Genomic DNA, 57,671 nt, shown 5'->3' with positions numbered 1-57,671 from the left:
GTGTAGCCATCGTTCTGCTCGGTATATTGGCCTATTTACGCCTACCAGTTGCCGCATTACCGCAAGCGGATATTCCGACCATTGTCGTCAGGGCGAATTTGCCTGGTGCCAGTCCAGAAAGTATGTCTGCAACTGTAGCAACACCTTTAGAACGCGCCATGATGGGGGTATCGGGTGTTAAAGCGATTAACTCGTCCAGTAATCAAAGTTCGACACAGGTGGTTTTACACTTTGATTTGAATACTGATATCAATGAAGCTGCGCGTGAGGTTCAGGCTGCCATCAATGCTGCGATGTCACAGTTACCTGCAGGTATGCCGAGTCCACCCGAATATTTCAAAATCAACCCAAGTCAAAGTCCGATTTTCTATTTGGCACTGAGTTCTAATCAGCTTTCTGCTGCAAAGCTATATGAAATTGCATCTCAACAATTACAACCCAATTTGGCCCAGATCAGCGGGGTGGGTGAAGTTGCGATTGATGGTGCTTCCATGCCGGCTGTACGTATCACCATCAATCCAAGTGCTTTAGTTTCAACGGGGATGTCTCTAGAGCAAGTGCGGCAGGCGGTCGCGAAAAGTAATGTGGTACAGGCCTTGGGTGTGGTTGAGCAACAGCAATTACGTTGGCAAGTGACCTTATCAACAGAACTAAAAACTGCCCAAGATTTTGCGGATCTGATTATCCGACACACTGATCAAGGGGTGATCCGCTTAAAAGATATTGCCACGGTCAGTGATTCGGTTGAAAACCGTTATGTCAGTGGTTTTCATAATGGGCAACCTGCGGTGATATTAAAGATTAGCCGACAGCCCAATGCCAATACCGTAGCGACCATTGATCTGATCAAAGCAAAATTGCCTGCTTTGCGTGAGCTAATGCCACGTGATGCACAGTTAACTGTGGTGATGGATGGTTCAAATATTGTCCGTAACAGTTTAGAGGAAGCACGGGATACCTTGTTTTTATCCATGTTACTGGTGGTGATTGTGGTGGTGCTGATGTTGGGGCGCTTGCAGAGTGCTGTGATTCCCGCAATGGCACTGTTGGTCACTTTAATTGGTGTATGTGGTCTGATTTATTTGGCTGGCTTTTCGCTGAATAACCTGTCGATTATGGCGATCATTGTTGCGATTGGTTTAGTGGTTGATGATGCCATCGTCGTACTGGAAAATATTGAGCGTTATATTGAACAAGGCGATTCACCTGCGCAAGCGGCTGTGAAAGGAATTCAGGAAGTTGGTTTTACCTTAATAGCCATGAATCTGGCTTTAATCGTGATTTTTCTCTCGGTTCTGTTTATGGGCGGAGTAATTGAACGCTTGTTTCGAGAGTTTTCGCTCACGCTGGTTTTTGTGGTGCTGTTATCGGTTTTTGTTTCATTAATCTTAACGCCAAGTTTATCGGCACGTTGTTTAAAACCTTTATCCTTGACCCAACCTCCGCGGTTGTATCGTTATAGTCATCGTTTGATTCAGGGGCTGACCCAGTCTTATATTCGGTCTCTCTATTGGGTATTAAAACATGCTTATTTGATTGTGGTAGTTTGGTTGGCTGCAATAATGGCTTCTGTCTATATCTACAATTTATTGCCCAAACGCGTTTTACCTGAACAAGATACTGGACGAGTCGGTGCTTTTATCCGTGGTGATGATGGTTTTTCTTTTCAAATCATGCAACCAAAGATTGCCGCGTTTAATCAAGCCCTACTCAAGGATCCTGCGGTACAAGATGTGGTCGGTACTTCTGGTGGTGGTGGAGGCATGACCAACTCATTTTTGATGGTGAGTTTAAAGCCAAAGGCTGAACGTGACGGTTTAACTTCCAAAGAGGTGGTCGAGCGTTTAAAGAAAAATGCACCTTGGCAGGCGGGGGCCGTGTTCTCAGCAGATGTCGAACAAGATTTGGAATTGGACGATCCTTTTTCCAGTGGCAATGCCCAAGAATATTTATTGTTATTGCAATCTGACAATGTGAGTCTGTTACGTGAATGGGCACCCAAAGTTGCCGAGGCCATGCGCAAACTGCCTGAGTTTGAAGAGGTAGAAACGCAAGGCGATGAAGGTGCTCAACACGTCACTTTAGATATTGACCGCGAAGCAGCAAAACGTTTAGGTGTTGATATTGAAAATATTTCCAGTGTTTTAAATAACTCATTTTCACAACGCCAGATTTCAACAATTCATGATCGAAATGACCAGTTCTATGTGGTGATGGAGGTTGATCAACGCTTTACCGAGCATCCTGAAGCTTTGGCAGATGTCAAAATACCGAATCAACAAGGGGCATATGTGCCTTTAAGCAATTTCGCCACATGGACCTATGGAATCAGCAATGATCGGGTGCATCGCCGTAATCAATATGCAGCGATGGGTGTGGGCTACGTGGTCAAGAAAGGTTATAGCTATGAACAAGCGGATGCTGCAATTCGTCAGGTTTTGCCAGAGATCATGCTGCCAAAAGAAATTTTTGTCATGACAGATCGCGATGTTGAAAGTGAAAGTTTACAGGCGGGAATCAGTACACCCGCTTTGATTGCGGCAGTGATTGTGCTGATTTTTATTGTATTGGGAATTACATATGAAAGTATTGTGCATCCGTTTACCATTTTATCCACTATTCCGACAGCCGCTTTGGGGGCTTTACTCAGTTTGCGGCTATTTCAGATTCCCTTTAGTTTGATTGCCTTGTTGGGCATATTTTTGCTGATTGGGATTGTGGTGAAAAATGCCATCTTGCTGATTGATTTTACTTTGCAGCAACGGCGTCAAGGTCACACCGCTTTCGAGTCGGTTATTACCGCAGCGACATTGCGTTTTAGACCGATTTTAATGACCAATACTGCCGCTTTATTGGGTGCGATTCCACTGGCACTGAGTTGGGGGGAAGGCTCGGAAATGCGTCAACCTTTGGGGATTGCCATTGTAGGTGGATTGGCTTTAGGTCAATTATTAACCTTATATACTACGCCTGTGATGTATCTCATGTTTGAAAAAATCGCTCAAGGCTTAAATAAATTTAGGTTGCAGTTGAATGTGCTCCGTTGGAATAAATAGGAAGTCTCTATGAAAAAAACAGTCTTCACACTTTCTATCAGTGTTGCTGCTGCAATGTCTTTGATGGCTTGCCAATCTAATACGTTCAAGCCTGCAAGCTATCAGCAACCTGAGATTCAGAGCCCTGCACAGTATAAGTATGCAGGTATAGCATGGATTGAAACTTCTCAAATCAGTACCAAACCACAGCAATGGTGGGAGATTTATCATGATCCGATTTTGTCCACACTGATTCAACAACTGGATCAGGACAATTTGAGTATTCAACAAGTACAAGCCAAGTATCGGCAGGCGATTGCTTTATTGGCTCAACAACGTGCTAATTATGCACCAAGCTTGAATATGGGAGGAAGTGCTCATCATAACGAGGCAAAAAATCTGGCAACAAGCCGTCAATTTAGTGCCAATTTAACTGCTAGCTGGATTCCAGATTTATGGGGGAGAGTTGCAAAAGCGGTTGAGGGCCAACAGGCCAATGTACAAGCTTCTGTGGCAGATCTTGCTGCAATTAAACTCAGTCAACAATTGATGGCGGCAGAGGCATATTGGAGCATTCGTTTATTTGATGCCAAACTGGACGTTCTTCAGCAAACGCAACACAGTTATCAACGTTCGGTAGGTATTTTACAACAGCAATATCAAGCGGGAATGATTGCCCGTGCAGATGTGATTCAGGCCGAAACCCAACTGAAACAAGTCGCTGTGCAATTGTTAGAACTGCAACGCAGCCGAGATTTACAGGAAAATATTTTAGCGCTCTTAGTCGGGCAGAATGTTGCTGACTTTAATTTAAACAAAAGTCCTTATCAATTTAGTACTCCCCAGATTCCGACCCAAATTCCAAGCCGCCTTTTAGCACAACGCCCTGATGTGATTCGTCGTGAGCGAGAACTTGCAACCACGCATGCACAACTGGGTTTAGCGCAAACCGCATGGCTGCCGGATCTTACCATTAGCGTGGAGAGCAGTGTGAATAGCCCAGTGTTCCATACGCTATTGCAATCCCCGAATACAGCATGGTCAGTTGGGGCAAAAGTCCTAGGCACAGTGTTTGATGGTGGAAAGCGGCGTGCTGATATTCAACAGGCGCAAGCCAATTATGATGAAAAACTTGCTGCCTATAAGCATTCAGTTTTGACAGGTTGGAAAGAAGTTGAGGATGGTTTATTGCAAGCGTCACTGTTCCAAAAACAGATGATAGAGCAACAACAGCTTCTCAAGCTATCTACTGAAAATGAACGGGTTGCTTCACAGCGTTATCAAGCGGGTTTGGTGAGCTATCTTGAGGTTGCCACAGCGCAAAATCTGCGTTTGGCTGCGGAAGAACGGTTGTTGGAATTACAACAATTACATCTCAAGAATTCAGCACAATTGGTGGCTGCCTTAGGTGGTGGGATGAATTCTTCATCTTAAAGTGAGAGGCGTTATCCGTCATTACAGCGATCCATCTTCAATTTAAATAGAATTGGGATCGCTGTACTTTCTGCATGCATGATAAACATAATGTTTGGGTGATTATTTTTGCCTGATGGCGTTAAACAAGAATAAGAATTGATGATTTTATTTTTGGAGTTTTGAGGGCAAAGATTCCAATTTTTTAGAGCAGTATTTTATTCAACCCATGATTTTCATTTTTCAGTGTCATCTGAATGCCTTTGTGTAAATTTTAGTAGTTAATCAAGCAAATAGCGCTTCAATATGTAGAATAAAAAATAGCCATTTGTTTATTAAAGAATGACTTTAAATCAAAAATTAATTTAGATCTTTCTCATTTCATCTTCATCCCAATCTGAGATAACGGAGCAAATATGATTGTATTATTGATATTGCTTGGCCTATTGATTCAGTTAGTTGTGGTATGGGCTGTTTTTTATTTTGAAGCTACGCGAACTGTTGGTTGTGTAGTGGCGATTGTCGCAGCTATTCTGTGTAGTGTGTTGATCACGCCGTGGAGTCTGTTACTCGGTGTACCGATTATTCTCGCCAGTGTGATTGTTTTGATTGCACCTTTACGTGATGCTTTGGTGAGTCGGCCTGCTTTTAATATTCTCTCAAAAGCAATGCCGAGTATGAGTATCACGGAAAGAGAAGCGCTAGAGGCGGGCACCAGTTGGTGGGAAAAAGAACTGTTTATGGGGGCACCTGATTGGGAAAAATTTGATCAATATCCTTATCCGACTTTATCAACAGAAGAACAGGCATTTTTAGATAATGAAGTACAACAACTCTGTTCAATGTTGGATGAATGGCAGATTCATCATCAAGAAAAAGACCTACCGCCTGAGGTTTGGCAATTTATTAAGGACAATGGCTTTCTCGGTTTGATTATTCCAAAATCATTTGGTGGTAAGCAATTTACGCCTTTTGCGCAAAGTCGAATTATGAGCAAGATTGCTTCCCGTTCACTAACTGCTGCGGTGAGCTGTATGGTCCCGAATTCGCTTGGGCCAGGTGAGTTGCTGCTGCACTATGGTACAGAAGAACAGAAACAACGTTATTTACCCGGTCTTGCAAACGGTACAGAAGTCCCTTGTTTTGGTTTGACCAGTCCTGAGGCAGGTTCAGATGCAGGTGCGATTCCTGATACAGGTGTAGTGTGTTATGGACAGTACCAAGGCCAAGAAGTACTGGGTTTAAAAATGAATTTCTCTAAGCGTTGGATTACGCTGGCACCGATTGCAACCGTGATTGGTTTGGCCTTTAAACTTTATGATCCAGATGGTTTATTGGGTGATAAAAGCAAAGTGGAATATGGCATTACCTGTGCCTTGATTCCTGCTGAGCATGACGGTATTCAGATTGGTCCGAGACATAATCCAGGTGCACCATTTATGAATGGTACAGTCGAGGGGAGTGATGTGTTTATTCCTTTGGACTGGATCATCGGTGGGCAGCAAAATGCAGGTAAAGGCTGGCGTATGCTGATGGAATGTCTCGGTGTGGGGCGTGGTATTTCGTTACCTGCTCTGGCAACCGCGGCTGGGGAAATGAGTTACCTACTGGTGGGCGCATTTGCCAGTGTGCGCCAACAATTCAAAATCTCGGTTGGACATTTTGAAGGGGTGCAAGAGGCGACCAGTGATATTGCCAGTGATGCCTATATGTTGGAGTCATTCCGTTATCTAGTGACTTGTGGTTTGAACCAAGGTGGAACGCCTGCGGTGATGACCGCGATGGCAAAATACTATGCGACTGAAACCATGCGCAAAGTGGTCAATCACGGTATGGATGTCGTTGGTGGACGTGCAATTCAGCTAGGCCCACGTAATTTCCTTGCATTGACTTATCAATCGATTCCAGTGGCAATTACGGTAGAAGGGGCAAATATTCTGACCCGTTCTTTGATGATTTTTGGTCAAGGTTCAATGCGTTGCCATCCTTATTTATTTGAAGAATTACAGCTGTTGCAATCGGAAGATAAAGCCGCTGCTTTTAAGGAATTTTCGCCATTATTGTTTAAACATTTAGCCTATACCTTCAATCGTGCAGCCAAAGCAGCAGCATTTTCGATTACGGGTGGTTCAGATGATGGCTCTAAACAAGCTGATGATTTTTCCAAAGGCTATTACAGCAAGATTAATCGTTTCAGTGCTGATTTTGCATTAACGGCGGATATGGCACTTGGGATTTTGGCGGGTGATTTAAAACGCAAAGAAATGCTGTCTGGTCGTTTAGCCGATATCCATGCGCATTTATTTATCGCTACTGCGATCTTGAAATACTATGAACAGGGTCAGAGAACTGAGGAAGAACAGAAGCATGCGGAATTAGCGCTGAATAAAGCCTTATATCAGGTGCAAGAAGCGTTCTTTAGCTTCTATGATAATTTCCCAATGAAACTTGCTGCCTGTATGGTGAAATTACTTTGCTTCCCATTTGGCCGTCCAATCGCAGCGCCATCGGATCAATTGAAGCAAGAAGTGGCACAACTCATCATGCAAGAGCATGCGTTCCGTGATCAGCTGAAACAGCACGTTTATTATACGACAGATGCTAATGATGTTATGGGGCGGATGGAATCTACCTTCCAGAGCCTATTAAAGCTACAACCGTTATGGAATAAATTTAAAAAAGCAGAGTCAAAAGATCAGTTCACAGGGCTAAGCTTTGAGGAGCACATTGCCAATGCGATTGAGACAGGTTTTATTAGTACTGCTGAGGCAGAGGCACTTTTACAATACAACGCCAAACGCTATGACAGTATGTTGACTGATATTTTTGATGAGCATTTAGCCCATGATTTACCGCTTGAAAATCCTCATCTTAAAACCTGATTGTTGAACATCTTAAAGCTGTATAGAGCAGTCCTGAATGTGTCAGAGATGAGGTGATGTTTCCTCATACTTTCATCATATTCAGGGCTATTTTCATAACAGTTCTAATTTTTTATACCTATCTGTTATATTTTTTTTGAAAAATTCTGTGTCTTTTTTTCTTCTGTATCTTCCTGCACTATAACAACATGAATTGAGCAAAGCCAAAGGTGCCGATATGAGTTTTTTGAAAAAAAAGAATAATGCCAGTTTTGTATTCTTCATTATTACACTGTATGCATTTTTAGGGTTTGGTTTGGGCTACATTATCTGGGAATACGTGCTCTAAGCAGCGATTCCAATCAGGTTCAAAGTGTTCGCCAAATCTACCGCAAGATTAAAAATGGCCTATGGGGAATAGAGTAATTCCCCACATGCCGAAACCCATGATTTATTTTGCAAGAAATGCCACAGCTTCAGTAATCAAGGCTGAGATTTCTTTCGGATGAGAAGCCAGCGAGGCGTGGCTTGCATTTAAAGAAATCACTTTTTTTGCATTTAAACGATCTGACATAACGGCTTGATTTTCTGGGCTGATCATTCGATCTTGAGTTGAAATTTGATACCAAGACGGTTTGGTTTTCCATGCTGGCGTAGAAATGGTATCGCCAAAGGTGCTGGCTAATGGCGCCTTTTGGGTAACGCCCATTGCAAAACCGTCATCTTTACTCAGGTCCTGACAAAAGCTCTCATGGAATTTATCTAATTTTAGCCAGAGATAACCATCACTGTCAGGTTCTAGATTGGGGGCAGCAACAGGTAAATGTTGTTGGGTAATTGCGCCAGGACTCTCGTTGCTATCTGGTGCAAATGCAGCAATATAAACCAGACCGACCACATTCGGTTGATTGCCAACTTCTGTTATGACCGCACCGCCGTAAGAATGACCGACTAACAAAACATCGCCATTCACTTGGGCAATCATTTTTCGAGTGCGTTCAACGTCATCAGCAAGAGAGGTCAATGGAAGCTCGACAGCACGTAGTGCGCTATAGCCTTGATGAGAGAGTTCAGTAATGACTTTATTCCAATGGGCAGCGCCGCCCCAAAAACCGTGTACAAATATAATGGTAGGTTGAGTACTCATGTTTGTCTCCTAGCTGAACGCTATTGTATTGAATTTTATAAGCTTAAGAAGGGAAGGTTGACTGTATAAGAATGAGAAAGAAGTTGGGCGATTTTTATACTAGCGAAATCTTCTGAAAAAGATTATTGATGATTTGTTCGGCTTGTACAATAACTGAAACGCCAATGTTTTTGCAGAAACACTTTTAAGGACAGACGAGCAAAATGAGTGATGAGCATGTTTTAACAGATATCTTTTTTGATATTTATCGATTTGCTGAAATATCGGGTGAGATCTTCTGTCTGGAAAATTTTTCACAGCAGAAAAAGCTGAGCTTTCATGCTCAACATGCCTATATCCATATTATTCAACATGCGCCCTGCAGACTTAAAGTTCAACGACTTCATCTTGATCTGATCTTACAGGCTGGCGATATTGTTGTATTGCCAACTAAGCTTGAGCATTCGATTGAAATCGTGGACGAGTCAATACTGGAAGCATCGGTGATTAGTTGTGTTTTTCAGTTGAAAGGGATTTATGGCGAAGCGATTGCGGAAGGGTTACCCACATATATTCATGTGCCATCCCATCATGATGCAGAAAAAATTGCAGAATGGGTACCGATGACCGTTGCTGCAATCAAGCTTGAACTTGAACATCCAACACTCGGTAGCAAGGTCATGTTGTCCCGAATTATTGATTTGCTATTGGTTTGGTCAATACGTTTTTGGCTGGCAACAGAGACGATAGAGCATAAAAGCTGGATTTCTGCATTACGTGATCCCATGATGAGTAAAGCATTATCGTTAATGCATGCTCAACCTGCCTATGAATGGGATGTTGAATCATTGGCTCGACTTACCAAGCAGTCTCGCTCTAGTTTTTCTAAAAAATTTGTTGAATTGGTTGGGACTTCACCGATACTTTATTTAAAAAACTGGCGTATGAAATTAGCCTGTCAATTGCTTACAGAAACAGATAAAAATATTGCGCAAGTTTCGGAACTGGTTGGTTATTCCTCACAAGCAGCATTCACACGTATTTTACACAGAATTTTGGCTGTTCACCCAAAGTATTTAGAAGTCGATTGATCTCATCTTCATTGGACTAAACAAGGGGGATTAAGTTGCTTGAGTTAAATGAATAAGATTCATATTTGAATATTTAAATAAATCATTTTATTCATAATGATTTGTTGAGTAGGCTAAAACAACACTGGTATTTACAACAATTAGAGATCGCCATGGATGAGCAGTATTTAAAACTTGATGTCTTTATCCTATTTTGAGTATAACAATGACACGATTAGATTTTGCAATTATTGATCCGCATATCCATCAATGGGATCCGTACCATACACCTCACTCTGCTGCATTGTTGGTCAAAGCTTTGGGCAAATATCCTGTTGTCATGGATCGAGTGGTCAGGTTGGTCAAGCCTAAGCCTTTATTGGATACTTTAGGCTTAACAGAATATGCATTGCGTCCTTATTTACCTGAGCATTATCAGGTAGACATTTCGCCATTCTCAGTCGAGAGTGTGGTTCATGTGGAAGCGAATTGGCATCACCACAAAGGTTTTGGGGTGGTTGAAGAAACCACTTGGCTTCAGCAATTAGATTTTAACTCACAAGATTTAAAGTTAGGCGCAATCGTCGCAACAGCAGATCCTCGAGACCGAAAATTTAAAGATATTCTCAAAGCACACCAGGATGCGAGTCCGAAATTTTGTGGTATTCGCAAAATGGCTGCTTGGCATCAAGATCGTGGCATTTATCGTTGGTGTGATCGACCACATTTATATCAAGATGCTCAGTTTCTCAAAGGCTTTGAACAATTGGCAAAAATGGGTTTGTCTTTTGATGCTTGGGGCTATTCTACTCAATTAAATGAAATTACTGCGTTGGCTCAGCATTTTCCTGATATTCCAATCGTGGTTGATCATCTGGCTACCCCAGTCGGGTTATTTGGGGCAGTTGGCAAAAAAACAGGCAAAACACTGGCGCAAAGAAATGCCATCTTTAAACAATGGCAAGAAGATATTGCACAGTTAGCCGAGCAGAAAAATGTCCATGCCAAAATTTCAGGTTTAATGATGCCTGTGCTCGGACATACATATTACAAACAGCATCGAACGGCGACCATTGCGGAGATGGTGAATATATTAACACCCTTAATACAACATGCCATTCAGGTGTTTGGTCTGGATCGAGTGATGTTTGCTTCAAATTTTCCTATGGATAAACCAAATACGACCTTAAATGATTTAATCCATGCCTATATTCAAATGATTGCACCCTATGGTGAGCAGGCTTTGTATTCAGTATTTAAACAAAATGCTGCCAATTTTTATCAACTTCCTTTAGAGCCATAATATGAAAAGTTTTAATCAAAAAGTCGCTGCAATTACAGGCGCAGGGTCGGGCATTGGTCAACAGCTCGCAATTTTATTGGCCCAACAAGGTGCGCATTTAGCTTTAAGCGATATTAATGAACAGGGTTTGGCGGAAACACAGGTTTTGCTTCAGCAATATCCTGTCAAGATTACACTGACAAAACTAGATGTATCAGATCAGACTGCAGTACGTGAATGGGCTGCAGATAGTTTTAAAGCGCACGGCAAGATTAACTTGATTTTTAATAATGCAGGTGTGGCTTTGGCGAGTACCGTAGAGGGGATGAATTATGATGAATTGGAATGGATTTTAAATATTAACTTTTGGGGTGTTGTATATGGAACTAAAGAGTTTTTGCCGTATTTAAAGCAAAGTGATGAAGGGCATATTATTAATATTTCCAGTCTTTTTGGTTTAACCGCTCAGCCGACGCAAAGTGCCTATAATGCTACAAAATTTGCAGTCCGTGGTTTTACAGAGGCTTTACGCCAAGAGTTAAAAATACAAAATAATGGTTTAAGTGCAACCTGTGTGCATCCAGGTGGAATCCGCACCAATATTGCCAACAGCGCAAGAATGAGTGAGAGCATTCGTAGCTTGGGGATGAACCCAGCCAAAGCCAGTCAGGCATTTAACAAGGTGTTAAAAACCCCACCTGAGCAAGCTGCTAAAATTATTCTGAATGCAGTCAAAGCCGATAAAGCACGTATCCTGATTGGGAACGATGCCAAAATGCTAGATTTGATTCAACGCATCACACCAACGCATTATGGACATGCACTTAGCTTTTTCACGAAGAAAAGTAAGAAAAAGAAAGCGTAATGATCTTTAACAAAAGGATGTTAATGGTGCTTGTTGCTTTAAAACAGGCATCATTTTTTAGATTTTATGGGTGCATGAAAAGCATGTGCAACGATATCACTACAATAATAGATCAGCGCTGGTGCAAAAATAATTCAAAATATTGCAGTGCAGCATGAAAAATGATCTAAAAAAGGGACTACTATTTATTTCCTAAATAATGATTCACTTTACATGTAACTAGATTATTCGGTTTCTCACTTGGTTTGGTGTAAATTATTGTCCATGCCAAAGTTCTTTTTTGAAAGAATTTCAGCGAATAAATTTTTTTGTACATTTGAGAGAGAGTCTAAAGAGTAAAGTATGTCTGTGAACCCTAGTAAAATCAAAAAACCTTTATATATTCACTATGCTGGAAACGCTCTTTTAGAACTACCTCTGTTAAATAAAGGCTCTGCTTTTTCTGAAGAAGAACGAGAGAATTTTAACTTGCATGGCCTAGTTCCTTACAATATTGAGAATATTGAAGAGCAGACCCAACGTTCATATCAACAGTATCTTTCATTTGATAACGACTTGAATAAGCATATTTATTTGCGAAATATTCAAGATACCAATGAAACACTGTTCTATAATTTATTGAGTCAGCATTTAGATGAAATGCTGCCGATTATTTATACCCCGACGGTTGGAGAAGCATGTCAGCGTTTCTCAGACATCTATCGTCGTCATCGCGGTATCTTTATTTCTTATCCTGAACGTCAGTACATCGACCAAATTATTCATAACGTAAACAAGAAAAACGTTAAAGTGATTGTGATTACAGATGGCGAGCGTATTTTAGGCCTGGGTGATCAGGGTATTGGTGGCATGGGCATTCCAATTGGTAAATTGTCGCTTTATACCGCATGTGGTGGTATCAGCCCTGCCTATACCTTACCGATTACCATTGATGTTGGAACCAACAACCAAGAATTGCTTGATGATCCAATTTATATGGGCTGGAAACAGCCACGTATTCGTGGTGAGCAATATTATGAGTTTGTTGAGCAAATTATTACGGCAGTGCGCCAGCGTTGGCCAGATGTACTGATTCAATTTGAAGATTTTGCGCAAACCAATGCCATGCCATTATTGACGCAGTATCGCGATAAGATTTGTTGTTTTAATGATGATATTCAAGGGACAGCTGCGGTCACTGTTGCGACCTTAATTGCTGCGTCAAGAGCGCAAGGTAAACAACTGAAAGATCAGACCGTTACCTTTGTCGGTGCAGGCTCGGCGGGGTGTGGTATCGCAGAACAGATCGTCAGACAAATGATGGATGAAGGTTTGAGCGATCATGAAGCGCGCTCACGTATCTTCATGGTAGATCGTTTTGGTTTGATGACTGATCAACAACCGAATTTGCTTGATTTCCAACAAAAACTTGCAACTCCCGTGGACGCGATTCGCACTTGGGAATATACAGGCGACAATGTTGCTTTATTAGATGTCGTGAAAAATGCCAAACCAAGCATCTTGATTGGTGTGTCAGGGCAGGCAGGTTTATTTAGTGAAGACGTGATTAAAACGCTGGCTAAATATTATAAGCATCCGATTGTATTACCATTGTCGAACCCGACGTCACAAGTGGAAGCTCAGCCGAAAGATATTATTGAGTGGACGCAAGGCGCTGCAATTGTGGCAACAGGTAGCCCTTTTGCACCAGTTTATTTCCAAGGCAAGGTGTATAGCATTGCACAATGCAATAACTCCTATATCTTCCCTGGAATTGGGCTGGGTGTAATTGCTTGTGGCGCAACTCATATCAGTGATTCGATGTTGATGGCTGCGAGTACCGCTTTGGCAGACTGTTCACCACGTCTGAAAAATGCTGCGGCAGATTTATTGCCGAATATCAATGACATTCAACAAGTGTCTAAGTTCATTGCATTTAAAGTAGCAAAAGCAGCGATGGCAGATGGATTGGCAGTGCCATTAAGCAATGATGTACTTAAACAGGCAATTGAAGATAATTTCTGGACGCCAGAATATCGTAATTATCGCCGTGTTGGCTACTGAGCCATTTCATTAAAAAAGACTCTACGGAGTCCTTTTTTAGGTTTTATAAGTAGAGAGCAGAATACTGGTCTCACTATTGTAGATCCCTGAAATATTTCGAATTCGTTCCAAGGCTTTATCGAAGTTTTCCAAACTGTCAGATTGCAATTCCACCAGAATATCCCATTTGCCATTGGTGGTATGCAGACGTTCAACGGCAGACTCTAAGCGCAGCTCCCGAATCACTGCCTGTGCACGCGTACCTTCCACCATAATATTCATCCATGCGCGAATAATATTTTTTTCAGCATTGGGGCGAAAACGCACGGTGTATCCCGTGATCACGCCAGTAGATTCCATATATTCGATTCGTTTCTGCACTGTGGCACGAGAAACACGTGTTTTTGCTGCCAAATCTGTAATGGACATCCGTGCATTGTCTTTGAGCAAGCCTAATATAATATGATCGATATTGTTCATTTTGGTATTTACTATGCGCAAATTGATAAAAATTAATTCATTTTAATCATTAAAACGAATTTTGTGAATCAATTTGATTCTTAATAATAGTGAATATACAAAGCCCCAAGCATTTCTACTTCGGCACTAAAGAAGCGAAATGCAGTTCAGGGAGGATGGGGTAGGACGCCCTTAAAAAAGGGAATCTGTGAATAACAGGGACAATTGATTAATTAAGGAATAGATGATGTCTTTATCATATGCGGCTCAAAATGGCAGTGCTTGGCAAACCTTTCTCACTCAAGTAGATCGCGTAGCACCTTATTTGGATGCCGACCTCAGCAACTTTGTGAATACGCTGAAAACACCAAAACGTACTCTGATTGTTGATGTGCCAATCGTGATGGACGATGGTTCAATTCGTCATTTTGAAGGTTACCGCGTACAACACAATTTATCACGTGGTCCAGGTAAAGGTGGTATCCGTTATCACCAAGATGTTGAATTAAATGAAGTCATGGCATTGTCTGCATGGATGACCATTAAAACGGCAGTATTGAATTTGCCATTTGGTGGTGCTAAAGGCGGTATTCGTGTTAATCCAAAAGAATTGTCACCACGTGAATTAGAGCGTTTAACGCGCCGTTTTACCAGTGAAATCAGCCCAATTATTGGTCCACAAATTGATATTCCTGCGCCAGATGTCGGTACCAATGCCAACATTATGGGCTGGATGATGGACACATACTCAAGTATCAAAGGTCATACTGTGACTGGTGTAGTAACGGGTAAGCCAGTTCATTTAGGTGGTTCACTCGGCCGTGTTCGTGCCACAGGTCGCGGTGTATTTGTAACTGGTATGCAGGTAGCAGAACGTATCAAATTACCAGTCGAAGGTAGCAAAGTTGCTGTGCAAGGCTTTGGTAATGTGGGTAATGAAGCGGCTTATTTATTTAGCCATGCAGGCGCAAAAATTGTTGCGGTACAAGACCACACGGGCACGATTTTCAATGCAGAAGGGTTGGATGTCAAAGCACTGCAAAAGCATGTGGTGGAAACAGGCGGTGTGATGGGCTTTTCTGATTCAACTGTGATTTCAGATGAAGAATTCTGGACAGTTGATATGGATATTCTGATCCCAGCGGCATTGGAAGGTCAGATTACCGTTGAACGCGCGCAAAAATTAAAAGCCAAAATTGTACTCGAAGGTGCGAATGGTCCAACTTATCCAGAAGCAGATGATGTATTTGTCAGCCGTGATATTACCGTTGTCCCTGATGTAATCTGTAACGCAGGTGGTGTAACAGTCAGTTATTTTGAATGGGTTCAAGATATGGCGAGTTACTTCTGGACCGAGGACGAAATCAACGAGCGTCTAGACAAATTGATGATCCAAGCGATTGCCGATGTTTGGAATACTGCGGCACAAAAAGAATGTAGCTTGCGTACAGCCGCTTATATTTTGGCGTGTGAACGTATTCTGAAAGCGCGTAAAGAGCGCGGTATTTTCCCAGGCTAATCAACTAGTCAAAAATAGTGTAAAGGGTCTGCTGATCATTCAACAGACCTGAAGATCAAAAACAGGAAGTGAGTAAATAAAATGAGCGAAGTCGCAATTACACGTAGCAATTTTAATGATTGGATGGTTCCAGTTTTTGCCCCAGCAAATTTCATTTTAGTACGTGGTGAAGGTTCTCGTCTGTGGGATCAAAACGATAAAGAGTATATTGATTTTGCAGGTGGGATCGCGGTAAACGCTTTGGGTCATGCACATCCTGTGGCAGTAAAAGCCTTAACTGAACAAGCACAAAAGCTGTGGCACATTGGCAATGGTTATACCAACGAGCCTGTATTACGCCTTGCCAAGCAATTGGTGGATAGCACTTTTGCAGACAAAGTCTTTTTCTGTAACTCTGGTGCAGAAGCCAATGAAGCGGCGTTGAAACTGGCACGTAAAGTCGGTTTGCTCAGTGGCAATGCAAACAAGAACCAGATTGTTGCGTTTAAAAATGCCTTCCATGGTCGTACTTTGTTTACCGTAACAGCAGGTGGCCAGCCAAAATATTCTCAAGACTTTGCACCTTTACCGGGTGGGATTGAACATACTGCATTTAATGATCTTGAAGCAGCAAAAGCAGCTATTACCGAAAATACTTGTGCGGTGATTGTTGAACCGATCCAAGGTGAAGGTGGTGTTCTGCCAGCAGATATCGAATTCTTAAAAGGCTTACGCGCACTCTGCGATGAAAAAGGTGCAGTTCTAATTTTTGATGAAGTGCAAACTGGGGTAGGTCGTACAGGATCATTGTATGCTTATATGAATACAGGGGTAACGCCTGACATTTTAACCACCGCAAAAGCATTGGGTGGTGGCTTCCCGATTGGTGCAATGATCACTACAGATCATTATGCCAACATGTATGCAGTAGGCGATCACGGTACCACTTATGGTGGTAACCCATTGGCCTGTGCGGTTGCTGGCGCAGTATTTGAATTCATCAACACACCAGAAGTATTAGACGGTGTAAAACAACGTCATCAATATTTTATTGATGCCTTAAACAAGATCAACGCTGAATATGGTCTGTTCAAAGAAATTCGTGGTCAAGGTTTATTAATCGGCTGTGTATTGAAAGATGAGCATGCAGGGAAAGCCAAAAATATCGTGACCTTAGCGGGTGAAGAGGGGTTATTGGCTTTAGTCGCAGGTACCGATGTCGTTCGTTTTACCCCTTCATTGATCATTCCTCAACACGATATTGATGAAGGTCTAAGCCGTTTTGTTCGTGCATTAGCACGCCTCTAAGTTTGTTGTGAGCATCTAACCATGATGATTGTTAGACATGCAGCGCATCGGGACTTAGATGATATTTATCGTTTAGCGCAACGAGCAGGGGAGTCTGGCATTGGCTTGACTTCCTTGCCACAAAATAAAGACATCTTGGCTGAACGTATTACACGCACCACTCGCACTTTGGATGGCTCTGTCGAGAAGTGTGAGGCAAGTTATCTGTTTGTACTGGAAGACACCACTATTCACAAAATTGTGGGTGTAAGTGCAATCGAAGTTGCAGTCGGACTGAATGAACCGTTTTACAACTTCCGTGTGGCAAAACAGGTGCACGCCTCTAAAGCTTTAAATGTGTATAAGACTTTAGACACTTTGTTTTTAAGTAATGACCATACCGGTTGTAGTGAACTCTGCACTTTATTTCTTGATCCTGAATATCGCAAAAACCAAAACGGCAAATTTTTATCCAAAGTTCGTTTTCTGTTTATTGCCGCGTTCCGCTCTTTTTTCGAAGAAAGATTGATTGCAGAAATGCGAGGTTTTTCAGATCACAATGGACGGTCACCTTTTTGGGATTCGCTCGGTTATCTGTTTTTCAATATGGATTTTGCTGCAGCGGATTATCTGAGTGGTGTGGGGCAAAAAGCCTTTATTGCGGAGTTGATGCCTAGATTTCCAGTCTACGTCGACTTACTGACTTCAGAGGCACGTGAGGTGATTGCAGAAGTGCATCCGCATACGCTACCAGCGGCAAAGGTATTGATGTCAGAAGGCCTTAAATATCAGGGATATGTCGATATTTTTGATGCGGGGCCAACACTGGAAGCCAATACTGCTGAGTTACGGGCAGTGAAAGAGAGCCGCTTGCTTAAAGTCAAACTCATTGAGCAAGTTGAAAGTTCAGAGACGCATTTTTTGGTTGCCAATGACCAATACCAAGATTACGCCGTGTTGCTGATCAATAACAAAGTCGATGAAAGCGAGACTTTGCATTTAACGGCAGCACAAGCACAGGCACTGAATATTGCTGAACACGATGAAGTACGTGTTTTAGCATTAGAAAAAATGGAGAAGAACTAATGTCACAAGGTGCATTATTAATTGATGGTGCTTGGATTCAAGGACAAGGGACTGCGTTCACTAAAACAAATCCGGTGAGCAATGCGCAAATTTGGGCAGGGCATGAAGCAAGTCAGGCTGATGTTGAACAGGCATGCCATGCAGCGCGTCAGGCATTTCCAGCTTGGGCACGTTTAGCGTTAGAAGAGCGTATTGCAATTATTGAGCGGTTTGCGGGCTTGCTGGAACAGAATAAAACCCAATTGGCTGAAGTGATTAGTCAGGAAACCAGTAAACCGCTTTGGGAAACTTTAACCGAAGTACAATCGATGATCGGTAAAGTAGCGATTTCGATTCGTGCTTATCATCAACGTACAGGGTTTAGCGAAACTGAAATGCCAGATGGTGTGGCTTCGTTACGTCATCGTCCACATGGCGTTCTCGCTGTATTCGGTCCGTATAACTTCCCTGGTCATTTGCCAAATGGTCATATTGTTCCTGCACTTATTGCAGGTAATACCGTGGTATTTAAGCCAAGTGAACTCACGCCTTGGACTGCGGAAGAAACTGCAAAATTATGGCAACAGGCAGGTCTACCAAAGGGTGTATTGAATATCGTACAAGGTGGACGCAGCACAGGTGAAGCACTTGCTGCGACTGAGCAGATTGACGGTTTGCTGTTCACGGGCAGTGCCAATACGGGTTATCACTTGCATAAACAAATGGCAGGTGCACCTGAAAAAATCCTTGCGTTAGAAATGGGCGGCAATAATGCCTTGATCATTGATGAAGCCAGCGATATCGATGCTGTAGTGAATCTCGCCATTCAATCTGCTTTCGTTTCTGCGGGGCAACGTTGTACCTGTGCACGCCGAATTATTGTCAAGCAGGGTGCCAGTGGAGATGCCTTCATTCAACGTTTTGTTGAAGTGGCGAAGAACTTGGTGGTTGGTGCGTGGAATGCTGAACCGCAACCGTTTATGGGCGGTGTCATCTCTACACACGCAGCGGAACAGATGTTGGCAGCGCAAAGTAAACTGATTGCTTTAGGCGCAAAACCATTGTTAGAAATGACGCATCCACAAGCTGAGAGTTCATTGCTCACAGCGGGTATTTTAGATGTCACTCAGGTTGCCGATATCCCTGATGATGAATACTTTGGTCCATTGACCACGATTTATCGTTATAACACTTTCGATGAAGCCTTAAACATTGCCAATAACACCCGCTTTGGTTTGGCGGTGGGTCTGGTGTCACCTGACCGTGATTTATTTGATCGTGTGTTGATTGAAGCGCGAGCAGGCATTGTGAACTGGAACAAGCCATTAACAGGTGCATCAAGTGCAGCGCCATTTGGTGGTGTTGGGGCATCAGGTAACCACCGTGCCAGTGCCTTCTATGCAGCGGATTATAGTGCATGGCCAATGGCTTCACTGGAAAGTGACAGCGTTACTTTACCTTCAAAATTATCACCGGGCATTGTGCTGTAAGTCGGCTCGTATAGGGACACAGGGAGAAAAAAATGTCAGGTTATGAAATTAATTTTGATGGTTTAGTGGGGCCGACCCATCATTATGCAGGTTTATCCTTTGGTAATGTTGCATCAACCAAGAACCGCAATAATGCGTCCAATCCTAAGTTGGCGGCAAAACAAGGCTTGAAGAAAATGAAGGCCCTTGCGGATTTGGGACTCAAACAAGGTGTCTTTGCGCCACAAGAGCGTCCGCATGTACCAACGCTACGCCGTTTAGGTTTTACCGGCAGTGATATTGATGTCATTACTCAAGCCATGCGTACTGCACCAGCACTGTTGTCATCGCTCAGTTCAGCATCATCTATGTGGACTGCAAACTCGTGTACGGTGTCGCCATCGGCGGATAGCGCGGACGGTCGCATGCATTTTACTGCAGCAAACCTGAATAATAAGTTCCATCGATCAATTGAGCATCATACGACCACACGTATCCTTCAAGCGATGTTCAAGAATGATGTATATTTCGCGCACCATGAAGCATTACCCGAAGCAGCTTTATTTGGTGATGAAGGGGCTGCCAATCATAACCGCCTTGGTGGTGCATATGATCAGACTGGTGTACAAGTCTTTGTTTATGGTCAGCAACAGTTCGGTGGAACCGTTGCACCACAGAAATTCCCTGCACGGCAAACCCGTGAGGCGAGTGAAGCGATTGCACGTTTACATCGTTTAGATGCGAAACGCACGGTGTTCATTCAGCAAAACCCAGATGTTATTGATCAGGGTGTATTCCATAACGATGTCATTGCGGTGAGTAATCAGCAAGTCTTGTTTCATCATCAGCAGGCTTTTTTAAATCAAGCTGATGCATTGCATGAAATCCGTCAAAAAATGGCGGGGATTGGGCAGGAATTTGTGTCGATTGAAGTGCCTGAAAGTCGAGTCAGTGTGGATGATGCGGTATCGACTTACTTGTTCAATAGCCAGATTCTGACCCGTGCTGATGGTGGCATGAGTATTGTAGTACCAGAAGAATCTCGTCAAAACAAAGCGGTATGGAGCTATTTAAGCGACATGATTCAAATGGACACGCCAATTGATGACATTAAGGTATTCGATTTGCGTGAAAGTATGCGCAATGGCGGTGGTCCAGCATGTCTGCGCTTACGTGTCGCGGTGAATGAGGCTGAACTTGCTGCTGTGAATCCAAACCTGTTTATGAACGATGCGCTGTTCAAAACCCTGAATCAGTGGGTGGATCAGCATTATCGTGACGAGTTAACGCAGGACGATTTGGCCGATCCAAGTTTATTGATCGAAAGCCGTACCGCGTTGGATGAACTCACCAAAATTTTGGCTTTAGGTTCGGTTTATCACTTCCAAAGATAAACAGTAAACAACGGCTTTTAAGGATGAAAGTACATGGTTGATCTATTAACGTTGACTTTAGAACAACGAGTTCCTGTGCAAATGCAAGGGGAAACTGCTGGATTTACATGGCAATGGCTTGGTGAAGGGCTATTACAATGTACGCCTAAGACAAGTTATAGAAAAACCATGGTGCTTTCTGCAGGTATTCATGGCAATGAAACTGCACCGATCGAATTGTTGGCAAATATTATCAATGATGTATTTGCAGAACGGTTAAATCTGGCAGTACGGGTACTTTTTGTGTTCGGTAACCCCGAAGCCATTCGTCATGGTGTTCGTTATCTTGAAAATGATATGAACCGTATGTTCTGTGGTACCTATCAAGATTTAATTCAAGACCAAGAAACTGAGCGGGCAGCACATTTAGAGCAGGTGACAGCACAGTTTTTTGCAGATAGCTCGGCAGAAGCACAGCGTTATCACTATGATTTACATACCGCCATTCGTGCATCGCTCCTGCCTGTGTTCGCCTTATTCCCTTATCAGACAGCGCCTTACGATGACTTTCTGATCCATAGTTTAAAGGCTGCCGATTTGGATGCCTTGGTGTATCACAATGCGGCTGGGAAAACCTTTACTCATTTCACCACTGAACGTTTTCAGGCAGCCAGCAGTACTTTGGAATTAGGCAAGGCTAAGCCTTTTGGTGAAAATGACTTAGCTGAGTTTGCCACTACTGACCAGATGTTGCGCGCCGTACTTTCAGATCAGGCTTTGCCCATCAGACAGAAAGCAGATATTCGCCAGTTTAAGGTGGTGGATTCAATTTTAAAGCAAAGTGAAAATTTTCAACTGAATCTCAGTGCCAATGCACCGAATTTTTCTACTTTCCAGCAGGGCGAGGTGATCGCGACTCAGCAAGCTGGAAATTATGTCGCGCATGATCAGCAAGTCTGGATTTTATTCCCAAATCCGAATGTGAAAACAGGACTTAGAGCTGGATTGATATTAAAAGAAATGAATTAAGATACCGCCAATGAAGTGGTGAGATGTCGTTATTGGATGGAAATACATGGAGTTTGAATATGGATGTTCAATAGAACAAAACGTGTCAAAGAATATCGTCTAGATATTCGTTTTTATGAAAGTGAAACAGCAAGGACAGGTTGTCATAAGAATATAGTTGGAGTGACCGTGTATGAGTAACAATAACGAAAAGACATTTCCATCAGGCGAAGCCCTGAGTGGGCAATATGTGCCACAGCAGGATGTTGCCAGTTTATCGGGAACTTCTAGTGCAGAGATTGAAGTAGGTAAACCATTGAAACGTGCCATGACCAAGCGTCATCTGGTGATGATTTCTTTGGGTGGTGCAATTGGTACAGGGCTATTTTTAGGCTCTGGCGATGTCATTTCTCAGGCTGGTCCAGTCGGTGCGATTCTCTCTTACCTACTGGGTGGTGTGATTGCATACATGGTGATGTTGTGTCTCGGTGAACTCGCGGTACAGATGCCCGTTTCAGGTTCTTTTGGTGAATATGCCAGAACTTATATTGGTCCCGGAACAGGTTATATGATTACCTGGTTGTATTGGCTGACGTGGACGGCAACGTTAGGCACAGAATTTACCGCTGCGGCTTTACTGATGCAGGAATGGTTTCCTTCTATTTCCATGTGGACGTGGACTTTATTATTTGCAGGGTTGGTTTTCACTCTGAATGTCAGTTCTACACGGCTCTTTGCTGAATCCGAATTCTGGTTGTCTTTGGTCAAAGTCTTGACCATTATCTGCTTTATTGGATTGGGTTTAGCGGCTATTTTTGGCCTTATTTCCTATCATGGGCATGAGTCGGCACCATTGTTTAGCAAGTTGACGGAACATGGTTGGTTTCCAAACGGTATTTTCCCAATTTTCGCGACCATGTTGATTGTGAACTTTGCATTCTCGGGTACAGAGTTGATTGGTGTCGCGGCAGGTGAAGCAGAAGAACCAGCCAAGACAGTGCCAAAAGCAATCAATGCGGCAATTTGGCGCTTATTGATTTTCTTTGTTGGTACCATTGTGGTGATCTGTGCATTACTGCCTTATGAAATGGCAGGTCTAAATGCCAATAGTGTCAGCAATAGTCCATTCGTTACGGTATTTAATTACATTGGTATTCCATACGCAGAAGACATTATTCGTTTTGTGATCATTACCGCGCTTTTGTCTGCTGCAAACTCAGGTTTATTTGCTGCATCGCGAATGATGTGGTCATTGTCTGAGAAGAAGCAGTTACCGAAAGTATTTTCAAAATTGACTCGTTCAGGTACACCGATTATTGCGATTATTGTGACGATGTTTGGCGCAATTCCAGGATTATTATCGGAACATTTTGCACCTGAAACGATTTTCAAAAATCTACTTGGCGTTGCTGCATTTACCATGGTGGTGGTATGGATTTCAATTTGTGTCTCCCAATTTAACTTCCGCAGACAATGGATCAAATCGGGTAAAACAGTCAAAGACCTGAAATTTGCTGCACCATTATTCCCACTGACACCGATTTTAGGCGGTGTATTCTGTGTGATCACCTGTATCAGTATGGTGACTGATCCATCAATGCAAGTAGGCTTCGTCTGTTGCGTTCTGTTTATTATCGCCTGCTATGCGAGCTACAATATTTTTTATAAAAACAAAGCCGTTTAAATAACTTTCTTATTCAAACCTAATAACATAGACGGATAGGTTGTAGACATGAGCTGCAACCTATCCGTCTTTTTTATGCATGATAGGGCCGCCGTATCGAGGGTGATAGATTAACCGTTTTAACTTGTACTGGAGCTAAAATAGTCCTGATTGCGCATGTATAAGCCATGAACTTTTATCATCGATAATGCTTTTAGATGATGATTTGTTTACATATTGTGTAAGAAATACAGTCCTTAGTTGTGATTGTAGAAATACAAGGTATAAATGGGTTGAGTCGATTTTTTAAACAACAAAGTATCTAGGTGATGAGTTTGACTTTATGGCGAATAAAAATAATCCATCCTTAGCGATTGGTCAGCAAATCATATTAACTGAATTGGCGGGTTGCGAAGAATGCGATGCAATATATCGCAGGGTTGAGCTTGCATCAGGCGAACGGGCGTATTGCACCTGTTGTGGCGCAGAGTTGTATCGTAGAAGTCGTTCTTTTTCGTCTTTGCTAGCCTTGGTCATTACCGCATTGATTGTCTTTGTGATTGCTAATAGTTTCCCCATCGTCATTGTTGAGCTACAGGGCAATACTTCACAGACCACTTTAATTGGTGCTGCATGGACCATGTTTCATATTGATCGTGCATTGGTCGGGGTATTGATTCTGATTACAACATTTATTGTTCCTTTGGTTGAGTTGTTATTGCTGAGCTATGTGCTTTTTTTTATTAGTGTATTGAAGATCAGACCGCAATTTTTGACCTTGGCATTGAGAGCACTTTTTCTGTTTCGGACATGGGGAATGGTTGAGGTTTTTCTAATTGGTGTACTGGTGACTTTGGTCAAGCTTGTGGGAATGGTTACCGTCATTCCTGGGGTTGCACTGTGGGCGTTTACATTATTAAGCGTGCTTTTGGTCTATATTGCTTCGGTAAAGATTAAAGATATCTGGGATGAAGTTGATCGGAGTTTGGGATGAAGCAAAAGCATGACACCGAGATCAGTTCAATTGTAGAACATCTTTCCGATGTTGATTTACAGATTAAAAATTATGTCAGAGCAAAACAGGTTGGGCTGATCCAATGTCATTGTTGCGGATTACTTAATTCTGTAACGAGTCATGCAGATCAACAAAATCATGCTCAATGTTCTCGATGTAAAAGTACTTTGCATTCGCGAAAACCACAAAGTTTAAACCGTACTTTTGCCTTGGTGATTGCTGCTGCTATTTTATATATTCCAGCGAATGTGCTACCAATGACAGTAACAGATTCTCTATTGGGGCGTCAGCAAGACACCATTATCAGTGGCGTGATCTATTTTTGGCAAAATAGTGATTACTTGGTGTCTGTGGTCATTTTCATGGCCAGTATTTTTATCCCGATTTTAAAACTATTGATCCTGATGTTCTTGTTAATTTCAGTGTATATGCAGTCATCCTCCAGATGGCATTTTTCACCTGAACACTGTGCGCTGATGTATCGGATTGTTGAATTTATTGGCCGTTGGTCGATGATTGATGTCTTCGTCGTGGCATTATTGACGGCACTGATACAGATTCAGTCGCTTGCAACCATATTGGCTGGACCAGGTGCAGTGGCTTTTGGTGCTGTGGTGGTGTTGACCATGTTTGCTTCACTGAGTTTTGATCCAAGAATTATTTGGGATAATTATTTCAAGGCGCATCAAGCAAATGCGCAACAATCAAATCATTTGAAAGGAACGGCGATTCATCAATTAAAAAGTTAAGATTGAAGATGAACCTTATTTTTGACCTATAAAAGAAAGATCACTATGTCAGAAAATACCCCGAATAGCCAAGATTCTGAAGAAAACACCACGGTGTTAACTCAGAATGAACCAGTCTTCGATGAACCTGAAAAAAAGAAGGGGCGTTGGCGACCTGCGCTCATTTGGCTAGTTCCATTTATTGCGCTTTTAATCGCAATTTCGCTTGCTGCAAAAGCCGTGCTGGATACAGGCCCAACCATTGAAGTGTCTTTCCGAACAGCGGAGGGCTTGGTGGCTGGGAAAACGACAGTACGTTATAAACAGGTCGATATTGGTTTGGTTCGTCAGATTGATCTTTCGGATGACCGCTCCCATGTCATTGCCAAAATTGAATTACGCAAAGATGCCAGTAATTTTGCAGCAAAAGATTCACGCTTTTGGGTGGTAAGGCCCAGAGTCGGAACAGGCGGTATTTCTGGGATAGATACTTTATTATCGGGTGCTTATATTGAAGTTGATGGGGGGAAGGCTGAGCAAAAGCAGGAGAATTTTACTGGGCTTGAAGTACCGCCCGTCGTGTCTTCTGATATACCAGGTAAGGTCTTTTTCTTAAAAGCACAGGATTTGGGATCACTGGATATTGGTGTGCCCATTTACTATCGCAGAATTAATGTCGGGCAGATTACTGCATATAAATTGGCAGCTGATGGTAAAAGTGTAGAACTACAAACCTTTATTCAATCACCCTACGATAAATTCGTGACCACAGATGCACGTTTTTGGCAGGCCAGCGGCGTAGATGTAACCCTAAATGCGTCTGGATTTAATCTAGATACACAATCGCTTGCCAGTATTGTGGCCGGTGGTATTGCATTTGGCTACCCAGAAAATTCGGCTGGCGGTATTGCACCGAACCACAGTTATTTTACTTTGTCGGACTCTCGAAAAGAGGCCATGAAAGAACCAGATGGCAAACCACGACCAATTATTATGTACTTTGATCATTCTTTACGTGGTTTAACGGCAGGTGCACCCATTGATTTTATGGGGATCGAAATTGGAAATGTTAAAGCAATTAACGTTGAATTTGATCAGTCTTATACTCATTTAAGAATGCGCGTGGATGCCGTGATTTATCCTTCTCGTTTGGCACATGGTAAAGAGCTTGATCCAGATGGCGAAATTTTTAAATACTTTATCGAGAAGGGCTGGCGTGCGCAGATGCGGACTGGCAATTTATTAACAGGTCAGAACTACATTGCCTTTGATAAGTTTCCAAAAGCCAAAGCAGCTTCTTTAATCACGAGACCAGATGGACGTGTTGAAGTACCAACCACGGCAACAGAGTTGAGCGGCTTACAGGCACAAGTTTCACAAATTGCCGATAAAGTCAGCAAGTTCCCACTCGAAGAAATTGGCCAAGATGTTCGTAAAACATTAAATAATATGAATACCACGATTGAGTCGACAGATAAGTTGGTGAAACAGCTGGATGGCAAAGTTGCACCAGGACTACAAGCAACGCTCAATGATGTCCGTAAAACCATGCAATCTAGTGAGTCCATTTTATCGAGTGATGCACCAATGCAGCAGGATGTGCGTAAAGCATTGCAGCAAATGACTCGAGCTGCGGCATCATTACAATTAATGGCGGATTATATTGAACAACATCCTGAATCGTTGATTCGGGGCAAAAAAGCAGAGGCAAATAAATGATAACAACAATGATCGCTAAACCTTCATTCGATGCACGATGGCTTATCAGCAGTGTGAGCATCTTATCGGTTGCTTTGCTGCTCACAGCCTGTTCGGGTTCACCCACGCCGAATTATTATACCTTGGCAACTAAAGTTTCTCCCTTAGCTAGCTCAAAGGTGAGGGTCATCGAAGTATTGCCTGTTGGATTACCTGACCGTATTAATCGAGCACCGATCGTCATACAGGATGCAGCGGGTAAATCCAAAATCATGGAAAATGAGCGTTGGACGTCCACGCTCGGGGCTGAATTAAGAGATAACCTGTCTGCTGGTTTACAGCAAAAGCTTGGTGCTGTTGATCGATACAGCAGTGGCATGGTCGGCGGTAAAGTGTCTTATCGTGTTGCGACTGACTTTTCACATTTTGATATTGTCAATGCGAGTGATGCCGCAAAGAAAAATGTCGAAGTATCAGTTGCTTGGATCATTAAGCGCAATGATCCCACCGTTGCTTTGGATCAGAATCCTGTGCAAAACCAGCAGCTGGCATGTCGTATGAGTTTTAGCCAGCCGATTTCAGGAAATACGGAGCAATTACAGAATATTGTCAGTGCGGCAAGTGGTTCGTTAAATCGAGTGGTCGATGCCATTGCACTGTCGATAGTGGCATCGGATTCAAAAACTCCGATTAACCTAAATGGGGTGATTTGTTCTTAATCTTGCTGAAATATGGTCATATTGATCACATTTGTTCAATTCCAGTTTTATTCTTTATCTGAGCATAAAGCTTTAATATTGTTTTAAGTTGCTCTCTTTACTTTACCAGCTAATACAAATACCTCATTTCGTATTAGCTGGATCAGAACATTAAAGAGAGTATAAAAATGAACCAATGTGTGATGAGCGCAAAAAATATTATTCGTGGTAAGCACCACCCAGAATTTTTACAGCATGAAGTCCTTGCCGATATTTTTATTCAAACGGCACAAACATTTCCAGAAAAAATCGCCTTAATTGAAGCTGAGCAAGAGCTGAGCTATGGCGAGTTGTATCAACAAGCTTTGGTTATGGCGCAACACTTGACTTTGAAGGGCGTAAAAGCAGGGGATATCGTTGGCTTATGGCTGCCACGCGGCATTGAGTTATTAAAATCTCAGTTGGCGATTTGCCTGAGTGGTGCAGCTTGGTTGCCGTTTGATATGGATACCCCAGCAGATCGTATAGCGGTTTGCCTTGAAGATGCCGAAGCGGTCGGTATGATTACCAGTGATGAATGGTATGAACATGTGTATGATGTTCGACAAAGCAAATGGACCAATAGTGAGTTACAACGCCTCCTAAATGAGCCTGTTGCTTTAGCACAAACTTCGCCTGAGCAGCCTGCCTATATTATTTATACTTCTGGCTCTACGGGTAAACCGAAAGGCATCGTGATTACCCAGAAGAATATTTGTCATTTCCTGCGCAGTGAAAATAGTATTTTAGGTATTCAAGCGCAAGACAAGGTCTATCAAGGGTTCTCTGTGGCATTTGATATGTCTTTTGAAGAGATTTGGCTATCGTATTTGGTCGGAGCAAGTTTATGGATTGCGCCAAAAACACTGGTCAGTGATCCAGAACGTTTATGCAAAACCTTGCAGCAACAACAGATTACGGTATTACATGCCGTACCGACATTACTTGCCTTATTTCCTGAGGACGTCCCGAATTTACGGATCATCAATCTCGGTGGCGAGATGTGCCCGGATTCTTTAGTTGAGCGTTGGGCATTGGCACATCATCAAATGTTTAATACCTATGGACCAACAGAAACCACGGTATCCGCAAGCTTAGAGTTATTGCAACGTGGCAAGCCCGTCACGATTGGTAAGCCATTACCCAACTATGGCATGTTGGTGATTAATGCTGAAAGAGAATTATTGGCACAAGGTGAAACAGGCGAACTCTGTATTTTTGGACCAAGTGTCGCAGAAGGTTATTTAGGACGAGCTGATTTAACCGCAGATAAATTTATTCAAAACCCTTGGGCGAATAATGAGGATGAAATCAGCCTGTATCGTACAGGCGATTTGGCCAAGATTGATGAATTTGGTCAGGTGCATTGCCTAGGACGTGCTGACGACCAAGTCAAAATCCGTGGCTTCCGTGTGGAGTTAGGCGAAATCGAAGCTGCTTTATGCGATCTTGACGGGATTGGAACCGCAGCAGTGATTTTGAGAGCAGAAGATGGCATTGATCAGCTGATCGCTTTTATTGCTCCTGAAATTGATGCCAAGCAAGCGATCGAAATTAAACAACTTCGCCATCATCTCAGTCAGCGCCTGCCGCCGTATATGGTGCCTAATCGCTTTGAAATTATCGAAGAAGTGCCACGTTTATTGTCAGGAAAAATTGACCGTAAGGCATTGAAAGCGAGAACTTTAATCAGCGTGATTGATCGGAGTGAATCAGATCAACCACAGAATCAAGATGAAGAAGTTTTATTCGAGATTTTAAATCGTCTATTTCCGAATATCCCAATTAAATTGGGCTCAGATTTTTTTGATGATCTAGGTGGCCATTCACTTTTAGCTGCGGTATTGATTTCAAACTTACGTGAACATGCTGCATATAGTCATCTGACTATTCAAAGTTTATATCAGGCAAGAAAGGTCGGGGCGATCGCTGCATTGATGTTGGAGCAACCTGAACCTTCGGCATTTGATCGCCAGCTTGGGCAAGATAATCCACGTAATCAAACCTATAAATGGCTATGTGGTCTCGCACAGGCGATAACGATTCCTGTACTGATCTCAGTAAATATTTTGCAATGGTTGGCACCATTCTTTACCTATCATTATTTTACGGGTGGGGCACGAGACAGTATTCCCTATGCAATCGTGCTGTCATTATTGGTCTATATCAGCGTTATTATTGCCAGTTTCGCAGTTTCAATTACGGTGAAACGGTTATTGATGCTGGGTGTTGAGGCAGGTCGTTACCCACTCTGGGGGATGACTTATTTCCGTTGGTGGTTAGCTGATCGGATCACCAGTATTTCACCTGTTTATCTACTTTCTGGCTCGACCTTGCTGAATTTATATCTCAAAGCACTTGGGGCGAAAATTGGACATGATGTCACGATTAGTTCTGTACATATCCGTATGCCATCACTGCTCAGTATTGAAGAGGGCGTCAGTATTGGTTCTAACGTCAATCTAGAGAATGCCAAAGTGGAACACGGGCATTTGGTTTTGGGTTCAATCCAACTCAAACAAGACAGTTATGTGGGTTCGTATGCCGTATTGGAAGAAAATACGGTGTTAGCGCCGCAAGCACATGTTAATGCATTAACCTCAATCGAATATGGAACAACGGTACCTGCAGGTGAAATCTGGGATGGTACGCCTGCTAAAAAAATTGGTCATGTTGATGCGTTAGCAGCATCAGCAGCACGTCCAAAATTGTCCTTACTGCGCAAATTTTCAGAGTATGGATATTACACCGTTAGTGCGTTAATCATTGCCTGTATCTTCTTTATTCCTATTTTCCCAAGTTTTATTTTGGTCGATTGGTTAGATGTCAATGTCTTTAATATCGACCCAAATAACCATATTCAAACGGCACTGTATTATTTCTTTCTGGCAATCCCCGCCAGTGCAATGATGATGGTAATGACGTCTTTAATTTCCTCAGCTTTACGTAAGGTGGTACAGCCTCGTTTGGAGACTGGACGTTATGCGGTACATGGTGGCGTGTATTATCGTAAATGGTTTGCGGCTCAGATTTTAGAAACCAGTTTGCAAACTTTACATGGCTTGTTTGCGACTATTTATGCACCGACTTGGTTCCGTATGTTAGGCGCGAAAGTGGGTAAGAATACGGAGATTTCTACGGCAACAGGTGTGATTCCTGAGATGCTGACTTTGGGTGAGGAAAGTTTTATAGCCGATGCGGTGATGTTAGGTGATGAAGAGATTAAAGGCGGTTGGATGACCTTAAAGTCGACCCAAATTGGCAACCGCAGTTTTGTCGGAAATAGTGCCTATATCGCAGATGGGACAGTGTTACCTGACAATGTATTGATTGGTGTTCAGTCTAAAACCCCAAGCAATGAAGAAATGCATTCTGGTCAAACATGGTTTGGCTCACCCGCTTTATTGTTACCTGCACGAGAGGCTACTGCACATTATCCAGATCATTTAACCTTTAAACCGAGTGTAAAGCGTCGTTTGATGCGTGCTGTGATTGAAGGTCTACGCATTGTATCGCCAACGGCTTTGGCGATTGGTGTGGGTTATATGATTGTGTTAGAAGTGATCGAGGTGATTAATCACTATAGTGTGGCTATGGGCTTATTGGCCTTAACTTTGGCAGGGCTGTTATATGGTATCGGTTGCTTTATCATTGTCACTATTTTGAAATGGGCTTTGATTGGACGCTATCAACCGCGTTCAGCGCCGATGTGGACCATGTTTGTCTGGCTCAGCGAAGGGATTACCAGTTTATATGAATCTGTTGCGATTCCGAACTTCTTAAACTATTTAAGAGGCACGCCAATGTTACCTTTCTTTTTGCGTCTTTTAGGCGTGGGGATTGGTAAAGATGTCTATCTGGATACTGCCGATATCACAGAATTTGACTGTGTGAAGATTGGAGATCGTGCTGAGTTTAATAGCTTTTCAGGGCCGCAAACGCATTTATTTGAAGACCGTATCATGAAAATTGGTCAGGTAAATGTCGGCAATGATGTGGTGGTAAATTCGCGCAGTATCATTTTATATAATGCCAATGTCAGTGATCACGCAGTATTGGGTCCACTCACATTGGTGATGAAAGGGGAGAATATTCCCGCAAAATCAGCATGGATTGGTTCACCAGCAGTGCCTTGGAAACATTCATAAACTTTGATGAGAAGCGTATCAAAGCGGAGGGATAGCAGGACAGTTTTCTTGTTACCCTCTCTTATGATTCAGCGCTTTGAAGAAAGTACAACACCGATTTATAATCTATCGATAATTATAAAATTTAATTTTAATTTAAGGATGTTTTTATAATATTTTTTTATATAAAGTCATCATGGAACGATTGACAATGTCAATTGAAACGATAGATATCCTTCTATTTCATTGGATTAATTCGGCTGCAACTCAGAATCCTATTTTGGATAAAATTGCTTTATTTGCATCGCATAATTTAATCGCAGTATTATTTGTTTTCCTCATCTGTTCTCTATTTTTTAAGAATAAAAAATATAGAGGGCAATTTGTCAAAACTTTAATGACAGTGCTGGTTTCTTTATTAGTCACCCAATTGATTCATGCCGTCTATTATCATCCACGACCTTTTGATCTTGGCATTGGACATATCTTGACGGGGCATGGCTCGTCGTCCTCTTTTCCAAGTCAGCATACGCTGACCGTTGCAACGATTGCATTTTCATATCTCCTTTCAGGTTATCGAAAGATTGGGAGTGCAGCACTGCTACTCGGCTTCATTGTTGGCTGGTCAAGGGTTTATATTGGGGTTCATTTCCCGTTTGATGTGATCGGTTCATTTATGATTGCTTTTATTCTTGTATTGGGCATGAAAGAGATTTTCAAAATATTTATTTTAAGCGTGAAAAAGCCGATTTTGATTTCAGTGGTTGAAGAGGAAATTATTTAATCCATATTTTTAATTTTAGATTTGAGTGATCTTTATATCTAGCTCTTTAACAATGCGATCAAACCGATGCCTATAATTTGAATGCATCGGTTTGGTGTCTTTGGTGATGTACAGGAAATCTAAGATTCATCTGCTCTTGCCGTGAGTTGTCCTTCTGCAGTTAACTGTTCAGCCATTTCTTTGGTTTTTCTTAGGCCTGGCATGCGATATTCGGTATGACCATAGTCTTTGATTGATTTCCAGCGACCACCCCAAGTCAATCCAACAGACTCGGCAACTTGACCATACAGTTCATAACCTCGCATTGCCCAAGGATCGCGCTCAGTAATGACCACTTTACCATTACGCTTAAAGGCAACATCTGCTGCTAAACCAAACTGATGATAGCTTTGATAGCCTTTGGCACGGGTTGTATTTGGATTACCCGCTAACATATTCTGGCGATTTGGGCTACGATAGCCTTCAAGTAGAACCAGCTCATAACCATGTTGTTCTTTCATGATCTTGAACACCATGAGCAGACGTTGTTTATAGCGCGGGTTAATTTTGTCCCACTTACGATCGACCAAAGATGAATCTAAGCTGCCATGTGAATGGGTTATTGGAATCTCAATTTGAGAAGCATCAATGCTTGGGTCGGTAGGGTGTTGAGCCTGATAAGCTTGCTCTAAACGTGTTGCTTCTACAATTGCATCTTGAATCAGGGTCGCGTCAACTTCTGGTGGCGGGCTGAGCATTTCACCATTTAGTAAGCTATAAATCTGTGGATCGGTCTCTTTTAAATATTCAGCTTCAATTCGTGTGGAATTGATCGGGCGTGTAAACGCAAAAACCATAATACTGGCAAATAAAAAGAATCCAGCAATTAAAATCCACCATTGCTGCAAGTGCCAATGGGACTGTAATTTTTCTGGCGAAGCTGCCTGATGCATGTTCTCAGCGAACTGCATGGCGTTGACGATTTTCTTTTTGCCGCTAGGGAGCAGTGATTGCAATAATTGCTTGGACTTATGACGAAGCTCATAAGACATCAGCAACGTCAATCCAATCGCAACTGCAACGAAGCAGAAGAAGATAAACCAAATCATTTTTTATTTGAGGTCATTTACAGCAAAAGGCTTTTGGGTCACTTTAATTTGTACCGTTGCTTCGGGCGCCTCAACTTCAGCTTCTGGTGTTTTTGCTGGAGCAGCTTTGCTTGGTTGAGGGGCAGGTTTTACGGTGGTTTTATTTGTTACCGCAGGCACTGCTTCATTTTTCCCTGCTGGTAATTTTGCAGGAACGACCTTTTGTGGTGGCTTGGCATTTGGCTCATTGGCAAAAGGTGAAGCATGCTGTCCCGTTGGAGCAGGTGCAGCTGTTGGTGGTGTTCGTTGGAAGAATTTGTTTAAATCATTACTGCCAGGCTGAGCAATGTTATTTTCTTCTACCGGGTCTGTTGTTTCGTGTTGAACAGTTGCAACTTCATCCGTGTTTTGAGTTGTTGCTTTTGCATTCGGCAGCACAGTATTGGTTTCGGTTTCTTCATCTGTTTGCTCTTGCTGTGGCCTCGTTGTATCGGCAATGCTTGAGCTCTGAACAAAAACAAAGAAAATCAGTGAGGAGAAAATTACCCCTGAAATAAATCCAATAATTATATAAATTACAGGTGATAACGTTTTTTTCTTATTTGTCTGTAATATGCGTAAAGAAGTTGTTCTTTCCTGATTCATACGTCATCAACTAAGGCAAATGAATGGTGATATGTGCTTCTTCTGCTGGCGCAGAAATCACATTTTGATAAGGGTTTAAAGCAGCCTGATTTTGTTTTGACAGCATGAACTTTAAACCGGCAAAAGTGAGCGCTGCAAACATGAGCAAGAAGATAAGAATCCAGAAAAAAGGCAACTCATGGTGAATGATATGTTTAATCTGGTCTGGGATGGCTGCAAACGGAGAAAATGCTGCTTTTTTGCCTTTGAGATAATCTATCTCATCCCCAACACGAGCGACCAGATGGTTTAAGCTCTCAACCGATTCCAGTCGATATTTGCCTTGAAAACCAAGCAATAAACAGTAATGGAACACTTCAAGCGAAGCCAAACGCTCTTTGCCACGACTGCGTAGTTGTTCGAGTATTTCAAAAAAGCGATAACCCGCGAGTTGAGATCCGAATAGACTCAATTGTAGCGGACTGATCAACCAAGTATTTTGCAAATTAAAATAAGCAGGATCTTGTTGAGTCGCAATGGTTTCATCAATCAGTGCACAGAATGCATATTTTGAATCATGAATATCATCGGCAGAAAATTGTAATCGTTTGGCCTGTTGCTCAAAACGATTTAATAAATCCAGAATTTTTTCACGAAAGTCATTCGGATTGGCAGGAATATAACGATTACGTATTAAGAAAACCAGATAAAACCCATCATGTAATAGGTCAATCAAATTGGTCACTTGTGCTTTATTCTGTGGTTGATCAGCGCTAGGGAGACCTGAACCGATTTTTCCATCATCAAATAAAGAAGGGATGCCTGTAGGTTGAGTCATTGTTGTTCTCTTAGCTATTCATTACAGCAATCAGTTCAATACTAATATCTTGGAAGCCAGCAGGCACATAGATACAGATGGATTCTGACTCAAGCATACGTTGATAAAGCTCGTGATGTGGTTCAATCTCAAAATAGCTCACACCTGAACGCACTGGAATGGCTGTTGGCACTTGCATTAAATGATGAAGTGGAACAGCTGGAAGGGCTGCAATTACACGTTGTTCGACGTCAATAGTACTACCCACTTTAAAACGTAACGGAACGATCTGGATCAGTTCGTGAGTTTGCATCATGCTGCTTGAAACAGCTACGTAAAGACGCGTATCGCGAGTAATCTTGTCGGACTCGAGACTACCCACCCAATAAGAAGGTCGAATTTCTTTCAAGGCAATACTGAAATAGCGACTTGAAATAATGGTATCTAATAAATCTCTTAAAATCAGATCAAGCTGCTGAAAACTGTCTTGTAATTGGTGATGCTTATAGTGAGGTAAATGATCAACATCATACGCCGTAGAGAAGGTCAGTAATGATCCTGTTAAACGTAACAATTCTGAGAATAAACGTTCTGGGTGAATCAATGGATACTGCAGCAGGTGGTTCAAGCCCGCATAGGCCGTATTTAAAGCATTAATCAGCCAGAAGGAAACGATATCACCTGAACGGAACTCAATCAATTTCTGTTCATTTTCACGATTATTGCTTTGAATGGTTTTAATTTTTGCCTTAATCACGTTAAGCGTACGCTTTAAGTTATTAATTAAAGATTCCGAAGCTGCAATATGTAAGATGGGCGGAATAAATTTATTGTCCAGTTCAAAATGGCCTGAGCTTTGACGTTTAATTTTACCGACTGGGATATATAAAAAGCCATCTAGGTTTTGACTGGGTTGAATATGCTGTTCTAATAATTTGAATTCGGCACGACGACGTAACAGATTCAGCTCAGCAGGACTGGCATCGGTAAACAGATCATGCGTTTCTGTCAAATAATTATGATAACGGCTAGACACTGAACGTGTTTCATCGGCAATATTTTTCTTATTGGCCTGCAATATTGGCAGGGCCAAATAAACTGTCATTTCACCTTGTAGGTTTAAATCATCTAACAATAATGGCTCAGGTAACAGGTCTTGCGCAGGCGCATGATAAATCTCACCATCTTGCCAAATAATTTCGACTTCTTGCAAAGCCAAAATATGGGTAGAAAGCTGAACTTCATCAAATTTTAATTTCTGTACGCCGTAAGCATGAGGGATCATCGCTTGAATGGTGTGATTTAAGCGTTGTTCATGGTAGGTATCTTGAATCTGGAAATGCTGAGGACGTAAAAATAAGCCTTCACCCCAAAGAATCTTTTCTGCTTTAAACATATTTATTTACCAACAATTATTCATATTCATTCTTTGGCTGAACACCAAGAGTGTCCTGTAGCATTTGTAAAGGATGTTCTTCCTTAATGACCTGAGTCAACCATTCATGTAGCGGCATTTGACTCCATTTAATGGTTTTTTGCAGCATATAGCTGACAGGACTATGTGGTTCATTTTTCTGAAAATAAGTGGCAATTTCTTGCAGTACACGCATTGCGTGTTCGCGATTTTCAACATGTGATTGAACTTGTGGCTGAAAAGACAGCTGGTTTTGAGGTGCAGAAGATTGTGTCGTCACGGGTTGTACCATCGGCGTTGTCGATGTTTCGACTTCTGTAATGACTGCTTGAGTTGTTTGCTCAAACAAATCGGTCTTATAAATCTTTTTCAGCGTGATATGAATGGTGTCTAAACCTGAATCGATCGCGGCAAAACTTGGTGAATCCAAGCCGAGTAGGCCATCTAGAACCTGCTTGAGTGTCGCCCATTGTTGCAAGATTTCATTAAAGCTTTGATAATTTTGACGTTGAAAAGATTTATCGGTATTCGCTAAAGCCTGTTCAAACTGCTCTAATTCTGTTGGACTGTTTGATCCTTCATAATCATCACTCTGTTTACGACGAACGTTCTCATGATAGAGGAAGTTGTCATAGTCAAGTAAATGATAAAAAGGAGCTTGGTTCATCAATGAGACTTTTTTGATGAGCAGCGGCAGTTGATTGATCAGACCTTGTAATAAACCAATACGTTGGTCTAGATCATCATCTTCGACCTCAGGGTGTAGCGTGAGCCAATATTGTTCTAATATGCGATGGCTTAACTCAAGACTTTTGGCAACACCTTCAAATCCATAAAGATTTGCCCAAGCTTCTGACAGCCAAGTGAGCAAGCGGATATCTTTACTTTTTGATTGAAGTAGATCAATCGATGTGGCTGCGACAAAATCCCAGTCGGCCTGTTTAGGTTCAGTGACCCAATCGCCTTGATCAAGCAGTACATCATCTTGGGTTTTTGCTTTTTTAATGGCATGAAACTCATTTGAAAATGAGTAATCTTCACCGCAAGGTGACTGCTCATTGATCGGCGTTAATAAAGATAAAATATCCATATGCATCACAAATTTGGCTCTATCTTAAAAATTTAAACTTCAGCTTTGGCTTTTTTAGTTGAACGTTTTTTAGTTGCCTTTTCAACTGGATCTAATTGATAGGTGATTTCATCATCTTTGGTATCAATCACAATCAGTTTCGGTAATTTATGCTCAGCTAACGCAACTAAAATTTCAGTTGCCAAAGCAGGCAAGACGGTAGAGTTGAGAATGTTGTCTACATTCCGCGCACCACTATCCACTTCAGTACAACGGCTTAATAACAATTCGATTAAATCATCTGAATATTGAACCTTGGTTGCATATTGCTTTTCAATACGAGCCACGATTTTCCCAAGCTTATGCTTGATGATACGAACCAGCAGTTCATCATGCAGTGGGAAATAAGGCACGATACGCATACGACCAATAAATGCAGGTTTAAATTGTTTATATAAGCTTGGTTTTAGATGTTCGATTAAATCTTCTGCGTGTGGCCAATCTTCTACAGGTTGATTTAAACACGCCTGCATAATTGCACTTGAACCTGTATTTGAGGTCAATAGGATGGTGGTGTTTTTGAAGTCAATCACACGACCTTCACCATCTTCGAGCATGCCTTTATCAAACACTTGATAGAATAATTCTTGCACATCGCTATGCGCTTTTTCGATTTCATCTAACAGCACGACACTATAAGGGTTACGACGAACTGCCTCTGTCAGAACACCACCTTGACCATACCCAACATAGCCTGGAGGAGCACCTTTTAATGAAGAAACGGTATGTGCTTCCTGATATTCAGACATATTGATGGTAATTAGATGTTGTTCACCGCCGTAAAGTTCATTGGCTAAGGCAAGGGCAGTTTCTGTTTTACCCACACCACTTGGACCAATCAGAATGAATACGCCTTGTGGTTTATTCGGATCTTCTAATTTGGCTTTGGAGGTTTTAATGCCTTGGACTAATTGGGCAAGTGCATAATCTTGGCCCATGACACGCTCGCCCAGTTTATCTTCAAGCGTTAGAATTTGTTTGATTTCATCATTGACCATATTTCCAACAGGAATACCAGTCCAGTCTGAAATAATTTCATTGACGATTTGCGCATTAACACGTTCAAACACCAAAGGCGTTTGACCCTGTAATTGTGCTAACTCTGCTCTTAGCGAGGCAATCTGTGCTTTATTATCCGTTTCAGTTTGCGTATTCAACTGCTGAATTTGTTTAACTAAGCCAAGCTCTTGCTGCCATTTAGTTTCAGTTTCCTGAATTTCTGTTTCTAGGCTTGAGAGCTGTTGATTAAGATCATCTAGGCGCTGGTGGTGAACAGGGAACTGTTGATGCTCATGCGTGAGGATCTGATGTTCTAATTTCAGATTATGTTGTTGTGCTTTCAGTTGATCTAAAATAACGGGTTGCGCATTTTGAGTCAGCGCAACACGGGCAGAAGCGGTATCCAATACACTCACGGCCTTATCTGGAAGTTGGCGACCGCTAATGTAACGATGCGAGGCTTGAACGGCAGTAATAATTGCTTGGTCATCGATATGCAAATTGAAATGACTTTGCATCACAGGAATCATGGCACGTAACATATCAATTGCCACTTCTTCAGTCGGTTCTTCGATCTTAACCACCTGAAAACGACGGCTGAGTGCTGCATCTTTTTCAAAGTATTGTTTATACTCGGCCCAAGTGGTCGCAGCAATGGTTCTTAATTCACCACGTGCCAATGCAGGTTTGAGTAAGTTAGCGGCATCATTTTGCCCAGCTTGACCACCCGCACCAATCAAGGTATGTGCTTCATCAATAAACAGGATAATAGGATGAGCCGATGCTTGGACTTCTTGAATGACTTGTTTTAAACGGTTTTCAAACTCACCTTTAACACTTGCACCTGCTTGTAACAAGCCCATATCCAATACATGTAACTGCACATTTTTGAGTGCTTCTGGAACTAGACCTTGAGCGATCTTTAATGCAAGGCCTTCAACCACTGCTGTCTTACCCACACCAGGCTCGCCCGTCAAAATAGGATTGTTCTGACGACGGCGCATCAAAATATCCAACATCAGACGAATTTCAAACTCGCGACCAATCACTGGATCAATACCACCATTCTTGGCTTTTTCAGTCAGGTTAATGGTGTATTGGTCAAGGGCAGGTGTTTTAGCGGCAGTAATCGTTGATTGAATCTCGGTGGGTTCTACTGTTGAAGCAGTTGTATTTTCTGCCTGTGGTTGTTCACTGCTTTTCCCACAAATATCGAGAAACTTATGTTTCATGGTATCGATTGGGAAAAGCTCAAATAAACTTGATGCTCTAAATGCAATTTGTTGTAAATCGGGCGCAGTTAACAAAGCAATCAATAAATGACTACTGCGAATTAAAGGCGTTTGTTCCGCTGAGGCAAGCAACCAGGCCTGTTCAAATAATCGAACAATTGATTTTGCAAAGATCGGAGTACGGGTATTTCCCTTAGGTAAAGAAGCGATTGTTTCTTTTAAATCAGTAATTAACGCATCTGGAGAGATATTATTTTTTTTTAATAAAATATGTAAATCATTGACTGTATTTTGATTTAATAATTCAACGAATAGATGTTCAATTTCAATCTCATAATTCAATTGGTTAATACAGAAATTTGCAGATTTTTCTAATGCAGTACGAGTAGGAGGTGATAGTTTTGTGATTAAAACCTTTAAGTTACTCATTTATTACTCACAATAATTTTTAAATACCAAGTCCTATTCGCGAAGTTCTAACTTGATATGGTTGTTTTTGCTAGAAATATTTTTTGAATAAAATCAAAAACTTAATATAACTCTACACGAGTATACAGATTATTCTACAACAAAAAGTGTCACTTTTAAACAAAAATTGCACGGGATTAAAGTTTTTTTTTACAAGAATGTCTGTCATGAAAATTTAATAATGTTAATAAACGTAACTAGTATTGACTTTATATGTGTTTTTTTTGTTAAATTCGCGGAAATGATGTAAATGTACAAAAATTGACGAGTAAGAGGGTTTTTTAACAATAATTGTCAGCTCTTCAATTATAAGTTAAATAATACGAGGCATATTTTGAAAAAAGGTATTGTAATTTCAATTCTTTGTATAACAGCGAGTTTAATAGGTAATTCAGTTTATGCTGATGATAAAGAAATAAAACCAATTAAATTAAAAAGTAAATGCATAAAACAATATCCGTTGGCTGCAAACCAAACGGATCATGCTTTATTGGATCTTTATCAACAAGCTTGTGATAAAGATAATGCTTCACGTCTAAATGATTTATTGGCCCAAGCCGCAATGCGTATGTATGAATTAAAGCAACCGATGAATGCTTTAAAACTGGCAACGCAATTACAAGAGCAAAACGTACGAGGCGCAACTTTAACGGATGTTACTTTTTTAGCCAGTGTTGAAGTGGCCAATGAAGCATTACAGCACATGCGTTCAAGTGAAATGCGTTATTTGAGCAATGAACTCACGTATCCACCAGCAAAACAGCTGAGTGACAGTATCCGTGCTGCTGTACCTGCCCCAGATACTTCAACCAGTAAGGCAATCACTGACGAGTCAGTGAAGAAAGAAGTTCGAAATACTTCGACCAATAACACAACGCGACGTACAACAAACAGAAAAGTACGTACAACGCAACCGACACGTAGTACTGTAAATCAGACAACTGCACCCGCTAAACGTCAAACGGCGGTAGCACCGACAGTTACTAAACAACCAAATACTGTTCAAAAGACAGGTTCGAATCCATTCGATTCGTTGAAATAATAATCAAGGGTGAAAAGTTATGGCAAAGAGAGAAAGCGTACAGAAAAAACTGCAACGCATACGTCCGCCTCGTGTACAGCTGACATACGATGTCGAAGTTGGTGATGGTAAAGAGTCAAAAGAACTCCCTTTTGTTGTTGGTGTAATGGGTGATTTCTCAGCTGCATCTGAGTTGGAAAAAACCAAATTAAAAGACAAAAAGTTCATCAATGTCGATTTAGATAATATTGATGAAGTGATGGAATCTTTGGCACCGCGTGCAGCTTTCCAAGTTGAAAATACCTTGACGGAAGAAGGCGGACGCATGTCTGTTGATTTAACGTTTAACTCAATGGAAGATTTCCGTCCTGAACAAGTGGTTCAGCAAGTTGATCCATTACGTAAACTGGTTGCAGCGCGTGAGCGTTTGACTGATTTACGTAATAAAATTTCAAACAGCGAACGTTTAGAAGATTTGCTGGATGAGGTGTTAAAAAATACCGATCAAGTTCGTCAATTGAGTGCGGAGGCTGAAAATGAGTAATTTACAAGCAGCCGCAGCAGCAAGTGTAGAAGCCGAATCAGCAAATTTGCTGGATTCAATTGTTGAGCAAAGCCGCATTGCACGTAATGACGATGAACATGTTCGTGCAAAAAGTTTGATTGGTGAGCTAGCAAAAGAAGTTATGGCAGGAACGATTACAGTTTCTGAAAATATGACTTTGTCGATTGATAAACGTATTGCTGAAATTGATGCGCTCATTTCAAATCAATTGAGTGAAATTATACATCACGAACAATTTCAAAAAATCGAATCAACTTGGCGTGGACTTTACTATTTCTGCCAAGAAACACCATCTAACTCAATGATCAAAATTCGTATGTTAAATACGACTAAAAAAGAGTTGGTGAAAGACTTCCAAGGCGCAACTGATTTTGATCAAAGCACCTTGTTTAAAAAGATTTATGAAGAAGAATACGGTTCATTTGGTGGTGCACCATATGCAGCTTTGATTGGTGATTTCGAGTTTGATCGTACACCATCAGATATGTATTTATTGGAGCAAATCTCTCATGTTGCTGCTGCAGCGCATGCGCCATTTGTTTCAGCAGCAAGCCCAAGCATTTTAGGCCTAGAGTCGTTTACGGATATTGACCGTCCACGTGATGTTTCAAAAATCTTTGAAACAGCAGAATACGTACAATGGCGCTCTTTCCGTGACAGCGAAGACTCTCGCTATGTTGCATTGACCATGCCACACGTTTTAGGTCGTTTACCGTATCACCCGAAAGAAGGGACTGCGACTGAAGGTTTCAACTTCATCGAAGATGTCTCGGGTGAAAACCACGATGATTATTTGTGGATGAATGCGGCATATGCATTTGGTACCCGTTTAACCAACGCATTTGATATGCATGGTTGGTGTGCTGCGATTCGTGGTGTAGAGGGTGGTGGTTTAGTTGAAGGCTTGCCAGTACATACATTTAAAACTTCGGATGGTGAAGTTGTATTTAAGTGCCCAACTGAAATTGCAATTACAGACCGTCGCGAAAAAGAACTCAGTGATCTTGGTTTTATCCCATTAGTTCACTGTAAAAATACCGATTATGCTGCTTTCTTTGGTGCTCAATCTGCACAAAAACCGAAGAAGTATGACAGTGATACGGCGAATGCGAACTCAGCACTTTCAAGTCAAATCCAATACATCATGGCGGTATCGCGCATTGCTCATTACTTGAAAGCAATGATGCGTGACAAAGTGGGTAGTTTTGCATCTGCAGGCAATGTTGAAGCATTTTTAAATGAATGGCTTTCTCAATATGTCTTGCTAGATGATGGTGCATCTCAAGAAGCAAAAGCACAATATCCGCTTCGTGAGGCATCTGTAAAAGTTGTAGAAGATCCAGCTCAACCGGGTCACTACAAGTCTGTGGTTTTCTTAAGACCGCATTTCCAGCTGGACGAGTTATCTGTTTCTTTACGACTCGTGACTGAACTACCTCAGTCCTCAAATTAATAATGAGATCAGCTAGATAATAACTTTAAATAAAATAGAGGTAAATTTTAAATGAAAGATATATATGTTGAGTTTCGTGGTAAGTACAAGGTAGACGGAGAATCTCGCGATTCTGAACACAAAGGTTGGCTTGAAGTTAACTCTTGGGCTCATAACATTCGTCAACCAAAATCTGCGACTTCAAGTAGCGTTGGTGGCCACACTGCTGAACGTGTTGAACACTCAGACATGATTTTCGTTAAAGATTTGGACGCAACTAGTCCAAAACTTTGGGAAGCTTGTTCTGCGGGTTATACATTTGACGAAGTACAAATCGATTATTACCGTGCAAATGGTGACAAGCGTATCAAGTACTTACAAATCAAATTGAAACACGTACTTGTATCTAGCGTTACACCAACTGTAAATGAAGAAGGTGTACCAACAGAAACATTTGGTTTGAAATACGCTGCTGTTGAGTGGACTTATAACCAACAAGACATTAACGGTACTGCGAAAGGTGCTGTTACTAAGAAATGGTCACTTTCTAATAACACAGCTTCATACGCTGCGTAATTGGTATTGTGATTTTCTAATAGAGGTTAATAGTTGCCTATTAGCCTCTATTTTTTCCAAATTTTTGTTCTTATAAAAATGAATTTAGATCATTTATATCCATACGGATTCAGATCAACATTATTTGATCGTTTAGTACCAGAGCAAGAAGATTATTTAAGAGGGATGTCGATTCAGCAATTACGAGAGTCCGTTGCTCGTGATTTGGAAGACTTGCTGAATAGTCGAATTGCACAGTTTGACCGAGATATGGATGAATTCCCACTGGCAAAAAAATCGATTTTGCAGTTTGGAATCATTGATTTTGTTGGCTTGTCTACCGCTAACCCACTCGATCGGGACAAGATTTGTCAATCGATCGAACAGTCTATTGCAGCGCATGAACCAAGATTGCGGCAGATCAAAGTTGAGATGCTCTTGGACGGTCATAATATGGGATCACTGTGTTTAAGTATTCAGGCTTACTTAAATATTCACCCACTCTATGAACCTGTTTTTTTTGACGCTTTACTCAAACCAACAACACAACAATATGTTATTTCTGCCAGAACTTAGTGTGAGCGAACTGTGATAGAGCAACTTTTACCGTATTATGAAAAACAACTACAAGAATTCGGTCAACAATCTCGAGAGTTTGCGCAGAAATATCCGAAGATTGCGCAACGCCTCTCTTTAAATCAAGAACAAATTGATGACCCACATATTGAACGGTTGATTCAGGCTTTTTCACTGATTGCTGCACGTATCGATAAAAAGTTAGCAGACAGTTATGACCTGTTTACTCACTCTCTATTTGAGGTCATGTTTCCTCAATATCTACGTCATTTCCCAGCCTGCACCGTCGTCAGCTTTGAAGATATCAATAAGCTCAAACAACTCACCGCTGCACATATCATTCCGCAGAAAACGGCCTTGAAATCTCGTAGCTTTAAAGGGGTTCAATGTGAGTTTAATACCAGTAATGAAGTACGCTTGTTACCGATTACATTGACCAATCTTGAATTTCAGACGTCGCCAAGTACACATATGCATTTGAATCAGAATGCGACTTTGAGTCTGAAATTTGAAATTTTTAATGATGCTCAACAATGGCTTTTGGACGAAAAACTGCCGATCTATTTGGATGCGATTTCAAATTTTCCTTTGCAGGTTTTGGACAGTATTTTCCGTAAAGAAACGGGCTTTTCGATTCGCGTCGGACAACGTGTGGTTGAAATTGCCAATCCATTTGCCGTGATGGGGTTTAGTGAGCAGGAAAGTCTATTACCGATTGATCAGCATACTCATCATGCTTACCGCTTGTTGATGGAATACTTTTGTTTTCCTGAAAAATTCAACTATTTGAACTTTGACTTAAGTGTTTTAAAAGGTCTGCTGCAACAGCAGAATAGTTTTGAAGTCTTGATTCACCTCAAACTAAATTTGAATGACCAAGCCATTGTGCGTAATTATTCAGAGCTGAATATTGCCAACTTTAAATTATTTACTACGCCTGCAATCAATCTGTTTGAAAAGCAGGCCGAACCCCAAAAGATTTCACATACGCAACTGCAATATCCATTGGTTACGGATGCGCATCATCCTGAGTTGTATCAAGTTTATTCAATTATTGAAATGAACATGGTACGTGAAAAAACCAATCAGGAACAAACTCATCTTGCTGTTTTACCTTTTTTTGCGATGAGTCATTATCACAATGATAAGGTTCAATTTTTCTATTCTTTAAATTATTTGCCGACACAAACCAAAACCATGCAGATGGGGTATTCAATTGTTTCTAAGCATTTGAAGCCGTATGAAATTAAGTCTGATTTTATAAGTACCAGATTACTTTGTTCAAATGGTGATTTGCCGCATGAGGCATTAAGCCAAAGCAATAATATTCTTAATTTAAATGATAGTAGCCTGGCGAGACGTGCTTTGATTTTAAAACGTCCGACTTCTCCTTATCATTTTGATAAAAACAGCAACGAGCAGTGGCGCATTATTTCTCATCTTTCACTCAATACCTTGGCACTGATGAAAGGTGATGCATTGAGCCATGTAAAGGAACTGTTGGCTTTATATAATTTACCGCACTCTAAAGAAAATATTTTATTGATTGATGCTTTGAAGCAGTTGAATTTTTCAACCACCAACAAGCTGATGAATGCGAAGCCTTTTCCCATGTTTATTCGTGGTGTAAAAGCAGAATTGGCCGTGAATAAGAGTGTATTTAGAGGTCATAGTTTATATATTTTTAGTCAATTATTGAGTCATATTTTTAATCTGAAAGTTCAAATTAACAGTTTTGTTGATGTGGTCGTCAAAGATAGTCTTAACCAACAGGAGATATACCAATGCGTGCAGAACGTTGGTGGCAAGACTCTTCTGTAGTCGATCAAGTCTTTAAAAAATCAGGATCGTTTGAGTTTGTTCAATCGACGCGGTTGTTGCGCCATCATGCAGAAGCAGCACAGCAACAGGATTGGTCTGACGATTTTAAATTTGGCACATCTTTTAGTTTAAGTTTTCCTGCGACAGAGATTGAAGAGCTGAGCTTTCAAGATCAGCGGATTCATTTGACCAATTTAGTGGTCGGCTTAACCGGTACACAAGGTGCACTTCCTTATACCTATACCAATAAATTAAAACAAAGTACGCGTCAGCAACGACTTGAGATTAAAGAGTTTCTAGGCCTATTTAACCATAAGCTTACAGCCAAATATGTCGATGCCAGCTTGACTTATAATCTGGCAGTTCGATATGAAATCGAACAAGATAATCATTATCTAGATATTTTGCATGCGTTAAATGGTTATGTTCGTGCTCAGCATGAACAACATGATTTAGATGAATATTTTGCAGAATTTTCTGGTTTGATGCAGGGTCAGAACAACACTGCACATGCTCTAAAAACGGTTTTGTCTTGTGTGTTCAATGAGCAAGTGCAAATACAAGAATTTGTAAAAGAAAAGTTTAAGCTGGGTGATGAACAAAAGACCAGTTTGGGTGGTAATAATCCGAGTTTGCTTGGGGTGAATACCTTTTGTGGTGATACGGTTCAGCAAATTGATGGAAAAATCGAGATTCAAATTGGACCTTTGTGTCGTGAACAGTATTTAGCATTTTTACCTGATCAGCCCTTAAATAAAAAGTTAAAACATTTAATCCAAACGTGGTGCAGTCCAACGTTATTTATTGATGTGCGTTTAATTTTAGATAAGACCGAAGTTGCGCCAATTCGCTTGGATTCAGGACATGAAATCGGTTTGGGACAGGGGGCATTTTTAATGCCATCGGCACAATTACAACATAACAGCGAGACTCGTTATGCACTTTTAGGAGCAGCATAATGATAAAGAAAATTCTGGCAACGCTGATCAGCTGTTTTATTTTGGTTGGGTTGATTGTGATCTATTATTGGCGAGATATTCAATATCAACCTGAATCTGCTGATCTGATTAATTATTTCCTGATCTTACCTGTTGCAATTACGTTCATTTTGCTTTCACCTTGGTTGATTTATAAAGCGTACAAACATCATCAAGAGAAAAAGCAACAAGCCGAGCTGGCTGCACAAAATCAGGAAGCTGGATCAACTGAAGCTCAACCCATTGCTCAAGACAGTAAATGGTTAAAGTTAAACTTATATGCGGCGAGTGCTTACAGTGCTTTAGGTGAAAATGATTCAATTATTGACGGCATTAAACAGTTTAGCAGTCCACAGTTAGATCGCAATCTGGTGAACTTTCATGGTGTTCCCATTCTTTCTTATCGAATTGAAGACTTAGATCCACAGCTTCAAAGTGAGGATGAGGAGGCGTTGCAGTTTTTACCCGTTCGACAGCAGCGCATCATGGCATTGATTCAACATCAACTGGAACAGCATACCGAACTTTTAGTGTCGATTTCAGATCACTTAAAGCAGTCTAGTTTGTTTTATGAAAGTCAAAACCTGCATGAATATCGGATGCATCCCGCATGGATTGATCCAAGTTTTTCGGGAGAGGATGAGGGTGAAGGTGAAGCGATTCAGGTTGAACAAGTCTATCGATTAGACAAGCTGAACCTACATATTCTGTTATCTGAAGATGTGGTGCATACCTGGAATGATGCAAGTAGTAATGAAGCGATCCAAAGCATTTTTTATGATTTAGGCATCATTCCGCAAAAATTTCATATTGAATATCATTATCTCAGTGCTGCATCGACAGAGCAGCTTTTGGTTGAGTTATTTGAACGGATTCAGAATCAACCACATGAAATTTCACTCATTCTTGCCAGTGATTCAGAAATTGATCAAGACATTATTGATGAAAAATCTTGGGGAGCCAGTGCTTATATTCCTGCTGAATTTATTAGCAGTAGTTGTTTGGCACATCCAGCAGTTCAACTCGCGCAGTTGCAGCCAGAAAAGACATTTAATCTTGTCGTCAATCAAAATAATTTAAAGCAGATATTCCAACAGTTAGAGATTAATGATCTACCACAATATCAAGTGGAAGAACCTTTTGTATTGGTCGTTGAAGATGGTTCAGATATTAAAGTGGTGAAAAAATTAGAGCAGTTCTTTACCCAAAGTCCAGTAGAACCGCACCATTATTTATATTGCAAACCTATTTTTGGACACACCCAAAACGTGGCAAAACTTTTTGGATTGATGTTGGGGGCACATCTTCCTGAGCAACAAGTTGCCTTTGTTTATGGACAAAATTTACAAGCATTTATTCAAGCGTTTCCTGAGGTCGAACCAGATCAGGACAGCGTAGCAATTGCTAATTGATTAACTTTATTAAGAATTCGAGAACTCAATGTATATCATTTTAGGTTATCTTTGGCAGTACATCACGAATCCTAAAGCAATTATTGCTTTGTCTTTATTCGTGGCACTGATTTCTTCATATTCGTCCATTCCACGCCATATTTTTTGGGCATTGGCAGCAACATATGCACTGGGCTTAATTGTCTACGGCATTTATTGGCTCATTCAAAGAAAACGCCACGCGGAACAAGGTGAGGAACTTGCCAATGCAATTGAGCAAGATAGCCAAGCTGAATATGGTCAACACAAAGATAAGGCCGAGTTACAGTTAATCCAGCAGCAGATGAAAGAATCGATTCAACTGATTCGTAAATCTAAATTGGGGGATAAAAAAGGCAATGCAGCCTTATACGAATTGCCGTGGTATATGGTGATTGGTAATCCCGCAGCTGGTAAAAGTTCTGCAATTTATAATTCTGGTTTGAAATTTCCATTTGAAGAAACCCATCAAAAGATGGTTTCAGCAGGTTTAAGCGGTACACGTAACTGTGACTGGTTTTTTTCTACTGAAGGGATTTTACTTGATACCGCAGGTCGTTATTCGGTTTATTCAGAAGATCATACCGAGTGGTTAGGTTTTTTAAATATTTTGAAGAAAAACCGCTCTAAAGCCCCAGTCAATGGTTTGATTCTGATTGTCAGTATTGCTGAGTTAATTAGCCAAAGCCCTGAAAACTCATTGAAATTGGCGAAAAATCTACGTGCCCGTATTCAAGATCTAACTGAAAAACTTGAAGTGGTTGTACCTGTGTATTTGGTCTTTTCGAAAATGGATTTGATTGCAGGCTTTACCGAGTTCTTCGATTGTTATGAATCACAAGAATATAATCAGGCATGGGGTGCAACACTGCCTTATGAGCAAAACTCTTCTCAAAACGCAGTAGAGTTATTCGATAAACATTACAGCTTGCTTTATGACGGCTTAAAGAGTGTGAGTACCACGCATTTGAGTCGTCGCCATTCGCAGAATATTTCTCCGAGTGTAATGACATTCCCATTGGAATTTAAAACATTAAAACCAGCCTTAAAAAGCTTTATTGGTACATTGTTTGAAGACAATCCATATCAGTTCCAACCTGTTTTCCGTGGTTTTTATTTTACCAGTGCATTGCAGGAAGGCGTGATTGAAAGCCCAATGACGGAAAATATTGCCCAAGAATTCCAGCTTCAGCAAATTCAAGGCAATGGACCAGATGGGACTGCGCAATCGCTTGCACCGAATCATGGTTATTTCTTGCAAGGTCTATTCTCTAATGTGATTTTGCGAGATAAGGATCTGGTCAAACAACACATCAACCCTGCGAAAAAGCGTCAGCGATATATCGCATTTATTGCTGCTTTGGTGGGGGTTTCTTTGGTATTGGGTGTCTGGGTCTGGTCATATCGTAACAATCAGCAATTAATTGCAGATGTTCAGGCTGACTTAGATAAAGTGGTGCACTTGGAGAAAACTTCAGGCCAACAATTATCGACCCAACTTGAAGCATTGTTGATTTTACAAGAACGTTTACAACAGCTGGATGAGTTTGATGACAATCGTCCGCTTAAATTCAGCTTTGGTCTCTATCAAGGTAATCAATTACGTGAAAGCTTAAAAGCTGAGTATCTCAAAGGGATTAAGCAAATCGTTTTGACCCCGACACAACAGAATATTGCGCAATATTTGCAACGTGTGAAAAACAATGAAGCGACCTTGAAAGCCAATCATGTCAATGTCGAAATCAAGCAAGTCGCGAAGACACAACAATATTTAGAACCTTCAGACAGCAATCCACAAGATGCCTATAACGCATTAAAAGCCTATTTAATGATGAGTAATCCTGAATATATGGATACCAGTCATTTAAGTGATCAGGTTTCACGTTTCTGGCGCTCTTGGTTGGATGCCAATCGCGGACAAATGCCTCGTGGTGAAATGATTCAGGATGCGGAAAAGATCCTGTCTTATGCCATGACTTTGGCGAATCAAGAGGGTTTCCCTGTATTAGAAACCGACGCACAAGTGGTTGATCAGACCCGCCAAGTTTTATTGTCTGTGATTCGTGGTATGCCTGCGCGCGATCGTGTTTATAACGAAATCAAAATGCGTGCTGCCGTACGTTTTCCAGCGGTAACGGTAGGACAGATCGTGGGTGAACAAAACCGTGCCATTGTGTTAGGCAGCTATGCTTTACCGGGTGTGTTTACCCAAAAAGCATGGGATGAGTATGTTGAAAAAGCGATTGATGAAGCTGCGAATAAACCAACAGACAGTAAAGATTGGGTATTAAACAGTCGCCAATCAGATGATTTAACTTTCTCGGGTAGCCCAGAGCAAATTCGTAAGCAACTGGTGGCATTGTATAAACAAGAATATGTCATGGAATGGAAAAAATTCCTGAACGGTATTTATTATGCCAAAAATGATCAATTCGCTCAGCAAGTCAAGACGATTGATCTTTTAGGCGAGCCACAAAATTCACCAATTCGTACGTTATTACAACGCATTGCGATTGAGACCAACTGGGATAACCCAATTGTACAAGCTGAACTGGCTGTGCCAGAAAAAGGCTTTGTGGCATGGTTCAAACGTAAAGTCTTGAATAATTCAGATGATAAAGCTGCAGCTCAGGCGGTGAATAAAGCACAAGGTGCAATTTCACAAGAATATCAAATGTTCTATCAGTTGGTACGTAAGCGTGATGATTTACAAGATAAATCATTATTTGATGAGTACATGAACAATCTTGCGCAAGTGCGTAGTAAGTTTAATGATCTGAAAACAGCAGGCGAGATTGGTCCAAGTGCAATGGCCTTGGTCAAACAAACCATCAATGATCAAACGTCTGTATTCAATCTTACCCAGAAATATGTGGATGAGAAGATGATGGTCGGACTGAAAGATACCGATCAGCAGTTGCTACAAAAATTGTTGATGACGCCACTGACACAATCATTTTCAAGCTTAATTTTACCGACTCAAGATGAATTGAATAAATTGTGGAGCATTCAAGCCTATCAACCATTCAAGACCAATTTAAGTCAGAAATATCCATTTAATTCGAGTGTGACTTTACAGGCGACCAGTAATGAAATTGGTCAGATCTTTGGTGAAACAGGTAGCATTGCACGCTTTGTGAAAGAAGCCTTGGATCCATTTGTGATTCGTCGTGGTTATGTCCTGACTTCGAAAACATGGAAAGACTTAGGTATTAGCTTGAACCCTCAGTTTGTGATGGCATTCCAGCAATATGTCGCGCCAATCAATGGTATGGCGACAGGAAGTTTAGATCAGCCTGCGGCAGCACCCGTATCGAATCAATCGAACTTCCAGTTCTATCCATTACCGAATCCACAATACCTGTCGTACACCATTGATATTGATGGTCAACGTATGGTGTTTGAAAATGGTATTCAACAATGGGTGAACTTCGTTTGGCCGAACCAAGGGGCTATTCCAGGTGCACGTATTACTGCAGTTGATTTGGAAGGTAAAACCCATACCATTTTCGAAGAACCTGGTGAATATGGTATTAACCGTTTGATCGATGCGGCACAGCGTAAAGAGCAAAATGGTAGCTTTGAAATGACTTGGACCAGTAAAACTGAGCCATCGTTAACCTTAAAAGTGAATTTCCGACTGATTAGTGGCAATAGCTCAGGCAGTATTGGCTCGAGCCGTGGTTATGCGGGCTTACAGTTGGTGGATAAAGTTGTTACAGAAAAGGCGGTACGCGTGGTTTCTGCACAAGCAACGCCAGCAGGTGCTGCACCACAAGCACAACCAGCTGCGCCTGCACAGGCCGGGGTAGCGCCGTAATGTTAAGGATAATCACGGAACAGCAGGAGGTGCTTGGATGCAACAAGTAAAAACGACACCTTTGTATTATGGGAAGTCACCCGCGCGAGGAGACTTTCTAAAATCCAAAGGACAATATGCGTTGATTCAGGTGCTTGATCAGTGGATTACTGAGGCACTGGAACATGCCATGCGCGCGCCTGATTTTAAGCAACGTTATGAGTCTTTACCTGCATTGGATTTCTTTATTGCCAATCCAGCCGAGTCGATGTTTTTGGCTGCCAATCTAATTGCCAGTCAAGACAGCTCAGGCCGAGCATTTCCGATGGTCTTAAGTCAATTGCTTGAAGTGGAACAGCCGTATCAAAATCTATTGTTGGCACCGTTTTACTATAAGTCGGTATTGGTTGATCTGTTCCAGAGAAATCGGGTGCTTCGTAGTATTCGTGATACCAATATCATGCTGGAAAAACTCAATAACCTACCTAATTCAGTACAGATATTCACGGCAACAGAATGTAATGGTTTCTATGAAAATCATACGATGCATTCTTTTGCACAATTGATGAAAATCAATGTCTATGAATTGGCACAGAGCATGATTGGGCTTGGATTGTTATTACAACCCATCTTAAAAAATGGCACCAGCCGTTTAAATAAAGTGTTGATTCTACCCATCAATAATCACATGTATTGTTATGAAATCGCGGCTTTCTGGGTCGGTATGATCGGGCGATTCTTAGGGATTAACAATACTGAGATTCTGATTGGTATTTTACATCGCGATGAGCCAATTCTATTCATCGGTTTTCAAGGTGCCGATATCATGGCACTCAGCGATATTTTTACTCAAAACATGCAGAGTGAGCATTGGGTGTCATTGATCCAAGCACAATGGATTGATGCTTATCTTGAGCAAAATGCAGGTCTTGCCACATTAGAACAATCACTTTGTCAGCGTCAGTTGAGCCTTAATCAGGGTTTAAAGCTGTTCAGACAAACTTTTTTAGATGAATGAATATGAGAAATAATCCGAAATCTATCTGGGCAAGTTTACTGTTTGGCTTATGTGTTTTAGGTCAAACTCATCTTGCCAGCGCAGCACCAATCGTGGTGGAAGGTGTTGTTCCAAATGATGCGAGTAAGCAAGCAATCTTGGCCAAGATGCAGTCTGTCTATGGTGCAGATCAAGTGGTCGATAAAATTCAGGTTCGTCCAGTTTCAGCTCCGAATGGCTGGAGTGATTCTGTGACTCGTGTCATTACCCCAGATCTGAAAAAGATTTCACAAGGTCAGTTAAAGGTGAGAGGGACTCAGGTTGATTTAACTGGAAAAATGACAGATCCAAGTCAAATTCAACCGACTACAACCAGTTTTCAATCCTTAGTGCAGCAGCCTTATCGCTTTAACGCACAGCTGTCGGTAAATCAGGCTGAGCAAAAGATCATTGATGATGCACTAAAAAATCGAATTATTGAGTTTGAATCAGGTAGTGCCATTCTGACTGCGGCAGGACAACAGATTCTGGATGAAATGGCTGTGGCTTTAAATAAGGTTGGCGGTAAGAAAGTCAAAATTATTGGCCATACCGATAGCTCTGGTGATGCCAATAAGAATACGGTGTTAAGTCAGCAACGTGCCGCAGCTGTACAAAATTACTTAGTCAGTAAAAGTATTGCGGCTGATCGCTTAAGTACCGAAGGCAAAGGTTCAAGCCAGCCTGTTGCAGATAATACAACGGCAGATGGACGTAAGAAAAATCGTCGAATTGAGTTTGAAGTGCTTTAATCATTTAGGCACTTTTTGCGGAGGGATTGGATTATGGCAACACCTTATATTGTGATTGGTTGTCCTACAACTGGCGGTGGGCAGGTGATTACTGGAAACAGTAGCTTTCTAATAGAAGGCATCCCGATTGCCTGTGTGGGCGATAAGGCAACTTGCCCTAAGCATAAAACGGTTGCCACCATTATTGCTGGTGATCCGAATATGCAGGTGATGGGGAAAGCCGCGGCAAGAGTCAATGATGCATTGTCTTGTGGTTGTAAGCTGTTACCGAAGCAGAATTTGGTTGTAAGGGGATAATCAATTTTAAAGCCCTCTGATGAATCATAGGGCTTTATTTTTGCTATATCTTAACTGAGGAATATAGCTTGTGATGGTCGAATAATGGGCTAAGGTATTTATTGAGTATCTCTTCATTGGTAGATCGCTAGATGCTTCACATTTCATTTTGGAAAAGCTTTTTGTTGTGTTGAAACTCATTTCGATAAGCTTATTACTCACTTTTTTGTCAGCTTGTAAAGAAAAGAAGGTGGTAGATTTTAACTACGAGTTCTCTGGGAGTAAGCTTTGTGCTCTAAAAACTAGTGATATGATCGCAGCTAATGATTTTGGGTTATTAGATAGTTCATTTAAGTACAAAGAAAATGTTTTTGACGAAAAATTATCAATTGATATACATCAACAAAGTTTAAAAAATTTATATAATAAACAGACTAACTATATTTTTTGTTTTGATCCTTTAAAAGCGAAATATAACGGTTTGGAAACACAAATTAGATTAGAGATTAAAAAAGGTAAATATTTAAGACAGTATGAATTTATAAACTATTCATGTCTGTCGGGAAATAACTCTAAGTTGAATGTATCAAAAAATGAAATTGTTAAATGTAATTAAAGTGAAGAGAGTTCTGATAGATGTTAATTTTTTTTAGATTTTAAAGATGAGTAAGTATAATTTATTTGTTCTTGCTATTATTTTTTGTGCATACTTAACTGGATGTAATCCTCAAAGTAAGGATCTTGAGGTGAAAATAAAATATGATCATCTATGTGTATTTACGGACAATCCTAAAACACGTTATGGGTTTGATAATAGTATTATAATTTCTACGGGTAAAATAGATCATACAAGAGAATTTAAATGTAACTATGAGCAGCTTTACAAGAATGGGTTACTTCCTGTAGATGAACAAAGTTGTATCAAGATACCTATAAATATTTTTGAGAAAAATGTTGTATACGAAATAACTCTAGAAATAAATAAAATCTATCATAGAAGTATTTGTGTAGTTGATAGTAAGAAGAATTTAGTTATTAAATATATTGATCCTGGGAAATCCAAATGTGATTAACTAATGATCTGTGAACAAAAGTCTGAATCCAATCCTAGAATAGGTAAAATTGATCCAATGAAATAGGGGTGAAAAATGAAAACTGATATGTTATTTATTTTTTTAACAGTTAGTTTTTGTCTGTTTTTAATTGGATGTAAACCTAAAATTAAGAATCTTGAAGTGAAAATTAACTACGATCACTTATGTGTATTTACTAATAATTCTAAAACCTATTATGGCCTTGATAATACATTCCTTATTTATTTAGGAAAGATAGATTACACTAAAGAGTTTAAAAGTACATATGAGAAACTATATACTAATGTTCCTCTCCCTATAGACGAAAAAAATTGTGTCTCAATCCCTTTAAAAGAAATTGAAAAGAATGTTGCTTACGAAATTATTTTAGATACAAATAAAAGTTTTCATGCAAGTATTTGTGTCATAAATAAAAGTAATGAGCTAGAAGTTAGATATATTGAGCCAGGGAAATCAACTTGTGGTTAACTAATAATCTATCCCAATCAAAATTCTCCTTTTGATCACTAAACTGGTGAAATTGATCTAATGAAATATTTGTGAGGCTGAGATAAGTGAAAAAATTATTGATTAAGGCATTACATTGCTATGTACAAGAAAATTACGGTAGTTCTATTACTTACTTTTTTGTCAGCTTGCAAAGAAAAGAAGGTGGTAGATTTTAACTACGAGTTCTCTGGGAGTAAGCTTTGTGCTCTAAAAACAAGTGATATGAACGCTGCTCACGAGTTTGGACAATTAGATAGTTCATTTAAATATAAGCACGATCTTTTTGATGAAAAGTTATCTATTGATATCTATGAACAAAGTTTAAAAAATTTATCGAATAAACAGACTAAATATATTTTCTGTTTTGACCCCTTAAAAACAAAATATCGTCACTTAGAGACGCAAATTAGATTAGAGATTAAACACGGGAAATATCTTAGACAATATGAATTTATAAATCATTCATGTCTATCCGCCTATGATTCAAAATTAAACTTATCCAAGTCTAAAATGATGCAAATATGTGGTTAAGCTGGGGCATCTCTACAACGCATAATTGAGCTTTATTTTCTAATATGAATGCAAACTTGTATGAGTAGGAGTGAAGACAGTACTTCTAATAGTTTTCCATCCATTCAGTATAAAAACTGGCAGACTTAGCAAATTGCAAGCTGTTTTAGTTCCACAAACACTCTCTAAATTTAGAGCAATTCCTTGGTTTCTTTTTCACTTTTGAGGTCTTTTTTAGCCTGATGAACTGGCCGAGCGAATAAAATTATTGTAAATAAAAATGTAATTGATTATGATTCGCATTTATTAAATCTGTGTATATTTGTAATTGATGCTATTCATGGCTGTTTAGTGTTGGTGAATCCATAAAAATACTCATTTTTAATGATTATCAATATCATTTGAAAAGGCTCCCGTATGAATCGTAATCCTGTTGAGCTATACAGCCCAATGAAGTCCGATATGACTGTTTTAAAACCACGTTATTTGTCTGTATGTTTGGTTGCACTTATGGGTGCAGGGGTGAGTTCGGGGAGCTTTGCAGAAGAGAGTAAACAGGAAAAAGTATATACCTCATTATCAACAATTACGGTATATGCTGAACATGAAAATGAGTCACCCGTCTCTCGTACCAGCATTAATCGCGAAAATATGGATAAAACTGGCGTAACCGATATGGCCAGTATTGTGAAATATTTACCACTGGTCAACGCGCCATTTTCGGTTGCAGGTAGTGGAACGTTTTTTGATGGAACGGGCACAAGTAGCTATAACATTCGTGGTATTGATGCAAACCGAATTGGTTTAGATGTCGATGGGGTCGATCTTGCTGATGCAACAGTCAGTACTTATATTCCACCGAAAAGTATGGGCAAGCGTGGAGCAGGCCGAGATTATATTGAACCTGAAATGTTCAGTACAGTTGATATTGTTTCAGGTACAACAGATGTTTCAACCGACGGTATTGGTGGTCGAGTTTCTTTTAAAAACAAATCACCAGAAG

45 protein-coding genes and 1 pseudogene (2 of these 46 cut by a window edge) are annotated in these 57,671 nt (G+C 40.9%); 38 read left to right on the top strand and 8 right to left on the bottom strand.

Features of this window, described 5'->3' with window-relative positions:
* From MMO42_RS05050 to MMO42_RS05035, 4 genes are all read left to right on the top strand, one after another.
* Positions 1 to 3,056 carry the 3' portion of an efflux RND transporter permease subunit gene (locus MMO42_RS05050; RefSeq protein ID WP_241319549.1) on the top strand. The gene continues 52 nt to the left of window position 1, outside the view, so 3,056 of the gene's 3,108 nt are visible here — the last part of the coding sequence; the start codon falls outside the window, past its left edge; it ends in the stop codon at positions 3,054 to 3,056.
* A gap of 9 nt (positions 3,057 to 3,065) precedes the next feature.
* Positions 3,066 to 4,469 carry an efflux transporter outer membrane subunit gene (locus MMO42_RS05045; protein WP_241319548.1) on the top strand — a complete coding sequence of 468 codons (1,404 nt, stop codon included), beginning with the start codon at positions 3,066 to 3,068 and terminating at the stop codon, positions 4,467 to 4,469.
* Between the two features lie 395 nt (positions 4,470 to 4,864).
* Complete coding sequence (locus MMO42_RS05040) at positions 4,865 to 7,330, top strand: acyl-CoA dehydrogenase (protein ID WP_241319547.1); 2,466 nt, start codon at positions 4,865 to 4,867, stop codon at positions 7,328 to 7,330.
* A gap of 217 nt (positions 7,331 to 7,547) precedes the next feature.
* Positions 7,548 to 7,658: a hypothetical protein gene (locus MMO42_RS05035; RefSeq protein WP_085942822.1), complete on the top strand. Its 111-nt coding sequence runs from the start codon at positions 7,548 to 7,550 to the stop codon at positions 7,656 to 7,658.
* 102 nt (positions 7,659 to 7,760) lie between these two features.
* Here the strand turns inward: MMO42_RS05035 and MMO42_RS05030 are convergent, their stop codons facing one another.
* Positions 7,761 to 8,456, bottom strand: a complete 696-nt coding sequence (locus tag MMO42_RS05030) for an alpha/beta hydrolase (RefSeq protein ID WP_241319546.1) — start codon at positions 8,454 to 8,456, stop codon at positions 7,761 to 7,763.
* A gap of 203 nt (positions 8,457 to 8,659) precedes the next feature.
* Here MMO42_RS05030 and MMO42_RS05025 point away from each other — a divergent pair.
* From MMO42_RS05025 to MMO42_RS05010, 4 genes and pseudogenes are all read left to right on the top strand, one after another.
* Positions 8,660 to 9,546, top strand: a pseudogene (locus MMO42_RS05025) (AraC family transcriptional regulator).
* A 185-nt stretch (positions 9,547 to 9,731) separates the two neighbouring features.
* A complete protein-coding gene (locus tag MMO42_RS05020) occupies positions 9,732 to 10,808 on the top strand; it encodes an amidohydrolase family protein (protein ID WP_241319545.1) in 1,077 nt (358 codons plus the stop codon).
* 1 nt (position 10,809) lies between these two features.
* Positions 10,810 to 11,652, top strand: a complete 843-nt coding sequence (locus MMO42_RS05015; RefSeq protein WP_241319544.1) for an SDR family NAD(P)-dependent oxidoreductase — start codon at positions 10,810 to 10,812, stop codon at positions 11,650 to 11,652.
* Positions 11,653 to 11,994: 342 nt separating this feature from the next.
* On the top strand, positions 11,995 to 13,695 hold the full coding sequence (locus MMO42_RS05010) for an NAD-dependent malic enzyme (protein WP_005292596.1): 1,701 nt from the start codon (positions 11,995 to 11,997) through the stop codon (positions 13,693 to 13,695).
* A 36-nt stretch (positions 13,696 to 13,731) separates the two neighbouring features.
* On the opposite strand, the gene MMO42_RS05005 is transcribed toward MMO42_RS05010, so the two are convergent.
* Positions 13,732 to 14,154 carry an Lrp/AsnC family transcriptional regulator gene (locus tag MMO42_RS05005; protein ID WP_005292597.1) on the bottom strand — a complete coding sequence of 141 codons (423 nt, stop codon included), beginning with the start codon at positions 14,152 to 14,154 and terminating at the stop codon, positions 13,732 to 13,734.
* A 223-nt stretch (positions 14,155 to 14,377) separates the two neighbouring features.
* Between MMO42_RS05005 and MMO42_RS05000 the strand changes: the two genes are divergently transcribed.
* The 13 genes from MMO42_RS05000 to MMO42_RS04940 all read left to right on the top strand — a co-directional run bounded on the left by MMO42_RS05000 (position 14,378) and on the right by MMO42_RS04940 (position 32,585).
* Positions 14,378 to 15,652 carry a Glu/Leu/Phe/Val dehydrogenase gene (locus MMO42_RS05000; protein ID WP_171067386.1) on the top strand — a complete coding sequence of 425 codons (1,275 nt, stop codon included), beginning with the start codon at positions 14,378 to 14,380 and terminating at the stop codon, positions 15,650 to 15,652.
* Between the two features lie 81 nt (positions 15,653 to 15,733).
* Complete coding sequence (locus MMO42_RS04995; protein ID WP_241319543.1) at positions 15,734 to 16,939, top strand: aspartate aminotransferase family protein; 1,206 nt, start codon at positions 15,734 to 15,736, stop codon at positions 16,937 to 16,939.
* Positions 16,940 to 16,960: 21 nt separating this feature from the next.
* Positions 16,961 to 18,004, top strand: a complete 1,044-nt coding sequence (astA, locus tag MMO42_RS04990; RefSeq protein ID WP_241319542.1) for an arginine N-succinyltransferase — start codon at positions 16,961 to 16,963, stop codon at positions 18,002 to 18,004.
* Positions 18,004 to 19,473, top strand: a complete 1,470-nt coding sequence (gene astD, locus MMO42_RS04985; protein WP_241319541.1) for a succinylglutamate-semialdehyde dehydrogenase — start codon at positions 18,004 to 18,006, stop codon at positions 19,471 to 19,473. Before astA ends, astD begins: the two co-directional genes overlap by 1 nt.
* A gap of 32 nt (positions 19,474 to 19,505) precedes the next feature.
* The gene (gene astB, locus MMO42_RS04980) at positions 19,506 to 20,846 is read left to right on the top strand and encodes an N-succinylarginine dihydrolase (protein WP_241319540.1); all 1,341 of its coding nucleotides are present in this window, start codon (positions 19,506 to 19,508) and stop codon (positions 20,844 to 20,846) included.
* A gap of 33 nt (positions 20,847 to 20,879) precedes the next feature.
* Entirely contained in the window at positions 20,880 to 21,854 is a 975-nt protein-coding gene (gene astE / locus MMO42_RS04975) for a succinylglutamate desuccinylase (RefSeq protein ID WP_241319539.1), read from the top strand.
* 172 nt (positions 21,855 to 22,026) lie between these two features.
* Positions 22,027 to 23,517, top strand: coding sequence for an amino acid permease (locus tag MMO42_RS04970; protein ID WP_241319538.1), 1,491 nt, complete (start codon positions 22,027 to 22,029; stop codon positions 23,515 to 23,517).
* A 322-nt stretch (positions 23,518 to 23,839) separates the two neighbouring features.
* On the top strand, positions 23,840 to 24,490 hold the full coding sequence (locus tag MMO42_RS04965; RefSeq protein ID WP_241319537.1) for a paraquat-inducible protein A: 651 nt from the start codon (positions 23,840 to 23,842) through the stop codon (positions 24,488 to 24,490).
* Positions 24,487 to 25,260, top strand: a complete 774-nt coding sequence (locus MMO42_RS04960) for a paraquat-inducible protein A (RefSeq protein ID WP_241319536.1) — start codon at positions 24,487 to 24,489, stop codon at positions 25,258 to 25,260. The genes MMO42_RS04965 and MMO42_RS04960 overlap by 4 nt, the downstream gene beginning before the upstream one ends.
* 39 nt (positions 25,261 to 25,299) lie before the next feature.
* Entirely contained in the window at positions 25,300 to 26,958 is a 1,659-nt protein-coding gene (locus MMO42_RS04955; RefSeq protein ID WP_241319595.1) for an MlaD family protein, read from the top strand.
* Entirely contained in the window at positions 26,955 to 27,656 is a 702-nt protein-coding gene (locus MMO42_RS04950) for a PqiC family protein (RefSeq protein WP_241319535.1), read from the top strand. The genes MMO42_RS04955 and MMO42_RS04950 overlap by 4 nt, the downstream gene beginning before the upstream one ends.
* Before the next feature lie 167 nt (positions 27,657 to 27,823).
* The gene (gene posA / locus MMO42_RS04945; protein ID WP_241319534.1) at positions 27,824 to 31,822 is read left to right on the top strand and encodes a delta-poly-L-ornithine synthetase PosA; all 3,999 of its coding nucleotides are present in this window, start codon (positions 27,824 to 27,826) and stop codon (positions 31,820 to 31,822) included.
* Between the two features lie 190 nt (positions 31,823 to 32,012).
* On the top strand, positions 32,013 to 32,585 hold the full coding sequence (locus tag MMO42_RS04940; protein ID WP_241319533.1) for an undecaprenyl-diphosphatase: 573 nt from the start codon (positions 32,013 to 32,015) through the stop codon (positions 32,583 to 32,585).
* A 119-nt stretch (positions 32,586 to 32,704) separates the two neighbouring features.
* Here the strand turns inward: MMO42_RS04940 and MMO42_RS04935 are convergent, their stop codons facing one another.
* Genes MMO42_RS04935 through tssH form a run of 6 tightly spaced genes read right to left on the bottom strand, consistent with a single transcriptional unit; the run spans position 32,705 to position 40,296 of the window.
* The gene (locus tag MMO42_RS04935) at positions 32,705 to 33,673 is read right to left on the bottom strand and encodes a M15 family metallopeptidase (protein WP_241319532.1); all 969 of its coding nucleotides are present in this window, start codon (positions 33,671 to 33,673) and stop codon (positions 32,705 to 32,707) included.
* Positions 33,674 to 33,676: 3 nt separating this feature from the next.
* Positions 33,677 to 34,297, bottom strand: coding sequence for a hypothetical protein (locus MMO42_RS04930; RefSeq protein WP_241319531.1), 621 nt, complete (start codon positions 34,295 to 34,297; stop codon positions 33,677 to 33,679).
* A gap of 10 nt (positions 34,298 to 34,307) precedes the next feature.
* Positions 34,308 to 35,114: a type IVB secretion system protein IcmH/DotU gene (icmH, locus tag MMO42_RS04925; protein WP_241319530.1), complete on the bottom strand. Its 807-nt coding sequence runs from the start codon at positions 35,112 to 35,114 to the stop codon at positions 34,308 to 34,310.
* Between the two features lie 10 nt (positions 35,115 to 35,124).
* Positions 35,125 to 36,489: a type VI secretion system baseplate subunit TssK gene (tssK, locus tag MMO42_RS04920; protein WP_241319529.1), complete on the bottom strand. Its 1,365-nt coding sequence runs from the start codon at positions 36,487 to 36,489 to the stop codon at positions 35,125 to 35,127.
* 16 nt (positions 36,490 to 36,505) lie between these two features.
* Positions 36,506 to 37,603 carry a type VI secretion system protein TssA gene (gene tssA, locus MMO42_RS04915; RefSeq protein ID WP_241319594.1) on the bottom strand — a complete coding sequence of 366 codons (1,098 nt, stop codon included), beginning with the start codon at positions 37,601 to 37,603 and terminating at the stop codon, positions 36,506 to 36,508.
* A gap of 26 nt (positions 37,604 to 37,629) precedes the next feature.
* Positions 37,630 to 40,296 carry a type VI secretion system ATPase TssH gene (tssH, locus tag MMO42_RS04910; protein ID WP_241319528.1) on the bottom strand — a complete coding sequence of 889 codons (2,667 nt, stop codon included), beginning with the start codon at positions 40,294 to 40,296 and terminating at the stop codon, positions 37,630 to 37,632.
* A 373-nt stretch (positions 40,297 to 40,669) separates the two neighbouring features.
* Between tssH and MMO42_RS04905 the strand changes: the two genes are divergently transcribed.
* The 17 genes from MMO42_RS04905 to MMO42_RS04825 all read left to right on the top strand — a co-directional run.
* On the top strand, positions 40,670 to 41,377 hold the full coding sequence (locus MMO42_RS04905) for a hypothetical protein (protein WP_005292637.1): 708 nt from the start codon (positions 40,670 to 40,672) through the stop codon (positions 41,375 to 41,377).
* A gap of 19 nt (positions 41,378 to 41,396) precedes the next feature.
* Entirely contained in the window at positions 41,397 to 41,900 is a 504-nt protein-coding gene (tssB, locus tag MMO42_RS04900) for a type VI secretion system contractile sheath small subunit (RefSeq protein WP_004805522.1), read from the top strand.
* Positions 41,893 to 43,374 carry a type VI secretion system contractile sheath large subunit gene (tssC, locus tag MMO42_RS04895; RefSeq protein WP_005292639.1) on the top strand — a complete coding sequence of 494 codons (1,482 nt, stop codon included), beginning with the start codon at positions 41,893 to 41,895 and terminating at the stop codon, positions 43,372 to 43,374. Before tssB ends, tssC begins: the two co-directional genes overlap by 8 nt.
* Positions 43,375 to 43,425: 51 nt before the next feature.
* Positions 43,426 to 43,929, top strand: coding sequence for a type VI secretion system tube protein Hcp (locus MMO42_RS04890; RefSeq protein ID WP_005151564.1), 504 nt, complete (start codon positions 43,426 to 43,428; stop codon positions 43,927 to 43,929).
* Between the two features lie 78 nt (positions 43,930 to 44,007).
* Positions 44,008 to 44,484 (top strand): type VI secretion system baseplate subunit TssE, encoded by a 477-nt coding sequence (gene tssE, locus MMO42_RS04885; protein WP_004654759.1) that lies wholly within the window; start codon positions 44,008 to 44,010, stop codon positions 44,482 to 44,484.
* 12 nt (positions 44,485 to 44,496) lie between these two features.
* Complete coding sequence (gene tssF, locus MMO42_RS04880) at positions 44,497 to 46,305, top strand: type VI secretion system baseplate subunit TssF (protein ID WP_241319527.1); 1,809 nt, start codon at positions 44,497 to 44,499, stop codon at positions 46,303 to 46,305.
* Positions 46,269 to 47,264, top strand: a complete 996-nt coding sequence (gene tssG, locus MMO42_RS04875) for a type VI secretion system baseplate subunit TssG (RefSeq protein ID WP_241319526.1) — start codon at positions 46,269 to 46,271, stop codon at positions 47,262 to 47,264. The genes tssF and tssG overlap by 37 nt, the downstream gene beginning before the upstream one ends.
* Positions 47,264 to 48,694, top strand: coding sequence for a hypothetical protein (locus MMO42_RS04870; RefSeq protein WP_241319525.1), 1,431 nt, complete (start codon positions 47,264 to 47,266; stop codon positions 48,692 to 48,694). Before tssG ends, MMO42_RS04870 begins: the two co-directional genes overlap by 1 nt.
* Before the next feature lie 28 nt (positions 48,695 to 48,722).
* The gene (tssM, locus tag MMO42_RS04865; protein WP_241319524.1) at positions 48,723 to 52,532 is read left to right on the top strand and encodes a type VI secretion system membrane subunit TssM; all 3,810 of its coding nucleotides are present in this window, start codon (positions 48,723 to 48,725) and stop codon (positions 52,530 to 52,532) included.
* Between the two features lie 37 nt (positions 52,533 to 52,569).
* A complete protein-coding gene (gene tagF / locus MMO42_RS04860; RefSeq protein WP_241319523.1) occupies positions 52,570 to 53,529 on the top strand; it encodes a type VI secretion system-associated protein TagF in 960 nt (319 codons plus the stop codon).
* A complete protein-coding gene (locus MMO42_RS04855) occupies positions 53,526 to 54,299 on the top strand; it encodes an OmpA family protein (RefSeq protein WP_241319522.1) in 774 nt (257 codons plus the stop codon). The genes tagF and MMO42_RS04855 overlap by 4 nt, the downstream gene beginning before the upstream one ends.
* A gap of 33 nt (positions 54,300 to 54,332) precedes the next feature.
* Entirely contained in the window at positions 54,333 to 54,596 is a 264-nt protein-coding gene (locus tag MMO42_RS04850) for a PAAR domain-containing protein (RefSeq protein WP_241319521.1), read from the top strand.
* 166 nt (positions 54,597 to 54,762) lie between these two features.
* Positions 54,763 to 55,191 (top strand): hypothetical protein, encoded by a 429-nt coding sequence (locus MMO42_RS04845; RefSeq protein WP_241319520.1) that lies wholly within the window; start codon positions 54,763 to 54,765, stop codon positions 55,189 to 55,191.
* A 46-nt stretch (positions 55,192 to 55,237) separates the two neighbouring features.
* A complete protein-coding gene (locus tag MMO42_RS04840; RefSeq protein WP_241319519.1) occupies positions 55,238 to 55,648 on the top strand; it encodes an NF045616 family extracytoplasmic (lipo)protein in 411 nt (136 codons plus the stop codon).
* Between the two features lie 75 nt (positions 55,649 to 55,723).
* The gene (locus tag MMO42_RS04835; protein WP_241319518.1) at positions 55,724 to 56,137 is read left to right on the top strand and encodes an NF045616 family extracytoplasmic (lipo)protein; all 414 of its coding nucleotides are present in this window, start codon (positions 55,724 to 55,726) and stop codon (positions 56,135 to 56,137) included.
* A 120-nt stretch (positions 56,138 to 56,257) separates the two neighbouring features.
* Complete coding sequence (locus tag MMO42_RS04830; protein WP_241319517.1) at positions 56,258 to 56,689, top strand: hypothetical protein; 432 nt, start codon at positions 56,258 to 56,260, stop codon at positions 56,687 to 56,689.
* Between the two features lie 396 nt (positions 56,690 to 57,085).
* A protein-coding gene (locus tag MMO42_RS04825; RefSeq protein WP_241319516.1) for a TonB-dependent hemoglobin/transferrin/lactoferrin family receptor crosses the window boundary here: on the top strand, positions 57,086 to 57,671 show its 5' portion. The gene runs 1,670 nt beyond the window's last position; 586 of the gene's 2,256 nt are visible here — the first part of the coding sequence; the start codon lies at positions 57,086 to 57,088; its stop codon lies off the right edge, out of view.

This window comes from Acinetobacter sp. ANC 3882, from assembly GCF_022549545.1.
Lineage (GTDB): Bacteria > Pseudomonadota > Gammaproteobacteria > Pseudomonadales > Moraxellaceae > Acinetobacter.
The sequence above is the reverse complement of the archived record's forward strand: the minus strand, read 5'-3'. Positions and strand labels throughout refer to the sequence as shown.

What these genes read in the sequence shown, in the direction of transcription:
- MMO42_RS05045 (WP_241319548.1), top strand. Translation starts at nt 3,066, where the DNA reads ATGAAAAAAACAGTCTTCACACTTTCTATCAGTGTTGCTGCTGCAATG.
- MMO42_RS05040 (WP_241319547.1), top strand. Translation starts at nt 4,865, where the DNA reads ATGATTGTATTATTGATATTGCTTGGCCTATTGATTCAGTTAGTTGTG.
- MMO42_RS05035 (WP_085942822.1), top strand. Translation starts at nt 7,548, where the DNA reads ATGAGTTTTTTGAAAAAAAAGAATAATGCCAGTTTTGTATTCTTCATT.
- MMO42_RS05030 (WP_241319546.1), bottom strand. Translation starts at nt 8,456, where the DNA reads ATGAGTACTCAACCTACCATTATATTTGTACACGGTTTTTGGGGCGGC.
- MMO42_RS05020 (WP_241319545.1), top strand. Translation starts at nt 9,732, where the DNA reads ATGACACGATTAGATTTTGCAATTATTGATCCGCATATCCATCAATGG.
- MMO42_RS05015 (WP_241319544.1), top strand. Translation starts at nt 10,810, where the DNA reads ATGAAAAGTTTTAATCAAAAAGTCGCTGCAATTACAGGCGCAGGGTCG.
- MMO42_RS05010 (WP_005292596.1), top strand. Translation starts at nt 11,995, where the DNA reads ATGTCTGTGAACCCTAGTAAAATCAAAAAACCTTTATATATTCACTAT.
- MMO42_RS05005 (WP_005292597.1), bottom strand. Translation starts at nt 14,154, where the DNA reads ATGAACAATATCGATCATATTATATTAGGCTTGCTCAAAGACAATGCA.
- MMO42_RS05000 (WP_171067386.1), top strand. Translation starts at nt 14,378, where the DNA reads ATGATGTCTTTATCATATGCGGCTCAAAATGGCAGTGCTTGGCAAACC.
- MMO42_RS04995 (WP_241319543.1), top strand. Translation starts at nt 15,734, where the DNA reads ATGAGCGAAGTCGCAATTACACGTAGCAATTTTAATGATTGGATGGTT.
- astA (WP_241319542.1), top strand. Translation starts at nt 16,961, where the DNA reads ATGATGATTGTTAGACATGCAGCGCATCGGGACTTAGATGATATTTAT.
- astD (WP_241319541.1), top strand. Translation starts at nt 18,004, where the DNA reads ATGTCACAAGGTGCATTATTAATTGATGGTGCTTGGATTCAAGGACAA.
- astB (WP_241319540.1), top strand. Translation starts at nt 19,506, where the DNA reads ATGTCAGGTTATGAAATTAATTTTGATGGTTTAGTGGGGCCGACCCAT.
- astE (WP_241319539.1), top strand. Translation starts at nt 20,880, where the DNA reads ATGGTTGATCTATTAACGTTGACTTTAGAACAACGAGTTCCTGTGCAA.
- MMO42_RS04970 (WP_241319538.1), top strand. Translation starts at nt 22,027, where the DNA reads ATGAGTAACAATAACGAAAAGACATTTCCATCAGGCGAAGCCCTGAGT.
- MMO42_RS04965 (WP_241319537.1), top strand. Translation starts at nt 23,840, where the DNA reads ATGGCGAATAAAAATAATCCATCCTTAGCGATTGGTCAGCAAATCATA.
- MMO42_RS04960 (WP_241319536.1), top strand. Translation starts at nt 24,487, where the DNA reads ATGAAGCAAAAGCATGACACCGAGATCAGTTCAATTGTAGAACATCTT.
- MMO42_RS04950 (WP_241319535.1), top strand. Translation starts at nt 26,955, where the DNA reads ATGATAACAACAATGATCGCTAAACCTTCATTCGATGCACGATGGCTT.
- posA (WP_241319534.1), top strand. Translation starts at nt 27,824, where the DNA reads ATGAACCAATGTGTGATGAGCGCAAAAAATATTATTCGTGGTAAGCAC.
- MMO42_RS04940 (WP_241319533.1), top strand. Translation starts at nt 32,013, where the DNA reads ATGTCAATTGAAACGATAGATATCCTTCTATTTCATTGGATTAATTCG.
- MMO42_RS04935 (WP_241319532.1), bottom strand. Translation starts at nt 33,673, where the DNA reads ATGATTTGGTTTATCTTCTTCTGCTTCGTTGCAGTTGCGATTGGATTG.
- MMO42_RS04930 (WP_241319531.1), bottom strand. Translation starts at nt 34,297, where the DNA reads ATGAATCAGGAAAGAACAACTTCTTTACGCATATTACAGACAAATAAG.
- icmH (WP_241319530.1), bottom strand. Translation starts at nt 35,114, where the DNA reads ATGACTCAACCTACAGGCATCCCTTCTTTATTTGATGATGGAAAAATC.
- tssK (WP_241319529.1), bottom strand. Translation starts at nt 36,489, where the DNA reads ATGTTTAAAGCAGAAAAGATTCTTTGGGGTGAAGGCTTATTTTTACGT.
- tssA (WP_241319594.1), bottom strand. Translation starts at nt 37,603, where the DNA reads ATGCATATGGATATTTTATCTTTATTAACGCCGATCAATGAGCAGTCA.
- tssH (WP_241319528.1), bottom strand. Translation starts at nt 40,296, where the DNA reads ATGAGTAACTTAAAGGTTTTAATCACAAAACTATCACCTCCTACTCGT.
- tssB (WP_004805522.1), top strand. Translation starts at nt 41,397, where the DNA reads ATGGCAAAGAGAGAAAGCGTACAGAAAAAACTGCAACGCATACGTCCG.
- tssC (WP_005292639.1), top strand. Translation starts at nt 41,893, where the DNA reads ATGAGTAATTTACAAGCAGCCGCAGCAGCAAGTGTAGAAGCCGAATCA.
- MMO42_RS04890 (WP_005151564.1), top strand. Translation starts at nt 43,426, where the DNA reads ATGAAAGATATATATGTTGAGTTTCGTGGTAAGTACAAGGTAGACGGA.
- tssE (WP_004654759.1), top strand. Translation starts at nt 44,008, where the DNA reads ATGAATTTAGATCATTTATATCCATACGGATTCAGATCAACATTATTT.
- tssG (WP_241319526.1), top strand. Translation starts at nt 46,269, where the DNA reads ATGCGTGCAGAACGTTGGTGGCAAGACTCTTCTGTAGTCGATCAAGTC.
- MMO42_RS04870 (WP_241319525.1), top strand. Translation starts at nt 47,264, where the DNA reads ATGATAAAGAAAATTCTGGCAACGCTGATCAGCTGTTTTATTTTGGTT.
- tssM (WP_241319524.1), top strand. Translation starts at nt 48,723, where the DNA reads ATGTATATCATTTTAGGTTATCTTTGGCAGTACATCACGAATCCTAAA.
- tagF (WP_241319523.1), top strand. Translation starts at nt 52,570, where the DNA reads ATGCAACAAGTAAAAACGACACCTTTGTATTATGGGAAGTCACCCGCG.
- MMO42_RS04855 (WP_241319522.1), top strand. Translation starts at nt 53,526, where the DNA reads ATGAATATGAGAAATAATCCGAAATCTATCTGGGCAAGTTTACTGTTT.
- MMO42_RS04850 (WP_241319521.1), top strand. Translation starts at nt 54,333, where the DNA reads ATGGCAACACCTTATATTGTGATTGGTTGTCCTACAACTGGCGGTGGG.
- MMO42_RS04840 (WP_241319519.1), top strand. Translation starts at nt 55,238, where the DNA reads ATGAGTAAGTATAATTTATTTGTTCTTGCTATTATTTTTTGTGCATAC.
- MMO42_RS04835 (WP_241319518.1), top strand. Translation starts at nt 55,724, where the DNA reads ATGAAAACTGATATGTTATTTATTTTTTTAACAGTTAGTTTTTGTCTG.
- MMO42_RS04830 (WP_241319517.1), top strand. Translation starts at nt 56,258, where the DNA reads ATGTACAAGAAAATTACGGTAGTTCTATTACTTACTTTTTTGTCAGCT.